This window comes from Psychrobacter sp. CR212, assembly GCF_059693765.1.
The window spans coordinates 173,014-224,081 of record NZ_JCATIF010000006.1 but is presented as its reverse complement, the minus strand read 5'-3'; the positions used below and the strand labels follow the sequence as shown (position 1 = coordinate 224,081).

Genomic DNA, 51,068 nt, shown 5'->3' with positions numbered 1-51,068 from the left:
AGTTAAGCTATCTAGCGAGCCGACTATCTTATCATATTGATTTGAATTGTCAAGACTTTTTATAATTTGTTTCACCAGGTTAACTGCGTTATTAATGTGTAATCTACACATCTTTCACTGCCAGTCCGTCTGATGAGGGCGTATTATAGAGGGTTTAACTTTTGTGTCAACCAGTTTTGGTGATGTTTTTGGACTTATTTTAGCAGAATATAAAAATGGTAATTTTTTCAATGGGTTGGGCTTGGTTATTTTTGATGCACTAGAAATGAGTAGATATGTGCTCTTGATTATGTTTTATCCTAGTAAAAATATTTAGTTCCAGTAGATAGATGCGTTTTACTACCTTTTAGCTTCATTCTATATTGGAACAGTCCTCTCTATAGTTATACTTTATAACTTACCCATCCTCTCAAAAAACGCCTTATATGCAGCGACTTTCTTATCCAACGATAGCGGATAAGCGCGCGAGGTGGAAGGCAGCCTATATAAAGTTAAGTCATTAACCATATTGGTTTGGTTGCTGTCTTGCCACTGATAAGGGTAATCCATACTTTGATTGGTTTTTGGATGTTTTGATTTGGCAATTGGCTCATCTAATAACCCAAGTAGCACTTCGGTCGCCTTGCCTCCTGTCGTGAACAATGTCGCTACCTTTGGCACTTGCGGCAAGATACTATCCAAATCAACTGGCGTCACCACGGATAGGTTTTTATCCGAAGCATTGCCAGTCTCTCGAATAGCCTGCTTGACTGTCGGGCAAGACGCTATACCACGCTCGAACATAAAATTGCGTATGCGCTCAGGGTCAAAGCGCTTCTCATCACCAACTCTAAAATAGTCAGCATCATCAAAAAACACTCGGCCATAGATACGCCACATATCATTATAAAAATTGGGATAGTGAAAGCTCATTGCCCATTTATCGCTAGTCGGCGGAAACGTACCCATCATCATGACCGTGGCATTTGGTGGTAAAACAGGCGCAAAAGGATGATTTTCAATTTCTCCTGATGAACTCTCGGTTGCTACTATCTCGTTATTAGCCTTGTTATTAGCGTCTTCTTGGGTGTTTGATGGTTTTATAGTCATGATATTCTTCATCAGAAAAGCGGTTTTTTTGGTATCATAGCAAGCCTAGACACTACTGCACTTATGATAATTTCATACAGTCAAACTCAGTCGATTCAAATAGTGCGACAATATATAGTCGCTTAGCCTGAGCGGTTTAGGCTTGGCTGCCAATTGTGAGTGTCTAACTGATCACTTTTGGTGACATTACACTCTTATACAAGTAGCACGTTTATTTGATTTGCATGGTCATTGAGGTTTTTATTTTACTATCAATGAGACCAAACAGAGTTAAAGTGGGGTAAGTGTTTGTATCTTTTTATATTAATAGCAACCGCAATGACTGCGCACGCATCAGACAAAAACCAAGAGAATACTTATGAGTGATTTAAACAACGATTTAAACATTACGGTCATTGATCATCCATTGGTCCGTCATAAACTCAGCCTCATGCGCGAAAAAGACTGTAGTACTTATAAATTTCGTACATTGACTAAAGAGCTTGCACGCTTGATGGCTTATGAAGCAAGCCGTGATTTTGAAATTGAGACCTTCCCAATGCAGGGCTGGTGTGGCGAAATCACGGGTGAGCAAATTATTGGTAAGACAGCGACTATCGTGCCGATTTTGCGTGCAGGTATTGGCATGCTTGATGGGGTGCTCGATCTAATTCCTACTGCTAAGATTTCTGTGGTCGGTTTGCAGCGTGATGAAGAAACGTTGCAGCCAGTACCATTCTTTGAAAAATTTGTCAGTCACATGGACAAGCGTCCTGCGCTAATCATTGATCCAATGCTAGCTACGGGTGGCTCAATGGTTGCGACCATCGAGATGCTAAAGAAAAATGGCTGTACTAATATCAAAGCATTGGTATTGGTAGCTGCACCTGAAGGCGTCCGCTTAGTCAATGAAGCACATCCTGACGTGACTATCTATACCGCTGCGTTAGACAGCCATTTGGATGAGCACGGTTACATCATCCCAGGTCTTGGCGATGCGGGTGATAAAATCTTTGGTAAGCAATTATCAAATAGATAAGTCTCATTAGGGTAAATAAAGCCGTCATCAAGGTTATGATAGAAACATGCAGCATCAATAATAAGGACAGACAATGAACGTATTGATTACAGGAGCGAGCGCGGGTTTTGGCAAAGCGTTGGCAGAGCGTTTGGTAGCCAATGGTCATCGCGTGATCGGTTGCGCCAGACGCCTTGATAAACTGAATGCGTTGGCAGACACGTTAGGCGACGCATTCTTGCCTGTTGTGATGGATGTGAGTGAGACGGCATCTATCCCACAAATTATTGCTGACTTGCCTGATGACTTTAAAAAAATTGATGTCTTGGTCAATAATGCAGGATTGGCACTGGGTACAGAGCCTGCCCACAAAGCCAATCTCGATGATTGGATGCGCATGACGGATACCAATGTTAAAGGTCTAATGGCATTGACTCATGCGGTCTTGCCAGCCATGGTCGAACGCGATAGCGGTTATATCATCAATGTTGGCTCGATCGCTGGGAGCTGGCCGTACTTTGGTGGCAATGTGTATGGTGCGACCAAAGCCTTTGTCAAACAGTTCAGCCTAAATCTGCGTACTGATCTTATCGGTACGCAAGTGCGTGTGACCAATATTGAACCGGGCGTAGTCGCGGGTACTGAGTTTTCAAACGTGCGCTATCATGGTGATGATGACAAAGCGGCAAAAGTCTATGATGGCTTTAAGACCATGACCGGCGAAGATATCGGCGATATATTACTATGGTTGATTGAGTCGCCTGCGCATATCAATATCAATCGCTTGGAAGTGATGCCAGTCGCGCAAACCTATAACGGTCTGACGGTGGCTAAAAAAGACAGTTAAAAGCGCATCTATTATTTAACAGTCAACGTAACTCGTAAGACCGAAGCAATATAGATGACTCTATATTGCTTTTTTTTGTGTCATCAATCGTCATCTCATTAACCAAGCGCAAATCCTGAAAGTCCATAATCAATACTTCATTGCGCAAACGCTCGCTGGTGCGCTTATTATGGCGTATCGGAAACCCTAATACTTGCTTACCAATGATAGTGATTTGATTAACGATTACCTTTGAATAAGAAACCTGATATGTTGTCATTTTTTGCGCGTTAGTGATTGCCGTGGCTGGATTGACGGTGGTGGTGAGTAGCTTTGTTTGTCGTACCACTTTGGACATCTCTCCTGCAAAAAATAATACCTGATCTAATGGCATATACTGCGCATGGCGGGTCAGCTCTTGACGAAACAAAGCGGGCATTTCTACATTAAAACTGTCTTCTGTTTGTTGATAAAACGCGGTAAAGTTGCGATGCAAATACCGTCCAAATACTGTGGTATTGATCCATTCTTGATAAATATCGTTCGCCAGTAGTCGCTTGGAAAAGCTATTGGCATCTATCGTGACCTCATTATTCAACATCGACAATAAAAGCGCTTGTGGGCTAGTAAATGTCTGCTGCTCCCAAACTTGTGGATACAAGCTACTATCCAATGACGACAATATCGATTTGCTCATACCCTTCTACCCTTATCAGTTATCGCTACTGCTTTTACCGTTAGCTAAATTCTATGCTATGGTCAGATGACTGCTTCAATATAACAGTCTTTTATTCGCGGTATGAATACGTTTGTAAAAATACATCTTGACCACTCAACCAAGATGGCTTGATAACCAAAAGTGATGTCATTCTATGAAAAACCTCCTTTTTTCTCTACCCGCATCATATCAATTACGAACAATCGATATAAAGACAGCTGATGGTACGGCGCTACCCGTGTCTGTCATTGGGAATGGTAAACCCGTCATGATGATGCATGCTTATGGTATGGATGCACGTGAATTTTTACCTTTTATACTGCCACTAATGGGTAAATATGAGTTTTACTTGCCGCATTTTCGAGGTTTTGGTGCGGCAAAAAATATTGAGTTGACGCAGTTTGATTTCGTGCATCAGTATGCTGATGATATTGATACAGTGACTGAGCACATCTGCCTGAGGCGTCACGTAGAGTCATTGCCCGTTGCCGCGATTTCAATGGGGGCGCTCGTCATGTGGTCTTATTTTGAGCGTTTTGGTACAGCCAGAGTCAGTCGCTATCTGAACATTGATCAAAGCCCTGTGATTCACAATCAACCAGATTGGCAAGGCGGATTGTTTGGGGATCGGCAAAAAGAGATGTTTGCCGTGTTTCAAGAAATTGTCGATAGGACACTACCGTATGCGCAAGTTGAACACTTTACGCACTTGCCGTTTTCTCTCAAGCGCCGCGTGACCGATGTCGAAAGATTGTTTTCTTTACTGTCTGTCAGCCGTCCACGTTCAAAAGCTGTCGTACAAGCACTTACTCATCAAAACGATCATAAGCTGGCATTTTATAATCACCAAACATGGCAACACAAAATGCGCTGCCTGCAGGCGTATCTCGCCATACCTTATGATTTTCGGGCAGTTATAGAAAACGTCACCATCCCAGTGGTCAGTCTCATTGGTGGTCAATCAAAACTCTATGATCCCAAGTGGCAGCAAGATATCACACGTATGCTACCCAATGCTCGTGACGTCATCCTACCGCGCTCAGGACATGCCGTCCCTATGGATGAGCCATGGCAATTTCATAAAATGCTAAAAGAATTTCTACAAGACTGACTAAGATTTTACACAACCGCTTTATAATCACTACTATAACTTTACAGCCTGTCATAGCAATTAGCCTGAGCTGATTCTATACTAAAAAGCTGATGCAAATCCTTAATGACTCACTACGAATGACAGTCACTGATAAGCATCAACATAAAAATATATGAATATAATAATGTCAAAAGGATAAGATCATGCCATACGCTACCGTTGCGACTCAAGACGATCAACCAGTCGAACTCTATTATGAAACCCAAGGTACTGGCAAACCTGTCGTACTCATTCATGGCTGGCCACTTAGTGGACGCGCTTGGGAAGCACAGCTACCTGCGCTAGTCGAAGCTGGCTACCAAGTCATTACCTATGACAGACGTGGCTTTGGTCAATCGTCCAAACCATGGAACGGCTACGACTACGATACCCTAGCCCAAGATTTGAAAGGCCTTATGGAGGCGCTCGATCTTCAAGACGCGACCATCGTTGGTTTCTCTATGGGTGGCGGCGAAGTGGCGCGCTATCTGGGTAAATATGGCTCAGAACGTGTCAGCAAAGCGGTACTTGCCTCTGCTGTTCCGCCGTATCTGTTTAAGGCAGATGATAACCCTGATGGCGGTCTTGAAGAGTCAGATATCCAAGGATTTTTGGACGGTGTCAGCGATGATCGTATTGCCTTTTTAAACGACTTTACCAAGAATTTCTTTACGCCAAAAGACGGTAAGTCGCTGGTCAGTAAGCCTATGCGTTTATACAACCGCGATATCGCTGCTTTCGCCTCTGCCAAAGCAACCTTTGATTGCGTCAAATCGTTCAGTTACACGGACTTCCGCGATGATCTAAAAGCATTTGATGTGCCAACCTTAGTCATACATGGTGATGCCGATCAAATCGTTCCGTTTGAAGCAAGCGGTGAACGCTCTCATGATATGATTGCAGACAGTAAACTGCATGTCGTTGAAGGCGGCCCACACGGTATCAACGTAACGCATAGCGAAGAGTTTAATAAAACATTGATTGCGTTTTTGAACAGTTAATTGACCGTGTATATAGAATAAAAAAACGACCTCAACGGGTCGTTTTTTTATTTTATGAAATTAATGTTTGATCGTTATTAAGCACTAACCGCTTAAGGGTTGAATCAATTCAAATCGCGGGATTTCCTTGCCATCAACAGTGACCGTCTCAGTAAACATCGCAAGCGGGCGTACCCACACGCCGTACTCACCATAAAGACAACGATAGACCACGAGCGACTCTTCGGTCTCTGAGTGCTTTGCCGTGTGCAGCACTTGATAAAGGCTACCTTTATAATGTCGGTAAATGCCTTGGGGTACCGTGTTTTGACTTTTTTGAGACATAAACTACTCATTTATATTAATAGTTAAAAGATTAATGAACGCTTTGTACTTTTGCTGCAAGCTTGGGCTTTACATCTGCCCATTCAGAATAGACCATACTATACATCACGGTATCTGAAATAACGCCGTCACGGCGTACTCGATTGCCACGGATCACGCCATCTTTTTTGGCACCTAAGCGCTCAATGGCTTGTTGCGACCGATGATTATCAATATCTGTACGCCATCCTACGGTTTGATATTCTAGCGTTTCAAATATATAAGTGAGCAGCATCAGTTTACAAGTCGTGTTGACGTGCGTGCGCCAGTAAGATTTGGCATACCAAGTATAGCCAATCTCTAAGCGTTTGCTGGCTGGCAAAATATCATGAAAGCTCGTTGAGCCAATCGCTTTGCCAGTACGCTCATCAATGACGGCAAAAGCTTGCCTATCCGTCATTGAATCTGCAATATTAATATAGTCAATGACTTTGTCTGGCTCAGGTACAGATGTCACGTTTATTTTCCACAGCTCGCCATCTTGGCAAGCCTCAATCAAGTCAGTGGCATGAGCGAGCGTTAATGGCTCAAGGATAATGCCATTACTCGATAAGGTAACCTGTTCTAGCATTTATCTCTCCTCAAGCCATTATTGATGTGAGCAAGCGCTTAAGCAACCGTCACTTTCGCATAAGCCTTTTTACCAGCTTGAATCACAACTGTTTGACCTGAGGTTAAGCTAAAGCCAGCATTGACCTCTTCGCCATCGACTTTGACTGCATTGCGCTTGATCATGTCTTTTGCCGCTGCACTATTTTTAGTCAAACCTGCTTGGTTTAATATCTGTGTGATAAATAAAGCCTCTTGACCCTCTTCAAGCGTCAATGTCACTTCTGGCAAATCAACGGGTAACTCACCATCTGCTAGGACATTGCCTGCTGATTTATGCGCGTTGGCAGCGGCATCCGCATCATGGAAACGCTCAATCAATTCTTCGGCTAGGATACGTTTGATTTCTTGTGGATTACGACCAGCTTCCATTTCCGCCATCAAGGCTTCGATTTCGTCCATTGGCTTAAAGCTCAAAAACTCAAAATAGCGTTGGATTAAGGTATCTGGCATCGATAGGATTTTTTGGTACATGGTGCCTGGTGCATCATAGATAGCAACATAGTTTCCTAGTGATTTGGACATTTTATTGACACCGTCTAGCCCTTCTAAGATCGGCACCGTAATACACACTTGCGGCTCTTGACCATAACGGCCTTGCAACGTACGACCCATCAATAAGTTAAAGGTCTGATCCGTACCACCTAGCTCAACATCCGCTTTTAGCGCGATAGAATCATAGCCTTGTACCAATGGGTAGAGGAACTCATGAATTGAGATAGGTGTTTGCGATGCGTAACGTTTCGAGAAGTCATCACGCTCAAGCATACGCGAGACCGTCTGCTGGCTCGCAAGCTGAATCATATCAGCGGCGCTCATGTCACTGAACCACTCAGAGTTGAAGACCACGCGGGTTTTTTCTTTGTCCAAGATTTTGAATACTTGCTCAGCGTAGGTCGTAGCATTGGCCTTGATTTGCTCATCAGTCAATGGCGGACGCGTGCTATTTTTACCAGAAGGATCACCAATCTTAGCGGTGTAGTCACCGATTAGAAAATAAATCTCATGACCCAAATCTTGAAAATGCTTGAGTTTATTGATCAGTACCGTATGACCTAAATGCAGATCTGGTGCGGTAGGATCAAAGCCAGCCTTGATACGTAGCGGACGGTTGAGCTTTAGCTTAGCCACTAAGTCGTCTTCAGATAATATCTCTTGCGTACCGCGCTGAATAAGGGCCAGTTGTTCTTCTAGGGTGTAGGTTTGATCGGTCATGATGCTCTCTATATATCGCTTGAATTGGGATTTTTAGGAATATTGGTTACTGGCGCAACCCCTTATGACGTTTAGAAGCTCAAAAGGGCCAAAAAAATGCTAGAATTTGACGGATATACTAGCGTTTTTTAAGGTAAATTGCCATGACCAACCCCGCATCCATTGCTGGCACTGAACACAATGCTATCGCCGACTTGCTTATGAATAATGGTTTGGGTAATAGCTCAGACGATATTGATGATTTGACCTCGGATAATTCGAACTATGCCACACTGACCGATACGCTTGAGCAAACGGTGTTTGAAAGCTTTGATGACGGCTTATATATCGGCATGATGTCGGGTACCAGCTTGGATGGTATGGACGCGGTTATTTGTCAGTTTAATCATGACACGGGCGATACAGAAAATCCCAGTAATAAAGAAAACACCCAACCGCCAATGCAGCTGCTGGCGACATATAGTCAAGATTTTCCGCCACGATTGCGTGAAGTGTTACTAGCACTATGCCAACCCAATGGTGTGAATCAACTCGTACCAGAGGCCGATGAGCCAAACAGCGAGCTTGACTGGTTTGGTTGGGCAAGTCGCGAATATGCGGAATTTGCCAGCGAAGTAGTCAATACATTATTACAGCAAGCAGATATCGATGCTGAATCAGTACTGGCGATTGGCTGTCATGGGCAAACGGTACGCCATCGCCCGCAGATGGGTTTTAGCTTGCAATTGGTCGATGCCAATATCATCGCTGAGCGCACTGGTATTAGCGTTGTCAGTGACTTTCGTCGCCGTGACATGGCAGTTGGTGGTCAAGGTGCGCCTTTGGTGCCTGCTTTCCATCAAGCACTGTTTGGCACATCCGATGACACACGCGTGATATTAAATTTGGGTGGTATTGCTAATATAACCGTCTTGCCTGCTGATGGAAAAGATCAGGTTGTTGGCTACGATACGGGACCTGCCAATTTATTGTTGGATGCGTGGACAGCATTGCATACTGATAATAGCTATGATGCGAGCGGTGCTTGGGCGCAGTCTGGGAAAATTATCGAGCCGCTACTCGAGCAGCTGTTGGCACATCCGTTCTTTACTCAGCCTCATCCAAAAAGCACGGGTCGCGAAGTTTTCAACTTAGCTTGGCTACAAGATGAGCTACAAACATTCGATCAGGCTTCTGTCTATACCCGCTACTCATCTGCAGATGTACAAGCCACTTTGACTGAGCTAACTGCCATCAGTGCAAGCGCGCAGATCAATAATTTTATAACTACTGATAAAAATAGCTCGGTGTCTGTCTGCGGTGGCGGTGCTTTGAACGATTATCTGATGACGCGTCTGCAAGCCCATCTACCCCACTCTACAGTGATGACCACAGATCATTTAGGGCTGGCACCAACATGGGTAGAGGCAGTCGCTTTTGCATGGTTAGCCAGACAGACATTGATGGGTGAAACTGGTAATCTACCCGCTGTAACTGGTGCCAATAAAGGCGTGGTATTGGGGCAAGTTTGCTTTGCCTGACCAGTTAGATTTTAGTTTACATACGTGCACCAATGTGTTTTATAATAACTTTAAAAACGCCATCCTCTTAGGACCCGTAAGTATAGGACATATCGCATGAGCCAACACAGCACTTCACCTATCGACCAAGCCACCAATGATGATACAAATAATATGACCGCAGCTCCTGTATACAAATCGCGTCAAAAACCCCCTCATTATGAGCGCTCTGATGATACGCGTGTGGTGGTGACTGGTATGGGTGCCATCACCCCGCTTGGTCTAGACGTGGATAGCTCATGGACCAAATTGCTCAATGGCGACAGCGGTATCTCACCGATCACCCATTTTGATGCGACTGGCTACCGCGCACAAATCGCAGGTGTGATCAAAGATTTCGATGCCAAGCAGTACATGAGCGCCAAAGATGCGCGCCGCTATGATGAGTTTATACATTACGGGATTGCAGCGTCTTCTATGGCATTGAAGAATGCAGGGTTTATCGATGAAGTCAGTGCTGCTGATGCGCCAGTACAAGGGGTTGACCAAGATCGCTTTGGTATTATATTGGGTTCAGGTATTGGTGGTATCCAAACCATCGAAAACAGTCGCGATACCCTACATGAAAAAGGCGCCGCCAAAGTCTCACCCTTTATCATTCCAGGCTCTATTGTCAATATGGCGGCAGGGTTGGTCGCGCTCAAACACACCCTTAAAGGGCCAAATCTTGCGACATCAACGGCTTGTACCACTGCGACTCATGCCATGGGTTTGGCAGCGCGTTTGATCGCCTACGGTGATGCTGATGTCATGTTGGCTGGTGGTAGTGAAAAAGGCTCAAGCCCGCTTGGTATAGCAGGCTTTAGTGCCATGCATGCCCTCTCCACACGTAACGATGAGCCAACCAAAGCATCACGTCCGTTTGATAAAGGCCGTGACGGTTTTGTATTGGGTGACGGTGCTGGCATGGTCGTCTTAGAAAGTCTTGCTCACGCCAAAGCGCGCGGTGCCACCATACTGGCAGAGCTGGTCGGGTTTGGCATGAGCGATGACGCGAGCCATATTACCGCACCACCAGAAGACGGTAGCGGCGCTGCAAAAGCCATGCGTAATGCCCTCAATGATGCTGGGATTGAACCCGCAAGCGTCGGTTATGTCAATGCGCACGGCACCAGTACCCCTGCAGGTGATGTTGCCGAATCAATTGCTATCGAAACCGTGTTTTCACCAGTGAAAGACAGTATTTTGGTGAGCTCAACCAAATCTATGACAGGACACCTGCTTGGTGCAGCGGGCGGCGTAGAAGCCATATTTACCGTCCTTGCCCTACAGCATCAGCACGTACCACCGACGATTAACCTAGAAGAGGTTGAGGACAACTGCAATCTCGATTACGTGGCCAACCAATCACGTAAGGTCGATAACCTGCAATATGCTGTATCCAACAGCTTCGGCTTTGGCGGTACCAATGGATCTTTGATATTTGCACGCTGGCCTACCAACCACTAATAGCCAAAAGCCTATCGTGCGATGCGATACCGCTTTATCGTATGCTCACTTTGTCGCTTCGCTACTTTGCCACGTTGTAACGTTGGTGTCAGTTTGGCTACGTTTGTCCACTTGCAGCCCCTTATCGTACTTGCGTATGATAAGGGGTAATTTTTGGAACATTTATGGAAGATACCATGTCAAGCTACTCATTTTCCCATCAGTTTTATCAGCGCTGGACGTGTGCACCTGAGACCGTACGCGCAGCCATTACCCAAGAGCTAAAAGACATCACCACCCTACTGCAAGCAGATACCGTATTTGAAAGCTTCACTTTTCATACTCATGACCTGGATACCCATGTGGATGAGCTGTATGACAACTATAATGCCGAGCAAGCCATTGCCAAAGCGATCATAGACAAACAAGAACAAGAACGCGCGGCGGCTGAAAAGCAGCAGTTGGAAGAAGCCCAGAAGAAAGAGGCCGAAGAGACGGCGCGCAAAGCAGAAGCAGCTCAAAAAGAACAAGAAAAAAATGAGGGGCTGGCTGCAAATAAAACCCATAATAAAAAAGACAATCTGACCGAACAAGAGGCTGTAGACGGTGCGGTGGATCACCTAAAAACTGAGAAAGTCAGCACGGGCGCAGCAAGTGGTGAGAATAACAACAGCACTGACAGTCAGACGATTAGCAAACAGGCTGCTACCCTGAGTGATAAACCCATCAAAAATATACCAGACAACGCCAATACCACGATCAACTTGGTACTAGAAGACAGTGAGCTGGATGCGACGGATCGGACACTGATTCGTGAGCTTGAAAACCAAATCGACGACTACTTGAGTGAGCAAATGATGCTGATGTCTGAAAACCTCAAATCTTGGCTACGTGCCGAGATGACACAGCATTTCAGTGAGCAAAACGCGCCTGCTCCTACTGAAAATGCCTCTACAAAAAACATTCACTAACGGTAATGCGCTGTCTGTCCTGAAAAATCAGGCAGCATAAACCGCGAAAAGCCCCCATAAATGATTTATGGGGCTTTTTAATGTTTGCTTGAAAATTATTGACCTTGTTTTATACCACTTTCAAAAACGTAAGTAACAAGGCAAACAAGCGTAGGTACTAGATCCAGTAGACTAAGCGAATTTGACACCACTCATTATATTACTTGAGCTGGGTACTAGATGGCTTTGGTACGTTCAGTCAGCCACTCAAGGGCAGCGCCTTCTACTCGATCATTCAGCTCAGCATACACTTGGCTATGGTAGTCATTGAGCCAATCGATCTCGGTTTGATCCAGTAGTGATGGCTCAATCAGACGCGTGTCGATTGGGCAATAAGTGATGGTTTCGAAGTGTAAGAATTGACCAAACTCTGTCTCAGTAGGGCTAGGAACTGGTGTATTCACGACCAAGTTTTCAATACGGATACCCCATTTGCCCTCGCGATACAAACCTGGCTCATTACTTGAAATCATACCGACTTTCATCGCACGCTCTTTTGGTGTGCTGGCGCTATAAGCAATGACTTGCGGGCCTTCATGCACGTTTAAGAAATAACCAACACCGTGACCAGTACCATGACCATAGTCCATCTGAGCTTGCCACAATGGGGCGCGGCAAATCGCATCAATTAATGGAGAGGCGATACCATCAGGGAAATGGACACGAGCGAGTGCAATATGGGCTTTGAGTACGGTCGTAAAGTCACGTTTGTGCTCAGCGGTAACTTGACCAATACCGACCACGCGAGTGATATCTGTCGTACCGTTTTGGTACTGAGCACCTGAGTCAATGAGTAGTAAACCACCTTCACCCTCAGCCACATCAAGATAACTGAATTTCTCTGGCGTTGCGCGGTAATGCGGTAATGCCCCATTTTCATTGAAACCCGCGATGGTTGGAAAGCTTGGCGATACATAATGCGGCTGACGGCTACGCACCTCTATCAGCATACTATCTACATCCAGCTCACTCAGGCGCTCGCCTGCTGCTAGACGCTGCTCAAACTCAGAAAAGAACGCTGCTAAAGCCGCGCCGTCTTGACGCATGGCCTCACGCACATGATCGATATCTGAGTCAGACTTGACAGATTTGAGCAGTGTGCTTGGTGCCATTTGCTCAACAAAGCCAACATCATCTGCCATTTTGGACAAGGTACCGACTGCGACTTTACTTGGGTCTAACAGTAATAAATCTTCTGGTGTTAATGAGCTTAATGCATCCTGTACAGCAGAGTAATCAGCCAATGTGATACCGCTATCTTTTAGACTTTGTGCAATATCTTCGCTCACTTTATCGGTATCAACAAATAACGTTGCGCTGTCTGTATCAATCAGCATATGTGCTAAGAACACTGGGTTATAATCAACATCAGCACCGCGCAAGTTCGTCAACCAAGCGATATCGTCTAAGCTTGAAAGTAAATGATGGGTCGCACCTACTTTTGCCATGCCTTCACGTACTGCTGCAAGCTTTGAGGTGGCAGACTGAGCAAGGAACTGCTCATCATGAGCGTATAATTTGGCCGCTGGTAGTGCTGGGCGATCTGTCCAAATCTCTGTCAGCACATCACGCTCAGTGATCAAAGTAATATCATTGGCATCAAATGCCTTCAATAGTCGATCTTGCTCAGCGATAGAGAGCACATTACCATCAACTGCCACGCTATTCCCTTCTTGCAAATGATCGGCCAGCCAGTCGATATGATTTGGTTGACCAGGTGCCAGTTTCTCCAAAGTGATACCCGTACCCTCTAGCTGCTCAGCGGCATGTACCCAATAACGGCTATCCGTCCATAGACCAGCAAAATCAGCCGTCACGACAAGCGTCCCTACTGAACCCGTAAATCCTGATAGCCACTGACGGGTTTGCCAATACTCTGGCAAATACTCAGACAGATGTGGATCGGCAGAGGGTATGATGATCGCAGTGAGGTCTTGAGCCACTAGTGTTTTGCGTAGCGTATCGATACGCGCTTGGATGATTTGTTTGTTCATTGAATGTGTCCTTATTTATTTTAGATAAATTATTTAGAAATCGAGAGGTGAGTAGCAACTATGAATAGTCGTCTTATTAGATGCTGCTTAATAGTATTGCAGTAGAACATAACTAAATGTTTGGGCAGAATGTAGGCTTTCAATAGCCTAAAAAATATCTCACTGATTGAAATAATAAAACGTGCTGCCAGTTATGGTAACACGTCTTATCATGAGTTATGGACTGATTCTAAGGGCATGATAGAAGATTTGCATACACCAGTTATCTGTCTTTATTGGCTTACCTCGTCAGCATGCTCGCTTTTTTGCAGCATATTATTGATAGGTTTGGCCAATACCAACAGTATCACGGCAGAGACTACCAAGAAGATCGTCATGGTGGTAAACAAGGTCGGCAAACCTTCGATTTTGTCCGCTGAAACATGACCACCAAAGAATGCCGCAACCAAGTTACCCATTGCAATAGAAGCAAAGAAAAGCCCCATCATCTGACCTTGCATGCCTTTTGGTGCAAGCTTGGTCATTGATGACAGACCTACCGGGCTAAGCGCAAGCTCACCAAGAGTCAATAACAGCAGACTTCCTACCAGCCATAAGGGCGACGCTAAACCAGCACCAGGTGCTAAGATGCTTTTTGAGGCAAAAATCATCAAGGCAAAACCAGCAGCGGCAAGTAGCATACCGAGTGCAAATTTCGCCATGCTGCTCGGCTCAAGACCTCGGTTACCTAGCTTGACCCAGATAATACTTACGATCGGTGCCAATATTAAAATAAATAGTGGGTTCAGCGACTGAAACCAAATGCTTGGTATTTCAAACCCCATAACATTTAGATCCGTATAACGATCGGCAAATAGGTTAAAAGAGGTTGGCTGCTGCTCAAAACTTGACCAAAACAGCGTCGAGCCAATGATTAAAATAAAGCAGATCAGCAAGCGCAGTTTGTCCGTCTTATCCAATCGCGGTGAAATAAACATAATGGCAAAGTAAAGGATGACGACGGCTGCAATGATATAGGTCATATACTCCGCCACCATCTCAGGATTGAATGACACCATACCCGTAGAGATTAACAGCACCGCAGCGACCAACAATGCAACAAAACCACCCACCCAACGGCCAATGTTTTTGTATTGATCATTGGATTGCTCCCATTCAGCATCGACACCTTTGGCCTGCGCAAAACGTGTTAAATTCTTTTGGGCGACAAAACGATAGATAAGCAAAGACACTAGCATCCCCAAACCACCGACGCCAAAACCGACGTGCCACATGCCTTTTTCTTTGAATACGCCAACGATGAGCGCCGCCAAGAGTGCGCCAATGTTGATACCCATATAAAACAAGGTGAAGCCGCCATCACGGCGAGCGTCACCCTTAGGATACAAAGCGCCAACCATCACTGAGATACAGGTCTTAAATAGCCCTGACCCCAAAACGATACATATCAATCCAACGAAAAATAACGCCATCCCGAACACAGCGGAGAGTGCAATACATAAGTGACCAAGGGCAATCACAATACTGCCCCACCACAGGGCACGCTCTTGACCCAGCCAGTTATCTGCTAGCCAACCGCCCGGTACGGCTGCTAAATATAATGAACCAGCAAAAATACCATAGATAGCAGACGCCGTGACTTCATCAAACCCAAAACCACCACTACTCACTGTTGCTACCATAAATAGCACGAGTAGCGGACGGATACTATAGTAAGAGAAACGTTCCCACATTTCAGTAAAAAACAACGAGCGTAATGGCGCAGGATGACCCATAAAGCCATTGTCTAGTGCTTGCAGCTCAGCCGCACTAGCTTCTGATTTTGATTGTGTACTCACAACTTTATTCCTTTAAAGGTTATTTTGGTAATGACCAAATGCCTAATTATTCCGATAAGCGGTCATATAGGCGGAACATTGTTTCACTTGGTTATACCCAAGTAAAGAAAAAGTTGGCTAAAACTTACACAAATACCCACAAAAAAGCTCGCTCTCAATCGCTGAGAACGAGCTTTTTTGTGGTCTTCAATGCAGTCCTATCGTATTGATATTACTGTTAGTAGAGACTTTGATAACCACTCATTTAAGAGTCGTTTTTTGCTATATAAACTATCAATTGCAATGTCAAAAATTACTGCGCTACTGCTGTGTCGTCAGCGGCGGTGCCAGCATCCCCAGCATCTAAGTCACCATCCGCTTGCTCAGCCGTTAAGTCAGCATCGGCAACAGCCGCTTGGCTTACTGTACCAGAAGCGGTCGCTGTACCTGCTTCTGCAGTGACGACTGCACTATCTGCATCTGTCGCTGGGGTGACGGTTGCATCTGCAGCCGTATCAGGTGCTGCTGCATCTACTGGTGCTGTTTCAGCATTTGCTTCAGCTGGGGCAGCAGCGTCTTCGGTAGCAATGGCTTCTGCTTCATCAGCAGCTTCTGATGCTTCCGTTGGCGTCGCCGTGATGTGCTCGCCTGCTGGACGCAAAAATGCAGAAATACCAATAAGTAAGACAATGCCTAAGAATAAGGCAATGCCGCCTAAAGCATATAACAGCTCTTTTTTTGGATTGTTATTGACGATACCTTCTGACATACCTTATCCACCTTGCACAAAATATTTGAAATATTGACCTATTATATCGCAATTTATACTGATTTGTGAAAACCCTTAAGTATTTAAAGGGTTTATTATCATCAATTTTACTATTCGCTTTTAGCGTTGATGACAGTTATTTACCCAAACGTACTAACTTCTTAGGACGCTTACCCAAGTAACTCAGTATCAGCAGTAGCGCCATAATAAACAAAATAGGATATTGGCCAAAACGCATAAACGGCGTATTACCAACGCGCGCCTGTATATTACCGCGTAGTACGGTGCGCTCAAACTGCGGAGCACGCGCTACGATGCGACCTTTATGGTCGATGATAGCTGTCACCCCCGTGTTGGTCGCACGCATAAACCAGCGACCATTTTCGAGCGCGCGCATCTGTACCATCTGTAGATGCTGTAGCGGGCCTGCCGACGTACCAAACCACGCATCGTTTGAGATGGTCAATAAAAAGTCCGTCCCAATTGCATTTTTGCGCGTGGTATCTGGATACGCCACTTCATAGCAGATAGCAGCGCCCAAGTTATGGCCTCGTACACGCAGCGGCGACTGTTGGTCACTGCCTCGGCTATAACTCATGATGTCTTGGCTACCTGCCAGATTGGGTAGTATATCAAGCACGCCTTCAAATGGAATGTATTCACCAAAGGGCACGAGGCGCTGCTTTTTGTACAGACCCTCTGCTTGAGCGCCTAGCGCCACCACACTATTATAGAATGGGGCGTATTTGTCTTTACTGGCATCAAATGCCGCCTCGTCTTTGTAAGGAATGCCCGTCACCCATGTCGTATCGGTCTCCTTGGCCACTTTTACCATTTCATTGATAAACCCCACCGCCTCTGTCTGAAACATCGGAATAGAGGATTCAGGCCACAGTACGATATCGCGCCCCCACTCGCTACGCGTCAGAGTTGCGTAGATTTTTAGGGTTTCTACCTGATACTCAGTCAGCCACTTTAGATCTTGCGGGATATTGCCTTGAATCAAAGACACGGACAAATCAGGCGTGCCTTTTGGCTTGGTCCATTGTGGATTGATCAGCCATAACGCACAGCTAACCACCAATAAGGCAATTGACGGAATCATATAGCCTGCGCGGCGACGTAGTAGCTCAACGACGCTGGCTCCCAATAATACCGCCACAAAAGAAACCGCAAACACCCCTGCAACAGGCGCCAAGGATGACAACCAATACTGCTCCGTAAACGCGTAACCGACAAACAACCAAGGAAAGCCTGTGAACAGCCACGTTTTCATCCACTCTTGAAGTATCCAGAGCGCAGCAAAAGACAAAGGCTGCTTACCGACCACACGATTAAAAATCAGTGCCAAAAAGCCATGGAACAGCCCCATACCAAGCCCCATCAACGCGATCATAATCAGCGCAAGCCATACAGGGGTCGAGCCATAGACATGGATGGAGGTATATAACCAAAACGCACCCACACACCAAAGCCCCGTCCCATAGGCTTGACCGATAATAAAAGCACGGCGTCCTGTCATCTTTGGCATCAATAGCGCATACAAAATAGCGGGCGATACCAAAGCGATGGGCCAGATACCATAAGGCGCCAGTGCAAGTGTGAAAGCCGCCCCTGCCAGCAAAGCGATCAGTACCGTTACCACGAGAGGTAAACCTTTCGGTTTTTCAGGGTTCAAGCGTTTTTGTAAATCAACAGTAGACAGACGCATAGCAGTTATCCAAGACCATATTTTTCAAAATTTTACAGCTCAGCACTGAGACAAAACTCAAGCAAAAACTGTCTGCATAATGCTTTATGCAGGACCACAAATAAAACCCACCCATGATACCAGTCAAAACCGATCAGTGGGTAAATTTGCGTAGTGAAAACCTCATACTAAAAAGTAAAAACCCAAACGCAAAAAAACACGATATTTCATCGTGTTTTTTCAATTTACTCACAAGTTTGATTGAGTACTGAGTTCGTACTCCGTTGCTGCGTCATGTCATGATAAAAAGATTAATGGCTACCTATCAATATCTGCTGATCAGGGTTGGTTTTAGTGATTTCTAAATTTTGGATAAATCGTCCTTCGACATCGGTAATCGTGATTTGCCAATCATCTATCACCACGCTTTCACCCTCTAAATCACCAACGAAGCCAAGCGCTTGCATGACCAGACCGCCCATCGTATCGACATCAGTATCATCGAAACGACTGCCAAGCTCATCATTACAGTCTTCAATCACGGTGGACGCTTGCACGCGCCATGTATTCGGCCTTTCTGGATCAGGGACGATATTATTAATATCGCTGTCTTCATCAAAGTCATCATGCTCATCAACGATGTCACCAACGATTTCCTCTAACAAGTCTTCCATGGTCACGACACCACCAAAGTTGCCAAACTCATCAACGACGATCGCCATATGCACTTGCGTGCGCTGCAATGAGCGCAGCAGGGTATCTGAACGAGCTGTTTCACTGATATATAATGGCTGGCGCACCAAGTCTTTTAGACGTTTGCTATCGATTTTGTCTTCTTGGTTGCGTACCATGTGTACCAAAATAGGAATCAAGTCTTTTGCCAATAAGATACCAATGACCGCATCATCATCTTGGCTATCGAACACAGGATAGCGCGAATGTGTCGTCTCAAGAATGATATCCATCACTTCAGAGAGACTGGTGCTTTCGTGGATACCAATCACTTGTGGCCTTGGCGTCATGATTTCGCGTACTTGGGTGGCTGGTAGATCCAGTACGCCTTCTAGCATATCGACCGTATCGGGCTCTAAAAACTGGCGCGAGTCTTGTACCAGACGAATCAATTCGTCACGGGTTTCGGGGGCGGTCGATAGCCAGCGTTTTAAGCCGCGCATCGACCAACTACTCGGGCTGGGAGTGTCGTCAGACATGGTGGTGTGATTTAACCTCTTTAGTTAATGGCAATTAAAATAACCGTTCAGAAAATAAGTAGAGCCTAGATGGGGATGCAAGCGCCAAATAAAACCGCTGGCTTATCATTATATAGTGAGCAAATAATAGACCCAGCAGCACAATTTAGCTTCACTTTATCGCAAGGCTCACTGACATTCAACGACAAATTCACTCAAATTGTATTGTCAGTGTGTTATAAACTTTGTTATGGTCAAAGCCTTTATTCATCAAAACAAACCTTATGTCGCTACGTTCCGTTTTTTCTCGCTTACTCTCGTCGCGTGCACGCAGCCCACTTGCAAGCAGTCGCTCTGCTGGTCGTGACTTGGGCGATAGCGCAGTAGATAGCAAACAACCAAAGCCGACCTGGCGACATCGGCTGATGATTTTTTTGATTGCCGTCACGCTTTTGCTATCAGCCATATGGTTACTGCTGGCGATTTGGTATCAGTATGGGGTCAGCTCAATATTGACATGGCTTGCCTCTATAGCGATTGTGAGTCTGTTAGCGGCGCTACTGGGTACGCGTTACTGGAGTGCTCTTAAAAAAATAATACACTGTGATGCATCAACTGACCAAAGCTTGATTGGCAAAAAATCAATTCATAAAAACACAGCGACTAGATACCTCATTGGCTTATATGGAGCGACTTGGCTGGTAGGGTTAGGCTGGTTCTTTTCTATCGAACCCAAGCAAGATCGTGATTGGATGGCGGAGGTCGAGCAGCAAGTGGCTTATGAGCGCGATCCTGCTAACCCTGATTTGATCACTTTGACCAATGTCCGTAATTTTGATTGGCATACAGACACTGACGCGACAGAGCACTGGGAGACGCGCACTATCGATCTGTCCAAGTTGTCTGGTATCGATGTGACCAACTCTTACTGGATGGGTCCGCTTATTGCGCATACATTGGTTAGCTTTCGTTTTGAAGACGATCGCCCGCTTGCCTTCTCATTTGAGATTCGTAAAGAAAATGGCGAGTCGTTTTCGGCACTGGCGGGATTTTTTAGACGGTATGAGCTGAGCCTGATTGCCGCCGAAGAGCGCGATATTATCTATACGCGCAGCAACGCGCGCGGTGAGCAAGTCTATCTGTTTCCTATCAGCAATTTGCAGCAACATGAGGTGAGATCGTTGTTTGAATCTTATCTAACGGCAATGGATGAGCTCAATACCAAACCCGCTTGGTACAACACGTTGACGAGTAACTGTACTAATATTATCTTTTATATGGCGCGTATCGTTAGTGGTGATCGCCTGCCGTGGGATTATCGAATTTGGGTCTCTGGTTGGCTACCAAACTATCTATATGATGTCGGCATGCTGGATGCTGCGCCTGAAAAGCAAAACCAGCCTTGGTCAATGGATACGTGGTATGAGCGCACTCATATTAATCCAAAATCGAGTGGCTTCAATAACCTGCACTCTATTGCCAATAGCCGTGAGTTCTCTCGGCAAATTCGTCAAGATATTCCAATCCCTTTACTAGCCGCCTCTCAATCTAGTGCTGAAGCACAGGCCAAATCGACTGCTCAGGCATCTCATTAGCGTGATAATCTGCCCTATAGTAGTTATGGATTCACCCAATTCACCACGCGCGTTTCCATCTCTTCATCAGACATACCAATCTCCGATATACAGCGGCCAGCGACACCCACGTTGGCCGCACGCATCTCGTGTTGTGTAACCACGGCGTCACCAGTCAATAATAGATGCCAGCTTGGCAAATTCTGTCCTTTATACAAACGCTTATAGGCGCAATGCGAAGGCAGCCACATCATATTAGGCAAGTTATCCATGGTCAGCTGAATACAGTCTGGTACATGCTCTTGACGCGTCGCATAGTGCTGACAGTATCCTGTCGCGCAGTCCATGAGCTGGCACGTCACATCGGTATACTCGACCAGCTCTTCGTCATCATCATTATCGATGTATTTGATTAAGCAGCAGCTGCCGCAGCCATCACACAACGCTTCCCATTCGCTATGGTTTAGCTCGTTTAAGGCAAATCGTGACCAAAACTGCGGTCGTAGTGTCTCAGACCTAGAATCAGTGTCAGGAAACAAACTTACCGACTGCGCAAGCTTACCATCTGGATTGACGCCTGAATGCAAGCCTGATTGTTCATCATTTTTGTTTAAGAAATTTATAGTCATAGGGTCGCAGTAGCATTTTGATAAAGAGCGTTACACTATTATAGCTGTTTTTGCTAGATATGGGCGTTAAGGTAGTACGAGTTAGAAAACGAACCATCACAATGACAAATAATCAAAACGACGAATAATTAAAACTCATAACATAAAAAAGGACAATCCTATGTCAGTTAAGACTTTCGAACTAATCAGTACCACCGAAAATGGTGTGGAACTTATCAGCTATGTGGCACTACCAGAAAACGCTTCTGATGATAACCCAGCAGCAGGTATTTTGGTTGCACCAGAATGGTGGGGCGTGGTCGATCATCCAAAATCAGTAGTAGAGCGTTTGGCAGAAGCTGGTTATGCAGCGGTCGCAATGGACGTTTATGGCGAAGGCAAACTTACTACCGATGCCGCACAAGCGAACATGTGGATGGAGCAAGTGCTTGCTGATCAAAACATGCTAATGGCACGTTGCCGCTTGATTTTGAATGACTTTAGCGATCAGTTATCAGTTGACGGTGACAATCTAGGCGCAATCGGTTACTGCTTCGGCGGCAAAGTCGTCCTAGACATGGCTCGCGAAGGCATGCCGTTAAAAGCGGTTGCTACCTTCCATGGTAACCCAACGCCAAAACAACCAGCCGATAAAAACTTTACTGCAAAAGTACTGGTCGCGCATGGCCGTGATGACTCAATGGTATCAATGGATGCCATCGAGGGCCTAAAATCAGAGCTAGACGCGGCTGACGTAGACTACACTATCAATGTCTATGACAATGCTAAGCATGGCTTTACCAATCCACATGCTGATGAGCGTGCTGAAAAAAACGAAGTAGATCTTGGCTATAACGAAGCAGCTGCTAAGCAAAGTTGGGAAAATATGCTTGAGTTTATGAAAGCAAACTTGGCATAAAAAACTTCTGATATAAAACTCATAAAGAAGGGCAGCTTAACTATTAAGCTGCCTTTTTATTTTCAGTCTTGTTTTATCAATGACCTTTTGGGTAAGTAATCAGAGCGGTCTTGTGCTTCTTAGCAAATCACGTCATTATCACATTACTATCAATTGGATTGAGCGACGAAGATGTTATATCTATTGGTAACCCAGTTGGGTTGGCTGGCCTTTACAATTTTATTGATCGTGGTAGTCGCGCTATACACCAAGATAAAGCGACAAATTGCGCATCTGCGCCGCGATATCATAAAACTACAAGCGGATCTTGAGCAGCAAAAAAATCGCAGTATAAACGCTTCATCTACCCATTTGGCTGATGAGCGTGTTTATACGCGCGCGAGCCCTAGTGAAGGCAATACTACTAAAAATGATGCTGCTAAGCATGCAATTTTTGATTCACAACAGCGGTCTATAGATAATCTTTCAACGCTGTCATCTACATCATTGCCACCACCACTGCCTGTTACTACGCCAACTCCGACCAAAAGTAAAATAGCAAATGCGCCGATTGAGCCTGATGAACGCTCACTACCTATTGTGACGTCGCTCATTCATTCAATCAAAAACTGGTTTTTCGGTGGCAATCTCGTCGTTCGGGTCGGCGTATTGGTGCTGCTAGTAGGCGTGGTGCTACTGCTGCGGTTACTCAGCGAATATATCGAAATTTCAATGACCACAAAGCTCGTAGCAATTGGCATCGCGGGGCTTGCGTTGGCAGCACTTGGGTTAAAGCTCACGGCAAAACGCTTTTCGTATGGGATTACGCTACAGGGCGCAGGCTTAGCGATTACATATTTGAGTATCTTTTTTGCTTATAGTGTTTATGAAATCATTCCGAGTATTCCAAGCTTTATTGGGCTTGGATTATTGTCTGCTGTGACCATTGCCCTTGCTGTACGCCAAAACGCTTTTCCGCTCGCGTTGTTAGCGTTATCTGGTGGATTTTTTGCGCCGATTTTGACCAGTGAAGATACGGGTAGCTTAGTCGCCTTATTCAGCTACTACCTATTATTGAATGTCACGATTGCTGTGATTGCTCATTATCGTCCATGGAAGATACTGAATCTATTTGGCGTAATTGTCACGTTCGGATTGGCCTACTATTGGGGCAGCACGCAGAATCTTGATCCAATTATTGAGACGCAGCTTTGGCCATTGGTTTTGCTTATTACATTGCATTGGTTGCTTTACTTGTTTGTCGTCATTCGTTACGCGCAGCAAGTTATTGCCTACAACGCACTTAGCGAAAAAGCCCTTAGCCATATCGATAGTACAAATAATATACAGCGTTTAGATAAAGCTACCGTAGGCAACAATGCCTATTTATTTCCCATCGATACTGGCTTACTGTTTTCAGTACCGCTTCTGTCTTTCGGCTTACTTTCTGCTTTACTTGATAAGATTCCTAATGCCTTGACCATCACTAGCGCGATTTTGGCGACTGTCTACCTTGGGCTGGGCTGGTTGTTTATCCAGCGCAGTGAGCGCTATGCTTTAATCACTGAAGGCATGCTGGCTTTAGGATTTGGGTTTTTGGCGCTGGTGATTCCGCTGGCGCTAGATGCGGAATGGATTGCTTTTGGTTGGTCAGTACAGGGACTTGCTCTGGTTTGGTTTGGCAGGCGTTCATTGCGGTCGTGGTCAGTATTATTTGGTCTACTATTGCAACTCGTCAGTATCGGGATGCTCGTGACCACAGCGATGTTCTCTAGCAACGACTATCCCGTTTTAGCTTTTAGTATTTCAGCAATTGCTTATCTGGCGACCGTTTTTATCTTACGCGCTAGCAACTCCCCTACGATATTAATGAATAAGCTAGATAACAGTAATAAGCAAAATCGTGACGCTATAACGCCTTCTACCACAAAGGCACAAAAGCGTGACAACCCATCAGATACGATGACCAATTATGCTCATGCACTGGGTATCAATGATCAAGCGGCACAGCAATGGCTGGACGCTATCAGTCATCAAAGCCATGCGTTCAAACTCGTCTGGCACAGTCCTAGATTAATAAAGTTTTTAACATTGACGGCGATAGCGTGGATGCTACAAGTGCTAATACTTGATTTGCATCATTGGTTCGATAGTTGGCAATCAGATACGACAGTCATTGCATTGGCAGCACTCATCAGCTTGATCGCCTATTGGGTCATCAACCGCTATCGTCCGTGGGCGGAAGTTAGACAGCTGAGTCGTGGATTATTGTTATTGTTTTATTTCATGCTAGTGCTGCAACTGCCACAAAAATTTGAGCGCAATTTAACATGGGCAACAGCGGAATGGTTGGTGTTCGTAGGCTTAACAATCGGCTGGTTAATCATGGGTCAGCTATGGCTAAAAACTTGGTCTGATACTAAAAACACGGCACGTTACACTGAGGTAAGCTGGCTCGGTACAGGGCTGTTACTGATTGCTGCCGCGGCGCATTATGGCCTACCAGACTCTGATGGTGTGATGGCTATCTTGTTTTCAGCGGCACTCATACTATTTGGGTTATGGCTCAATCATCGTTATATTAATAAAAATGAAGAAAATACATCAACTAGTAAAGCTTCAAAACAAGGTCTGCTGTATTGGTTTGATTGGCAACAGGCACTGTTAGGATGCGCCGCCATCTTTGCTCCCATTGCCCTACTTTGGGTTGTTCTTACCAATTGGTATTATGACGGTATAATTTGGGGACTGCCCTATTTTCCGTTAGTGAACCTATATGACATCACCTCATGGCTGACGCTATCGGTTGGTTTTAGTCTTTATTATATAAGCCAAAAAAACCGCGATGAGACACTTATCGGAGCAAGTACAACTGCCAAATCTAAGCGCATATTTACCGCTGAGAATCTGCTAATCATATTGGGACTGATCAGTTTTTGGTTAATCTCCAGCATGTTGGTCAGAACGCTACACGCCTTTATCGGCACGCCACTTTGGAATGATGATCAAGGCGGCGCATGGCAGAGCGAGCAAGTACAAACAGGACTGACAATTTTATGGACGCTCTTAGCCTTGGTCGCCACCATCATGGCGAGTCGCTATTGGCAGCGTGTGCTTTGGTTTATGGGGATTGGTCTACTTGGCATTGTCGTACTTAAGCTGGTTTCGGTCGATTTGTCACAGACCGAAGCGATTTGGCGAGTCATATCTTTCCTTGGCGCAGGTAGTTTGATTCTGCTCATTGGTTATTTGGCACCCTTACCACCAGCGCACGAGGAAACAGAAAACCATACTAAAGAATAGCGATAGATTTGGTCGAGTGAAATTGTCCCGTGAGCAAGGTGGTTCTGTAGTAAACTGGACACCATTAGAAAGTAAACGTTGATTGTTTTACTTTTAGCATTTTTTATAAAAGGTTATGAAAGCAGATGGATAAGAGAGCAAGTATTCAGTGGTTCCCTGGGCATATGAACAAAGCCCGTAACGAAATCAAAGAAGTCATGTCGCAGATGGATTTGGTCATTGAGGTCATCGATGCGCGTATTCCTTATAGCAGTGAAAACCCAATGGTCGCAGCACTGCGCGGTGAAAAGCCTGTTATCAAAATCCTGAATAAAGCCGATCTTGCCGATCCTGAATTGACGCAAGCATGGATGGATTATCTCGAGCAGCAAGATGGGGTCAAAGCCATTGCTTGCGACACTGAAAAAGCCAATGACGTCAAACGCATCATCGCCATCTGTAAGCATCTCGTACCCAATAAAGTCGGGACTGGTCGTCAAATCAAAGCGATGATTATGGGTATTCCAAATGTGGGTAAATCAACGCTGATCAATACGCTGGCTGGACGCGCCGTGGCAAAGACAGGTGACGAGCCAGCTGTAACCAAGTCGCAGCAGCTGATTAAGCTCGACGATGACATCATGCTCTATGACACGCCCGGTATGCTATGGCCGAAAGTTGAAAATGAAAACTCTGGCTATCGTCTAGCAGCGACAGGCGGTATCCGTGATACCGCTTTTGATTTCGCTGATGTCGCAAGCTATACCGCTGAGTACTTGATGCACGCCTATCCTGAACTACTAAAAACTCGCTATAAAATTGACGAGCTGCCAAAGACCGATTGGGAGTTTTTTGAAGTGGCGGGTCGTAATCGCGGCTGTGTGCGTTCGGGCAATCAGGTCGACACCTACCGTATGTCTGAGATTCTCATCAATGAGCTACGTAGCGCAAAGATCGGGCGTATCACGCTTGAGACCCCAGCAATGATAGAAGCAGAAGAAATTGTCGTCGCCGAACAAAGACTTGCTGCTGAAGAGAAGAAAAAAGCTCGTGAGGAAGAAAAGCGATTACGTCGTCTAAAGACGCGGAAGAATCGTAAGTAGATCAGAAACAGCTTTTTCTATTACCTACAATTACAAGCTGATTGAGTATAGATATGAATAAAAAATACCAAGTTTTTATTAGCTCAACTTATGAAGACCTAAAAGAAGAGCGTGATCAAGCAATTAAAGCTGTATTGGAAATGGGTCATATTCCTGTAGGTATGGAAATGTTTAGTGCTGGTGACGAAGAACAGTGGCAAATTATTGCTAGACAGATTGAAGCTACTGACTATTATGTGATAATCGTTGGTCATCGTTATGGTTCTAAAACTGATGAAGGTATCAGCTACACAGAAAAAGAATACGACTACGCTAAAGAGTGTGGTGTACCTACATTAGGATTCGTTATAGATAACACAGCACCTTGGCCTCATAATAAGACTGATAATGATTCTATTAAAAAAGATAAGTTGGATATATTCAAAGTCAAAGTAAAGTCAAAACCAGTTCATTTTTGGTCTAGCAAAGAAGACTTGCATGGAAAAGTTTCAATTTCTTTGATTAAAGCTATGAATGCTAATCCAAGAGTTGGTTGGACTCGTTCTGATGAGGCAATAGGCCCAGAAGTTACTAAAGAAATGTCTAGGTTGAGTACAGAAAATGCTAACTTAAGAAATGAAATTGAAAGACTTAAAAAAACTAAAGACAATCAAGTTGATAAAGTTAAGGAAGTTGCACATATTATGTTTGGCAACAAAAGAAACTTAAGGGTCAAGGAATCGACAACACTTGCTTGGGAGGATGCTACTGAATATACAGCAACCTTGTTCAACCTGTTTAAATTTATAGCTCCTAATTTAATTAATGAGAGCAGTAATTATAATATCTCAATAGATATTGCTTTTAATTTGCATGGTAATAAATTCTGTCAAGAATGTCCCATTCCAACAAATATGATATTAGACTTAATTACTGACTTCATAGCTCTTGAACTTATAGAGCCCTCAAAGAAAAAACACCCTGTAAGTGATAATGAAAAATATTGGACTTTAACTAGTTTAGGTAGAGGTTTTATAAAAAAAGCTAAAAGAATAGAACTTGAAAGTAACCTAAAACCTATTGAAGAAACTAGTAAAGAAGACGTTAGCACGAATGATGAAGAATTTTTATAAAAATCAATTAGTTATAAATTAATATATTAAACCCATATAAGAGTAGATTCAACGCACACAGTACTAGAGTAATCTTTCCTTAGTTGCGCGAGGCACACCCTTACTTGTACAGACAAAACTATGACCAAAAAAAGTTCTAGCTCAAAAGTCGAAAGTTTAAAAGACAAATTCACTCACACCACTTTTTCCCTAAACTCTTTCGCCCCCCGCCTTCTCAATTGGTTTGCCGAAAACGGTCGTCACGACCTACCGTGGCAACAGCACCAAACCGACACGCCCAATCCTTATATCGTTTGGCTATCTGAAGTCATGCTCCAGCAAACGCAAGTCACCACCGTACTGCCCTACTTTGCGCGTTTTATGGAATCGTTTCCGACCGTGCAGGATTTGGCCGCCGCAGAATGGGATGTGGTCGCCGAGCATTGGGCGGGGCTTGGCTACTATGCACGCGCGCGTAATTTGCATAAAGGGGCAAAGCAGCTGGTTGCAGTAATCGAGGAAACGGGCGAGTTTCCACAAACACTCGCAGGTTGGGAGGCGATTTCTGGCGTTGGCCCATCAACGGCTGGCGCGATTATGGCGATGGGATTGCACCGTTATGGCGTCATCTGTGATGGCAACGTCAAACGAGTGCTGACACGTTGGGCCGCCATCGACGGTGACATTACCAAATCTGCTACAACCAAAGAGTTATGGGCATTAGCGGAGCGCTTGACGCCCGTGGATCACTCAGGACTATTTGCACAAGCCATGATGGATATGGGCGCAACGTTATGTACGCGTAGCAAACCTGCTTGCCTATTATGCCCGCTACAAGAAGATTGCTTGGCACATGCTGAGGGGCGCGAGACTGATTACCCCGTTAAAGCGAAAAAACAGCCCAAACCGAGTAAGTTTAGTGATGCGTTACTGATAAAAAATATAGACGGTGAAATATTGTGGCTACAACGCCCTGATAACGGCATTTGGGGCGGATTGTGGAGTTTGCCCTTACAGTTTGTGGAAAAGATTGATGGTAAAGCGAACAGTAAGGCTACTGTTAAAAAGACGCTAGCTAGCGATGATAAGCCATCAAACACAGCAAATGACGTACGCAGTAATGAAAAAGTCTATGAGACAGAATTCACCACGGCTGAGCAAATTATCAATGAATGGCTGATAAAAAATGAATTGGTGACCGAGTCAATCAGCAATACATTATTAGATGATGCGCCTATCAAGCACTCACTAACCCATTTTCATTGGTATTTGACCCCGCGTAAATTAACCGTCGACACCGCGCAAATGATTGAACTTAATGAGAAGTTAGCAGCGGCCGAGATTGATTTTAAATGGTTGACCGAACAAACAGCGCAAGACAGTCTAGGATTGCCTCGTGCGATGATTAAAGTCTTAGAATAAAAATTGGAATAAAAAAAGCGACTCATTAACTATAGTGAGTCGCTTTTTTATGATGGCAGGATAACGGTAGCTAATAATAAACAGCGCTAAGGCTAGGGTTAGGATTTTGGTACACGCAAGCGCATCAAGCCTTCTTGTTGCACGGTGGCAACCAGTTTGCCATCTTGCCAGAACTGCCCATGGTTTAGCCCTTTTGCATTGGACGTGGTATCACTCCACATGTCATAGAGCAGCCAGTCATTCAAATCAAATTCACGGTGGAAGTGCATCGAGTGATCGATACTGGCCGCTTGCAACCCGCTGGTCATAAAGCTCACGCCATGTGACATGAGCCCCGTGCCCACCAAGTAAAAATCAGACGAAAATGCCAATAGCGCTTGCTGAATAGCAACGGGCTGATTGCCTAGTTTATGGATGCGCAGCCAGTTGGCTTGCTTAGGTTTCATTGGTTCTGGATTGATCGGATTGCGCGGTTTGACAGGCTTTATCTCGACATGACGGCGACGCATAAACCGTGCTTTGAGCGCGTCTGGTACTTTGCCCACGTACTCTTCTTTTAAATCTTGCTCGGTCAATAGATCTTCTGGCGGCGGATAGACAGGCATGTCTTCTTGATACGCAAGGCCGTCCTCCATGGGAGAAAACGACGCAATCATCGAAAATATCACTTGCTCAATCGGTGGCTTCCCGCGTACTTCTTTATACTGAATAGCCGTCACTTCACGAGCAGATAGACTGCGACCATCACGCAGACGGCGCACTTGATAGATCACTGGTTGATTGATATCGCCGCCACGCAAAAAGTACCCATGCAAAGAGTGACAAGGCTTGTCTTGATCTAAGGTGTGCGCTGCTGCCATGATCGCTTGGGCCAATACTTGCCCACCAAATATACGACTACCCACATAGTCATGACTCTTGCCCTCAAATACATCGGGCGTAACCTCAATAAGCGCGATCGTAGCTAGCAGCTCATCAATCAGTTGTGAATTATCGGACATGACGGTAGGTTTCCTTATTTTTATCAAACACGCCCAGCATCCAAAAGTAAGCATCTCACAATATCGATGCCATATAGCCGCTGCGCTTGAATTTAAAATAATATGAGATCGCTTGCTAATATACACAAGAGAGACTTTAGAATAAATATACAGCCGTAGCCAATAGGACTACCGATGCATATTTATTTTAGGTAGAAAAGGTGAACATCTTAACCAATATTGTTGGCTTTGACTAGCTACTGCCAGCTTACTCGTAAGTATTGCTTAACGGTTTGCGATAAAAAATCGCATCTACTTTACTCGTCCAAGCGATCTCATTCATAAAAAAACGAGATGCTTACTAACATCTCGTTTCTACCAACTTTCTCAGTGCTTACGGCTTCACCGCCACCAGTACGCGTATAGAGTCTGGCACTAGCGATAAGTTGCCAAGTGCTTGCTCACCTTGGGCCTTGAGCTGCTCTAAGCGTTCAACCTCTTCAGGACGTACATTTGGATTGATGGTCTGCAAGTGCTTGAGACGTTTGATCTCACGTGACCACTGCTGACTAAAGCGTGCACTTGCTTGTTCACCAATCTCCGCGATTTGCTCACGTGCGATGTCTTCAGCTTCATAATAGCGCTGCTCGATCACATCACCACGCACTTTAATCACTTGACGAGCACGGTTTTTATCCAAGCGCTCAACATGCGGCATGATCATGTCGGCACTGATACGAGCGGACAAATCACTGCCTTGCTCACTGATAAAGACACGAATATTTTGCGTGGTCAAGGTCGCTGGCAGATTGAGCACTTTTGGCGCGATGGCTTCGACACGGAAGTTTACTTCTAGCAGTACCATCCCTTGCGGCACAGCGGCGCTTTTTAGCATAGCCACTGTCGTATTCCCAAAAGTGCTGGTACTGGCAAGCTCATAAATAGCGCGCATCAATGGATGCTCATGCGTGATAAAGTCGATATCTTCACGCTGAAGCGCTTGCTCACGCTCAAAAGTCAATGTCATACCGTCTTCATCACCAAGCGGCAAGCCATCGATATAGTCACTGATCTCAGTGCTATCGATCGGTGCGATGACCCACGAGCCATCACGCTGGATATTATGATCGATATTGGCAGAGGCAAAGAAGCGCTCAATGAAATGCGGCAATAAATTATTGCCATCAAAGTCACGCATGGCATCCGCAATACGTCCAGCGACACGCGGACGACACGAGTTGTACTCTAGCAAACGATCACGGCCCGCTTGTAGCTGCGCCTCTAGGCCCAAACGCGTCTGTAGCGCCTCATCAATGATGTCTTGTAAGATAGCATTGTTATCCGCAGTATCCGCGCCTTCAAGTACAGGCTTGAGCTCTTGGATATACTGCTCTTGCACGCTTTGTGCCGTTGGTGATATCTGGTTAAACATATTCAGCGCATCATTATACCAATGGTATAGACGCTCTTGCGCTGTGCCCTCTACATAAGGCACATGCAGCATGATCTGCTGAGTCTGACCGATACGATCTAGACGTCCAATACGCTGCTCCAAAGTATCTGGATTGGCCGGTAAATCCCAAAGTATCAGCTGGCTTGCAAACTGGAAGTTACGACCTTCAGAGCCAATCTCTGAGCATAATAATATTTGTGCGCCTTCACTATCCGCGAAAAATGCTGCTGCTTGGTCACGCTCAAGCAGGGTCATCTGCTCAGTAAATATAGCGGTTTTGATGCCGGCATGCAGACGCAATACGGCTTCTAAGCTCTCTACTGTCGCGCCACTGCGAGCGATTAGCAGTACTTTTTGTTGCTTAAGCTCACCGCGTAAGATATCAACCAACCAAGAGACGCGTGGATCATCTTCTAGCCAGCCCCCATCTGGTTGATTCTCTTCGCCCCATAGCTGCTCACGCAATTTGCCATTGGTTTGATAGCTGTCTTTCCACGCGTCAGGGAGCGGCAGTGGATGCGGCTGACTGCTACGACCATAGAACCCTTTGACACTCTCACGCGTATTACGGAACAAAATACGACCGGTACCGTGACGATCTAATAGCTCGTTGAGCGCATAGGTACGCAGTTTGTCGTCTTCATTAATCGTGGACAGCTCATCCATACTGATGTCTAATAAGCTACTCAGAGCAGCGATTTGACCGTCATTGAGCGGCTTGTCTTCTATTAATACACCAGCGACTGCTGCCGTCTCCGCAAACGCTTCTTGACCATCAATGAACTCATCTAAATCATCGAAGCGATCTGGATCAAGTAGACGCAAACGGGCAAAGTGACTCTGCGCGCCAAGCTGCTCTGGCGTTGCTGTCAGTAGCATCACGCCTGGCGTCTCTTCTGCAAAGTCTGCCACCAGATCATATTTATCATTGCCGCCTTGCGCCTCATCCCAATGCAGATGATGCGCCTCGTCCACAACCAATAGATCAAAGCCCGCTTCCATCGCTTGATCATACAAGTCTGGATGGTCAATCAATAAATCCATACCCGCGATGATGCACTGCTCAGTGGCAAAGACGTTTTGCTCAGGATCATGTTCCTTGATCGCAGCTGTGCGCACCAAATCAAATAATGCAAAATTCAGATTAAAACGACGACGCAGCTCAATCATCCATTGATATTGCAAGCTGTCTGGCACCAAAATCAAAACACGCTCAGCTTTACCCGTTAGTAGCTGCTGATGGATAATCATGCCCGCTTCGATGGTTTTACCAAGGCCCACTTCATCAGCCAATAGCACACGCGGCGCGATACGCTTACCGACTTCGTGTGCGATATAGAGCTGATGCTCGATGATATCAACACGCGCGCCCATCAACCCTTTGAGTGGATGGCCTGCCAACGCTGATTGCATACGCAAGATATCTTGGCGCAGCTCGTACCAATCGCCGCGCTCGATACGACCAGCGAGCAAGCGCTCAAGTGGCTTGGCTAGCGTGATATTGGCAGCAAGGCGCGTCTCCATTATTCCTTTAGAAGCAGTGCCGCCCTCGTGCTCATCGACGCCATATTTGAGCACACCCATGACTTCATCGACAGCATTGACTGTATAGCTTTTGCCATCTTGGTCATAGATCGTATCGCCAACCTTAAACACCACACGCGATAGTGGCGCAGAGTTTTTTGCGTAGACGCGCGTCTCTTCACTTTGTGGAAATAAAATATGCACACATCGATCATCGACGTCGATCACCACACCTAAGCCAAGCTCAGACTCCGTATCAGATAAATAACGTTGGCCAACGGCGAATTCAGTACTGTGCAATGAAGCAATAGAGATAGTCATAAGGCGATGTCTTTTGTACTCAGATAATTAAAAATTAGATAGCAATGGTGGCTTGCGATAGCAGTCAGGTTAAAAATGAGGCAAATCATCAATAGATGCAAACGCGATGCCATAATGTTAGTGAAACCAATAGCCAAGCCTTACCATTATATAACGTTAGCGGCTAGATGAGTGCGTTAAGTTCAATTTTCAAGAGGCGGCTTATGATACCCATGACTTTATAAGGTCTTTGGGCCCAATCATGCTCAGTAAATCCGCTCATGATATAAATTACTTTGTTTTTAAACGCTTATCACCACTTAGCCAATATTTAATGGATTCGTTTTTGACTAAAAACCCCAACGTGCTACATTAAGCCGATAACGATTCATTTGACAACTATTTCTATCTATAGGACAACAATAAATAAGGAATCATGATGCAAGCCGTTTTTTTGGATAAAGGCACTTTTTCTGATGGTATTGACTTACCCGCACCAGCAGGCATAAGCGATTACGTCACTTATAACGATACGCCAAAAGACACCGACGTCATCATTGAGCGCTGTAAAGATGCCGATATTATCATCACTAATAAAGTGCAAATTGGCGCAGAGGTGATCGCTGGCCTACCTAAGCTAAAATTGATTCAACTGACCGCCACTGGCATGAATAACGTCGATCAAGCCGCTTGCGATAAACATGGCGTAGCACTTTATAATGTGGCGGGATATGCGGTAAAAAGCGTGCCTGAGCATACCTTTATGCTCATGCTGACTGCGATGCGTGCCGGTATTCATTACCATCAAAAAGTCGCTGATGGCACATGGCTAGCAAACGGGAATTTTTGTCTGCTGGATATTCCGCTGATAGATTTGGAAGACAAGACGCTAGGCATCATTGGTATTGGCACCATTGGCAAGCGCGTGACCGAAATCGCGCGTGCATTTGGTATGACAGTTCTATGGGCAGAGCATCAAGGACGCACGCCGCGCAACGACGATTATACGGCATTTGATGACGTATTGGCTCGTGCAGATGTCCTCAGTTTGCATTGCCCATTGACTGAACAAACCGAGCACCTCATTAATAAAGACACCTTGGCAAAAATGAGCAAGCAGCCGCTCATCGTCAATGTCGCTCGTGGCGGCGTCGTTGATAGCCAAGCATTGACTGATGCGATTAACAATGAGCAAATCATCGGTTATGCCAGTGATGTATTTGAACAAGAGCCCATCGCGAACGATGACCCATTACTCAGTCTCAGCGACCATCCACGCGTCATATTTAGCCCGCACAATGCTTGGGGCAGCAAAAGCGCCCAAGAGACCTTGTGGCAGATATTAAGCAAGCAAGTTGCTGACTTTATCGATAATCAGCATCAATAGCGACTATCGATCAATTAAAACCTAACGACTAAACCGCAACCAGTCGTCTTTTATTTTGCGGTATTTGAGCATCACACGGTCGCTAAGATAGTTGTTGGTCACGTACCACGGGTAGCGATCGCCTTGCTTCGGCAGTCTGTCTTGGGCACGTCTGACATATCCAGACGATAGCGAGCCCATCACCGTATCTGCTTGGGCGTAGGCGGTAGCATTCGCCGCCTGTGCCTGTGGCAGCGCGACTTGGTAGCGGTTTTTGTGCATATAACTCAACAGCCGCACCACATATTGACAAGCCAGATCAATCTTTAGCGTCCATGAGGCATTGGTATAGCCAAATAAGGCCACCATGTTAGGCACGCCTTCGATCATGACTGCCTTATACGTCATACGCGTGCCGATATCAATGGCCTGCCCGTCGATATATACCGCTGCTCCGCCTAGCATTTGCAGCTTCAATCCGGTTGCTGTGACGATGATATTAGCCTCAAGATGCTCGCCTGATTGCAGCATAATACCGGTTTCGGTGAAGTGGTCGATCTGATCGGTGACCACTGCTGCACGCCCACCGTGCAAAGACTTAAATAAGTCACTGTCTGGCACAGCGCATACGCGTTGATCCCACGGATTGTAGTCGGGCATAAAGTGCTCGACATCAACGCCGCTACCTTTTAACTCTTTTGTCACGCCGCCTTTTAGCACAGCTTTCATCAGCTTGGGCGCGTGAGTGGCTAATTTATACAGCCCTTGCTGCCGCAACACGTTGCGCGCTCGCAGTACCGTATAGGCCTGTTCTTTTGATAAAGGTGAAAACTTGCCTGATAGCCAGTCGATAGCATGATCATCGCCCGGTACGCTTGCCACATAAGTGGGTGTCCGCTGTAGCATCGTGACATGACGCGCACACCGCTCGCTGTCTTCATCTACCAATGCTGGCAATAGCGTCATTGCAGTGGCACCGCTGCCAATGATGACCACTTTTTTGTCGTTATAATCTAAATCATCCCAATGCTGCGGATGGACAATACGACCACGGAAATCTTCTTCTCCCTCAAAATGAGGTCGATAGCCTTGCTCATAGTCGTAATAGCCCGTAGCACCGACGACGAACTTTGCCGTCTTAACGAACACTTCTCCGCTGGCATGGTTTTTTATGGTTGCTGTCCATAATTGATCAATGCTCGACCAAGCTATTTGCTGAACTTCATGCTCGTAACGAATATGCTCCGTAACACCAAACTCGCGTGCCGTATCAGCGATATAACGCTTGATATCGCCACCTGCTGCCAGCATTCTGTAATCTAGCCACGGTCTAAAGTTATAGCCAAAGGTTAAGGCATCAGAGTCAGAGCGAATACCAGGATAGGTAAATAAATCCCACGTGCCGCCCAAATCAGCCCGCTTTTCTAATACGACAAAACGCTGCGTTTTTGTCTGTTTTTGTTTTTTTGCACCTTTATGACCAAATAGATTTTTATGCGCTACTTGCTGTAAACGGCACGCCATACCAATACCCGCAATGCCCGCACCAATAATCAGCACTTCATAATCAGCAGGCTTATCCCTTTGCAACTGTCTACGTGTGAGGCGACTTTTGATCGCCTGTTTGGTAGTGGTAATATCAAGCATATTCTCATCCTTGTATTTGCATGACTGGCGTAGCGACTCTATTGAAAACGCATTGGTCTCACATGTAGACAGCTAATGCATTAAAATGGGCATGAACTTTCCCAGTCCATCCAAGCACCCAATACTGGATGCTTTAAACGCAATTGCTGCGCATGTAGATTTAGCCTTGGCGCAATCTTGAGTGCCGCGCCTTCAGCATAAATCGGGTCGCCAATCATCACGTGACCTGCATGCACCATATGTACGCGTAGTTGATGGCTGCGACCCGTAACGGGTTTTAGCATCACTCGGGTAACTGGTTGACCATCACACATTTCGTGCGCTATGACTTCATACAGTGTTAAAGCATGCTTTGACCAGTCGTGATCGACGATGTGACGCGGCTTGGTCGTCGGCTCATAGCGTACTGGCACCGATATCTCACCCGCTGCGCCCACCTGCTCCCATTCCCCAAAAACTCGTGCTTGGTATTTTTTCTGCGGTAAGCGTTCAATAAACTGTTTACTGATATTGGTTTGGGCGGCGGCATTTTTTGCAAAAATAATTAGTCCTGACGTGTCCATATCCAATCGATGAATCAGTTTTACCGCTGGATTGGCACGCTCAAGCCGAGCAAGCAGGCTTACCTTGAGAGTCTTGCCATCGACACTTAACAGCCCTGCCGGTTTATCTACTACCCAAATATCATCATCTTCGTACACAGTAATCTTTTGCGCAAATTGTTTGAAAAACTCAAGTGGATAGGCATTTTCTTGCGCGTTGAGAGCGTCGACTTCTTCATCAGTAAAAGGCATAAACTTAACTACTTATATAAATTAAACGTAATATGGGGCTTTGGCGGCTGTTATTTTGGCACAGTAGCGCTCTATTTATTGAGAGTAAAAGTGGGATGATTCAATGTAAAAACAGACGGCTAAAAGTGCTCAAAAAGTATGTTTTAGCAAAGCAATGATTACACGTAACAGAGAAAACCCAACCTGTGTCATTCTGTTTTGATTTATTGTGCTAATCGTAATTGTTGAACAATTTAACCAGCCTGAATCTGTCAAGACTGAGCAAACATGTTAATATAATGGCACATTTTCACCATTTCTAAACGATTCTTTGACCACTTATCAGCTTATTATTAGACCAATATGACTGCTTGCTCGTGGTGACAGAATAAATAAAACAAGAGAGATAAAATTATGTCAGACCTTATTGTTAATACTACCGACACCAACTTTGACCAAGACGTTCTAGAATCAGATGTGCCTGTATTGGTAGATTTTTGGGCAACTTGGTGTGGTCCTTGTAAAGCGATTGCGCCTATTTTAGAAGATTTAGCGACTGAGTACCAAGGTAAAGTTAAGATCGTTAAAGTTGACGTGGATAACAACCCACAAGCAGCGAGCCGTTTTGGTATCCGCAACATCCCAACTTTATTTGTCTTCAAAGACGGCGAAAAAGTAGATTCAGTGATGGGTCTACAGCCAAAAGCTGAATTGGCCAAAGTATTGGACAAGCATTTATAAGCTGAATGTTCTCATTTCAAAGTTTTTTGAATCAATGAGCTAAAGCGATAAAGAAAGCCATTATCTGATAACGATAATGGCTTTTTTGCATGTTTTTTGTGCAAAAAACTTGATTATACGAATTTTTTGGCAAAATTTATTGACAACGCTATTGTGAAGACCGTATAGTCTGCTGACAAGAGAAAACCATCTGTTTTCCTAGTATCTTGTCGCTATTCTCCTCGTGTTTATCAACAAAAACACAATCGTCATTATAAACACCATTGCTAAACGAAATGACTAAACGCAATGACTGATATTGAGTTTTTGACGCAGACTCTTATGTAGCCTTTTTTATTCCTAATTCTTATGACCTTGCATCCAGCGATAGCAATGCGTCTATAAGCAGACATGCAATACCAGCACTACATAAACCATTGCGCTGTACAAATACCTTCTATCATCATATTACTGTCGTTTTCTCACTGTCGTGACTTGTGCTGCTAATGGCATCTCTCATCTGATCAATTGCTAATGACCTATCTATGAATCTAACTGAATTAAAGAAAAAATCAATCTCTGAGCTGTTGGCTATTGCCAAGGAAATGGGTCTTGATAACATGGCGCGTAGCCGTAAACAAGACATTATCTTTGCTATCTTAAAAACCCATGCCCGCAACGGTGAAGCCATCTATGGTGACGGTGTGCTTGAGGTTCTCCCTGATGGTTTTGGCTTTTTACGCTCATCAGAAGGCTCTTATCTAGCAGGTCCTGATGACATCTATGTCAGCCCTAGTCAAATTCGCCGCTTTAGCTTAAAAACGGGCGACAGTATCGCTGGTACGATTCGCCCACCAAAAGATTCTGAGCGTTATTTTGCGCTACTAAAAGTTGGTGAAATCAACTTTGATACGCCAGATCGCTCACGTCATAAGCTGATTTTTGAGAACCTAACACCGCTATTCCCTACTGAGCAGCTAAAGCTTGAGCTTGGTAATGGTACTACTGAAGATCTGACAGGGCGTATCATTGATTTGATCGCACCAATTGGTAAAGGTCAGCGCTCTATTATTGTCGCACCGCCAAAAGCGGGTAAAACGATGTTATTGCAATCTATTGCTCAGTCCATCACTCGCAATAATCCTGAATGCTACTTAATCGTCCTGTTGATTGATGAGCGTCCAGAGGAAGTCACCGAGATGGAGCGTACCGTGCGCGGTGAAGTCGTTGCCTCTACCTTTGATGAGCCACCTCAGCGTCACGTACAAGTGGCTGAGATGGTCATCGAAAAAGCCAAACGTCTGGTCGAGCATAAGCAAGATGTGGTGATTTTATTAGACTCGATCACTCGTCTGGCACGTGCCTATAACACCGTTATACCATCATCAGGCAAAGTATTGACCGGTGGTTTGGATGCCAATGCGCTTGAGCGTCCAAAGCGTTTCTTTGGCGCTGCGCGTAATGTCGAAGAAGGTGGCAGTTTGACGATTATTGCCAGTGCGCTGATTGATACTGGTAGTAAGATGGACAGCGTGATCTTTGAGGAATTCAAAGGAACGGGCAACCAAGAAATCACCCTTGAGCGCGACTTGGCCGAAAAACGTGTCTTCCCTGCAATCAATATCAAAAAATCAGGCACACGCCGCGAAGAGCGCTTGTTGGACGAAGATAAACTACGTAAAGTCTGGATTTTACGTAAACTGCTGCAGCCGATGGATGGCGTCCAAGCTACTGAATTCTTGTTAGATCGTCTCAAAGAAGCGAAAACCAATGACGAGTTCTTTGAGCAAATGAAACGCAAATCACAGAACTAATTTACGCATATTTTTTCCAAGCATGCCATTGTTTGCTTGATATAAAGACTGCCGATCGGTGGTCTTTTTTATTTCCGATTGCCAAAATACTCGCCTACCTATTTTGCGCTAAGTACCTCATATAAGCAAGTACCCGTTTTATGATACAGTGCGGCAACATCAATTACATGTCGTTTGCAAAGTTTAGCGTTTTTACTACGACTAACTATCTACTAACCCACTATTATGGCAGACAGTAGAAATACATTTGAAAATATCATGGACATTGTTTTTTAAAGGTATTATATTTCAAACTTGACGAATAAATAGGTGATAATATGAAATTTGCTAAGACGATCGCAATGACAGCAATTACTAGCTCAGCACTCATCATGACTGGTTGTAATTCATATGGTGGTATGAGCAATACCGCTAAAGGTGCAACAGCAGGTGCCGCAGCTGGCGCGCTTATCAGAAGTAAAGGCGACAGCAAAGACATCGCTCGTGGTGCATTGGCTGGTGCAGCTATTGGCGGCGCTGGTGGTTATGTGCTTGATAACAACTAAAAACTTCTACACTGATATTTCTTCATTATTAAATTGAGTGATATCAACCAGAAGATAATAAAAAAGCCTGCAATTGATTGTAGGCTTTTTTATGTCAAATTTTTGCGTGGTTATTGTTGTACTGATAACCCATAGGCGGAGTTGCAAAAAATAATCTTACTTTTAAAGCGCACCACTAAAGGTATCGCAAGATTGTACATTACCGCTCTCTAAGCCCCGAGTGAACCATTCAACACGCTGCTGGCTAGTACCGTGAGTGAAGTTATCAGGCGCAACCGCTCTACCACTCGCCTGTGCCAATCGATCATCGCCGATCTGACCGGCAGCATTAATAGCCTCATCAATATCGCCCGCTTCTAAAAACTGTACACGCTCTTGGTTACGCTGCGCCCAAACGCCAGCAAAGCAATCTGCCTGCAGCTCTTGTAACACTGATAACTTATTGGATTGTGCTTGGGTCACTTGCCGACGGGCTTCATTGACCTGCTGACTAATACCTAGTAGCGTCTGAACATGATGACCCACCTCATGTGCGATAACATAAGCCTGCGCAAAATCCCCCGCTTTACCTTGGTTTTCCTGAGTCCCAGAGCCTTGCTGATCCCCTGCGATACCCAGATTTTGACGCATCTCCACAAAAAAAGATGTATCTAAATAAACCGTCTGATCCCCTGGGCAGTAAAAAGGCCCTGTTGCAGCGCTAGCACCGCCACAAGCTGAATTCACTTGACCATTGAACAGAATCAATGAAGGCTCTTTATAAGTACTACCCGCTTCGTTAAATATCTGATGCCAGACCTCTTCAGTATCCGCCAGCACAACTTTGACAAACTGGGTATCTCGATCGTCACTTATCGCAGGTTCGCTGGAAGTTCCATTACTACCACCACCAGCGATTACCTGACCTGTTTGCAGCGCAGTCATAGGATTTACCCCAAATACCAGCCATAAAATACCTGCGATGATGATACCGCCGATACCACCACCTATCATTTTGCCGCCGCCCGTACTAGAGCGAACATTAGAACTGCCTCGTCTGCCTTGCCATTTCATAGTTTATTCCTCAAATATACGAGATATAGTCACTCGTATTGTTCATTATTCATGTTGTACAGTATGCCGCTCAATACGTTGATTTGATTTTTGGTTTGCTCACTCACAAGCAATTTTTCTTAATATAAATAGCGCTAATTATCATGGCCTACTTGTCCCATATTAATGGCGTACTTGTGCCTCATTAGACGAGACAATCGGCTCTAATTTTACTTAATCAAACACCATAAATACGTTAAATTACAGCCAAAAGTAGGACTGCATATTGTGCCGTAACAGTCTGATGTCATTGATTATACGTCGATTAATCAGGTTTGTTGTATTAAAAATACTATCGAACAGATGAAGTAAAATATTATTTTAAATATTATTGTTACTTAATTGTACAACCCTATTTCCATTTTCATATAAAACATATAGAATGCGTGGAAGCTGAGTAGCTGTAACTAAGACTAATTGAATTCTGAGAAACCTCGGAATTCGTCCTTTGTTGCTGCTACTGCTCATTTCATTTTTCCGGAGAAAACCTTATGAAACTTAAATTACTTGCTCTAGCTGGTATCATGACTGCAACTATGGGCCTAACTGCCTGTGACAGCAACAAAGAAAACGCTGCTGAAGATCTATCTGACGCGCAAGAAGAAGTGCAAGACGCACAAGAAGAGCTAGCTGAAGGCGCTGCTGACGGTGAAGCTATCCCTGCTGATGCTGACGCTGCTGTTGCTGACGCTGAAGCTGACATCGCTGACGCTCAAGTTGCAACTGCTACTGACGAAATGGACGCTGAAGTTCCTGTAGACGGTACTACTACTAGCGTTGACGTAGCTAGCGAAACTGATACTGCTGCTGTTGACGCTTCTGACGAAGTTGTTGTTGAAGAGCCAGCTCAGTAATTTATTGTTCATACAATAAATAAACGGTAATAAAAAAAAGAGAGCCTATGCTCTCTTTTTTTATGCCTGCAATTTATGACAGCTAGTTATCTATAACCATACTTGGTATTTATTGGCTATACAAGATACATGTAGCGCAAGATATAGAGAATCATAATCGCAGTCACGCGCAAACATATATCAATAGTTTTACAAGGTTATAGCGAAAACAAGCAGGCTGTCATACTCAATAACGCATTAAGTATCAAATAAACGCTCATCAACTTTCTGACGAAATTTTTGTCCCGTTTTGAACGTAACCACGCGGCGTGCCGATACGGCGACAGGCTCCCCTGTTTTAGGGTTACGGCCTGGACGGCTGTTTTTGTCTTTAAGCTCAAAGTTGCCAAAGCCTGAAAGCTTGACCTCTTTGCCATCAATCAAACTATCTGACAGCTCATCAAAAAAGTTCTCCACCAGACAGCGACCTTCTTGGCGTGTCAGATTTAGATGACTCATTAAGTGCTCAATCATGTCAGATTTGGTTAAGGTGCTCACAGTACGACTCCTATGCTATGTCGTGATGTCGAATATCATGGTTTAGCGGTATGAGGGTTAAGTCTAATTATTATAAAGGTTTTTTGAGTAGTTTTTAATAAACTATACATTAAAATCCTTTATTAATAATGACTTAACTTATTTTACAAGTAAAAGGGTTATAAATAATAGTTTTTACGAATAGCAATGCTCCATAGCCTCATAACTGAAGAGGCTATGGAGCATTGGGTATTTTAAATACTAAATATTAGCTGTCACGTAACTGGACTGCGTGTTGATCCGTTAATGCTTGTACAACCTTATCAGTGGCAGTTTTTACAGCTTCATCCGATAGGGTTTGTGTAGCATCTTGCCATACAAGTGCAAACGCCAATGAGCGCTGACCAGTCGGTACTTTGTCGCCTTGATACACATCAAATAGCCACAGATCAGTCAACAAATCACCTGCCGCAGCTCGTACCGTTGACTCTAAAGTCTGCAAACTGATATCACTGTCTACTAAAATAGCAATATCACGGCGCACTTGTGGGAACTTGCTAGGCGTCGTAATCGAATGCTGCTCACGAGCAAGCGTCAATAGCGGTGCCAGTGACAATTGGGCAACCCATGTCGTTGGCAGATCCAACTGCTTAGCAGTATTTGGATGTAGCTGACCCAACCAACCAACATAGATATCATCGATATATAACTCAGCGCTTTGTCCTGGATGCAGGAAGCTCAGCGCACTACGCTCATAGCGAATACGGGCGCTATCGATCTGCGCTGGTAATAACTGTTCAATATCATGTTTGAGATCATAAAAATCTAAGACGCGGTTTTGATAAGCCTGCTCACTCCATACATCACCCACTGCGACCAATGCAATGCTTGGGGTTTGCACCAAATCACTGATACTTTGTCCAACAAAGCTAAGACCCGTCTCAAAGAAACGTACGCGTGGCTGCTGACGATTCAAGTTATATTGCACGCAAGGCAGTAAACTTGACAGCAAGGTACGACGCATGACTGCCAAATCACTAGAGATAGGGTTTGCCAGTGCCAACACCTCTCCTAGCGCTTCATCATCAAGCAATGCTTCTAATTTTGCATCACTAAAGCTAAAGCTGATGGCTTCCATATAACCGTTATCGACCAGTGCTAGCTTCATCCCATGAGTCAAATCTGCAGTATCGTCATAATCCATGCTGACTTGCAAATATGGCAATACGCTTGGAATATTGTCATAGCCATAGATACGGGCAATTTCTTCGATGAGATCCTCGCGGATACTCATATCAAAACGGTAAGACGGCGGCTTACAAATCAATGCGTCGTTTTGCTGCTCTACCTCAAAACCTAATTGAGTTAAGATACGTACCATCTCTGATGGCTCGATATCAATACCAATAACATCACGTACTTTCGCGATTGGCAATGTAATCGGTTCGCGTGCTGGCAGATGCTCAAGGTTTTCGGCCGTGACTATTTGTCCTGCTTCGCCGCCCGTGATGCTTGTGATCAAGTCACAAGCTCGTGCCAAGGCAAGTTTCGGCAATTCAAAATCGACCCCACGCTCAAAACGCTGTGATGCATCCGTATGCAATCCAAAACGGCGTGCGCGCGCAGCGATAGCCAGTTGATTAAAGAAAGCGCTTTCTACCACGATATTGGTCGTACTATCGGTGACACTGCTACGCTGACCACCCATAATGCCAGCCAGTGCCAAGGCACCTTTGTCATCAGCAATCACAAGCTCATCACCGGTTAGCGTAACCGTTTGCTCGTTGAGCAAAGTAATGGTTTCATTAGGCTGTGCCAAACGCACAACGATATCACCTTCGATGGTATCGGCATCAAAAGCGTGTAGCGGTTGCCCCAATTCCATCAACACATAATTGGTCACATCGACCAAGAAGTTGTGTGAACGTAGTCCTGACTGTACCAATGCATCTTGCATCCATTTTGGAGTATCGATGCTACGATCAATATTGCTAATCGATTGCAACAGATAGCGAGGGCACGCCTCTACCGCATCAACAGTTACAGCGGGCGTTGCACCATTATCAGAAGCGACTACATTGTCAGGAATCTCTGGCAGCTGTAAAGGCAAGTCATTGATGACTGAAATCTCGCGAGCGATACCGCGAACGCTAAAGCAATCACCACGGTTTGGGGTGATAGAGATATCTAATATCTGATTATCTAGACCTAAATACTCACGGATATCGGTACCAACTGGTGCATCTTCAGGCAACTCAAGCAGTCCATCTATATCATCTACCAAGTCAATTTCAGAGGCGCCGCATAGCATGCCGTTTGAGGCAACACCGCGTAGCTTGCTTTTCTTAATCTTAAAACCTTTTGCGTCATCGCTTGGTAGTATCGCACCAACGGTAGCAACCGGTGCTTTCATACCGACGGTCACATTAGGTGCGCCGCAGACAATTTGCAGCGGCTCAGCGTCGCCAATATTTACCTGCGTCACACGCAGTTTGTCTGCATCTGGATGCTGCTCAACGCTGATAACTTCACCGATGACCACACCGCTAAATGCACGGGCAACTGCGTAACGGTCATCAATTTCAAGCCCTGCCATCGTCAGCTGTTCAGCCAACTGTTCGCTGGTATTTTGGGGATTTACCCATTGACGTAGCCACTGTTCGCTAATTTTCATAAATATCTCGGATCAGAATTTTATAATAAAGATGTTGGAGTAAAGCTTGGCAAATTAACTTGTTGTATTAACAAGGAGTACTTTTATATCAACAAAAGCACGTTAGCCAAATTGCTTTAAGAAGCGCACGTCATTTTGGAAAAACAAACGTAAGTCATCAATACCGTAATACAACATCGCAAAGCGCTCGATACCCATCCCAAATGCAAAGCCTGTGTATTTGTCGCTATCAATACCGCAATTGGTCAATACTTGTGGATGTACCATACCGCAGCCCATCACTTCAAGCCATTTGCCGTTATCATCTAAGATATCTACTTCTGCAGACGGCTCAGTGAATGGGAAAAATGAAGGACGGAAACGTACGGTCAGCTCTTTGGCAAAAAATGCTTCTAGAAACTCACTAATCAGACCTTTTAGCTCAGCAAAAGTGCTCGACTCTGTGACCATAAGGCCTTCTAGCTGATGGAACATCGGTGAGTGGGTTTGGTCTGAGTCGTTACGATAAACACGGCCAGGGCAGATAATACGAATCGGCGGCTCGTTCTTTTCCATGGTACGAATCTGCACTGGGCTGGTATGCGTACGCAATAGATAATGCGCATCGAAATAGAATGTATCATGCATCGCGCGCGCAGGATGGTGCGACGGGATATTCAACGCTTCAAAGTTATAGTAATCGCTCTCAACTTCAGGGCCGGTGGCAACATTGAAGCCCGCTTGAATAAAGTACTGCTGCATACGCTGAGTAATCATCGTTACTGGATGCAGATGACCTTTTTGACCACCGCGAGCAGGAAGAGTAATATCAATGCTCTCTGCTTCTAGCTTGGCGTTGAGCGCGGCGACTTCTAACTGCTGCTGTTGATCGCTCAGCGCTTGCTGAATACGGCTACGCACCTCGTGCAACCAGCCGCCGTAGGTTTTTTTATCATCAGCATCGAGTTTGCCCATCTGCTTTGACCATCCCGTCAATGGGCTCTTTTTGCCGGTCAATTGCACACGCAAGTCTTGCAAGGTACGCGCATCAGTTACTTGTAGAATCAAAGCTTCAGCAGCACTCGCAAAGTCGGTAAGCTGAGCTTCATTGAGCTCGTTTAGCTCTGAAGACATGGTCGGTAGCGCCGACAAGTCGTTGGTAGCAGCAGGGTTAGTCATAAGACGCATTATTCCTGATTTGAACGGACTATTAATTGTAGGGATTTGACCAAATATTGCAAACCATTTATCCAGTTATGTTTATATAAAAATTGATATAAATACTGTTTATAAGAATGGCTTGAGTATTTAGTCGATGACAAACGTATGTCGTATCGACAAAGCCTCGACGTCGAACAGGCGTAGAATAATTTCATATAAAAAAAGCCACCGACCAGCGGTAGCTTTTATTAATATCGTACTATTAATCAATATTAGTTCTATTCGTTTAGATGCTTACTTAGATAAATTTTATATCTACTTAATCTCTAAAGAGTAGTTAATATTTATGCTAGTTCCGCTTTTGCTTTTTCGACCAATGCTGTGAAAGTCGCTGCATCATGCATAGCGATGTCTGCTAGAACGCGACGATCGATTGCGATGTTTGCTTTTTTCATGCCATTGATAAAGCGGCTATAGCTCAAACCATTTAAGCGTGCACCAGCATTGATACGTGCAATCCAAAGACGACGGAAAGTACGTTTTTTGTTGCGACGGTCACGATAAGCATATTGACCAGCTTTGGTCACTGCCTGTACCGCTACGCGGTAAACACGTGAACGGGCACCGTAGTAGCCTTTTGCGCGTTTTAAGATTTTTTTGTGACGGCGATTTGCCTGTACACCACGTTTTACACGGGCCATAATTTACTCCAAGATTTTGTAATCACTGTTAAGCGAGTGATGATGCTGTCAAATAACAAACATCATTGTCAGATTGCAAAGTCAACTATCATTTCATCAGATAGTTTTCAATCAAAGATAGATGACAGTAGGCTATTAGATGTATGGGCACATACGACGAATGGCTGCTTCGTCAGATTTATGTACCAACTTAAGACCACGCAACTGGCGAATACGCTTAGGTGATTTCTTGGTCAAAATATGGCTTTTGAATGCTTGCTTACGTTTAAAGCCGTTTGCTGTTTTTTTGAAGCGTTTAGCGGCACCGCTTCTGGTTTTCATCTTAACTTTCATGATGATTTGCCTCTTTTTCTGTTTTAGAACCTGGTCGTCAAATAGTCATACCGAATAATCGCTATATAAATAACAACTAAACCTCTATTTGCCTCGAGGTGGGAGGCGGTATTTTAGCAGATAGTGCCTTGTTTTGCCAAGTAAAGTTTTGGCCAACCTTTACTTGGCAATAAAGACCGTTAGCCAGCATGAGTAGCGCTACAGCGCAGCTCTTAAAAACCTCATAAAAATGGTCAATTTTCATCCAAATAGATTGAATGTCAGCTGAAGCTGTGCTTAAGTAGATACTTAAGTTACATCATAATATGAGTGTCATGAAAGCACACTCATTTATTAAATGTATACAGCCTTTTATTTGTTCATCGTTATTATGATTCTGCCAACCTATCGCATGATAAGTAGCATAATTGTTTGCCACCACTTTAGGAGATAGTGTGTCAAAGCAAGAGTTGGTATTTGAGGATTATTTATTTGTTTTTGAGACAGTGATGCGGGTGCGTCATACCGAAATCGACTTGGGACAGCATGTGACCATCGAATCTCTGACCGCCCTTCTGTCCGAAGCGCGACTAAGGTTTCTACACGCTAAAGGTATTAAAGAAATCAATTCAGATAACCAGGGCTTAATTATTGATACATTGCAGTTGGTTATTTTGAGTCGTATACGAGTATGCGAAGAGCTTTTGTTTGAAGTCGGTGTTGAGCCAATATATGATAATGGCGGTAATATAGTGATAAAAGTTACCCGTATGCACACGGGCGAAACGGTCGTAAAAGCACGGCAGCATTTTAGAAATTATGATTTTAATCTCAATAAAGTGATTAAGCTCGATAACACGACCAAAGAGGCTCTATATCCTCATTTATTTAGGCTGTAAAATAGCGAGTCAATATCACCTTTCTCATTTTAATGCTCGCGCAGCTTTCATATGACATCATATTTCAGAGCATTTTAGACAATCTCCTCGCTCTAATCATAACTCGCTCCAATCATAAGTAGTATAATTACTTATTGATATTTTTATTCTCTAACTATAAGACGACACATACATTATGACTCTACCTGCTTGGCTGACTGCCTTAACTTTTAATGCTGATGGTTTGATTCCTGCAATTGCTCAAGATCACGAGTCAGGCCGTATTTTGATGATGGCTTGGATGAATGCAGACGCATTACAGCTCACCGCACAAACGCAGACCGCGGTTTATTTTTCGCGCTCGCGTGGCAAATTGTGGCACAAAGGCGAATCATCAGGTCATACGCAGACCGTCCACGATATTCGTCTAGACTGTGACGCAGACGTGATTGTGCTAAGCGTGACTCAAGCGGGCGGTATTGCTTGTCATACAGGCCGTGAGTCTTGTTTTTATCAGCGTTTAGATCTATCAGGCCAAACACCTGAATGGCAGACAGTCGATAAAGTATTGAAAGACCCTGCGGATATTTATCATTCTGATAAATCTGCTAGCACCAATGCTGAAAACGAAAATGCTAGCGCGACCATCGACTCTAATAACACTCAAGCGCAAGTCGATAAAGGCTCTGTGCTACAACAGCTCGATCAGGTATTGGCAGAGCGCAAACAAGCCGATGCCGACAGCTCTTATGTCGCCAGCCTATACGCCAAAGGCTTGAATAAAATATTAGAAAAAGTCGGTGAAGAGAGTACAGAGAGCATCATTGCTGCCAAAGATTTTGCTCACTGTGATGAAAATAAAGACAAAGCTGCTTTTGAGGCGGCGCGCCACGAGCTTATCTATGAAGTGGCAGATGTCTGGTTCCATACTTTAGTCGGACTGGCATGGTTTGACATAGAGTCAGACGCTGTACTAAATGAGCTAGGAAGACGGTTTGGCTTATCAGGTATCGACGAAAAAGCGGCTAGATAGTTATTAAGATACAAAAAAAAGCATCGACCCTGTTTGATTATTGTTGATTTCACCTATTTGTAATAACTGCGGGTTATAATATAGCTCTGTTTTATCTCGCATTATATGTGATGCTTTTTTTGATACATAACTTTTTTATCAATTCAAAGCAGGCTTTATCAATACAAAGCAGACATATGAAGACTGAAAACTAAGTCACAAAACCAGGTCACAAGGATACCATTATGGGTAGTTTTTCTATTACGCATTGGCTGATACTATTGGTCGTCGTCGTTGTCGTGTTTGGCACTGCAAAACTAAAAAACGCTGGCAAAGATTTGGGCGGTGCGGTTAAAGGCTTTAAAGAAGCGGTCAAAGATGAAAATACAGAGCATGCCAAAAAACGCGTGGTGCTTGACCATGATGGCACGGCCCATACCGACGAGCGCCCAACAACCACTAAGGTTGATGACAAGCATAATGTATAGCATCTAGACAGTGACATCGGACCATTATGTTTGATATCGGGTTTTCTGAACTACTTCTCTTTGGCGTAATCGCCCTAATCGTCTTGGGCCCAGAAAAACTGCCACAGGCAGCGCGTACGGCTGGGCAATGGTATGCCAAAATTCGCCGCACCGTCTCCACATTACAGTCTGAAATAGAGGCCGAGCTAGACTTGGCTGAGACACGCCAACAAATGCAAAAAGAACTTGCCAAAATTCGTCAAACCGAAGCCGATATGAGGCGTGAGATGGCGGAGATGCGCGGCAATATGAAGGCTTTTGAAAGCTCACAAAACCATTCTCTAAAAGCATCAAATGCAGGGGTCGCGAATGATAAAGATAACAAAGCTGACGACACAAAAAATCATCAGCAATCAGCCATACCAAAAGCATTCGACTACTCTTATGCAACTGACGGGCCACAAGATACTTTAGAGAAGGGTCAGTTATCAAAGCACGGTAACAGCAATGATGATAGCGATATCGCCGCGCCCGTTACTCAAATCCTTAATACCCGACCGTGGGAAAACATGTGGTTTCGACTTGGCGCTTATGATAAGGCTCGTCGCCTTCCAATGCCACCTTATCTACCGAACTATAAAGCCGATACCTTACTAAATAGCTCGGTAAGTACGCAGACTTCTGATAATAAGCAGGGGACTGACTGATGCAACTACTCAAACGCAAGAAAAGCCGCCAAGAAAAACTCACTGATTCAGATATTCCTGCTTTAAATGGCATTAATCAAGACGGTAAAGCAACAACTGATAGCACTCAAAATGAATCATCAGAGGATGTTTTAAGCGCATTGGGCGATATGCCTATCACTGAGCATTTGATTGAGCTACGCCGCCATCTAATCAAAATATGCGTGGC

General features: G+C 44.8%; 45 protein-coding genes (1 of these 45 running past the window's edge). 24 read left to right on the top strand and 21 right to left on the bottom strand.

Going from position 1 to position 51,068, the window contains the following annotated elements; all coding sequences use genetic code 11:
• The first annotated feature begins 163 nt into the window (after positions 1 to 163).
• The gene (locus AC58CZ_RS11905; protein ID WP_494224593.1) at positions 164 to 316 is read left to right on the top strand and encodes a hypothetical protein; all 153 of its coding nucleotides are present in this window, start codon (positions 164 to 166) and stop codon (positions 314 to 316) included.
• A gap of 74 nt (positions 317 to 390) precedes the next feature.
• Here the strand turns inward: AC58CZ_RS11905 and AC58CZ_RS11900 are convergent, their stop codons facing one another.
• Positions 391 to 1,089: a DNA glycosylase gene (locus AC58CZ_RS11900; RefSeq protein WP_494224592.1), complete on the bottom strand. Its 699-nt coding sequence runs from the start codon at positions 1,087 to 1,089 to the stop codon at positions 391 to 393.
• A 358-nt stretch (positions 1,090 to 1,447) separates the two neighbouring features.
• Here AC58CZ_RS11900 and upp point away from each other — a divergent pair, with 358 nt between their 5' ends.
• Together upp and AC58CZ_RS11890 are read left to right on the top strand one after the other, a co-directional pair.
• On the top strand, positions 1,448 to 2,107 hold the full coding sequence (upp, locus tag AC58CZ_RS11895) for a uracil phosphoribosyltransferase (RefSeq protein ID WP_058023728.1): 660 nt from the start codon (positions 1,448 to 1,450) through the stop codon (positions 2,105 to 2,107).
• Positions 2,108 to 2,180: 73 nt separating this feature from the next.
• Complete coding sequence (locus AC58CZ_RS11890; RefSeq protein WP_494224591.1) at positions 2,181 to 2,933, top strand: SDR family NAD(P)-dependent oxidoreductase; 753 nt, start codon at positions 2,181 to 2,183, stop codon at positions 2,931 to 2,933.
• 22 nt (positions 2,934 to 2,955) lie between these two features.
• Here AC58CZ_RS11890 and AC58CZ_RS11885 read toward each other — a convergent pair whose 3' ends face one another.
• Complete coding sequence (locus tag AC58CZ_RS11885; protein ID WP_494224590.1) at positions 2,956 to 3,609, bottom strand: hypothetical protein; 654 nt, start codon at positions 3,607 to 3,609, stop codon at positions 2,956 to 2,958.
• Positions 3,610 to 3,784: 175 nt separating this feature from the next.
• On the opposite strand from AC58CZ_RS11885, the gene AC58CZ_RS11880 reads away from it, so the two are divergent.
• Positions 3,785 to 4,741, top strand: coding sequence for an alpha/beta fold hydrolase (locus AC58CZ_RS11880; protein WP_494224589.1), 957 nt, complete (start codon positions 3,785 to 3,787; stop codon positions 4,739 to 4,741).
• Between the two features lie 185 nt (positions 4,742 to 4,926).
• Positions 4,927 to 5,763, top strand: coding sequence for an alpha/beta fold hydrolase (locus tag AC58CZ_RS11875; RefSeq protein WP_058023567.1), 837 nt, complete (start codon positions 4,927 to 4,929; stop codon positions 5,761 to 5,763).
• A gap of 84 nt (positions 5,764 to 5,847) precedes the next feature.
• Here the strand turns inward: AC58CZ_RS11875 and AC58CZ_RS11870 are convergent, their stop codons facing one another.
• From AC58CZ_RS11870 to tyrS, 3 genes are read right to left on the bottom strand one after another with little or no spacing between them, the layout of a single operon-like run.
• Positions 5,848 to 6,087, bottom strand: a complete 240-nt coding sequence (locus AC58CZ_RS11870) for a DUF1653 domain-containing protein (protein ID WP_494224588.1) — start codon at positions 6,085 to 6,087, stop codon at positions 5,848 to 5,850.
• 31 nt (positions 6,088 to 6,118) lie between these two features.
• Positions 6,119 to 6,697 carry a GNAT family N-acetyltransferase gene (locus AC58CZ_RS11865; RefSeq protein ID WP_494224587.1) on the bottom strand — a complete coding sequence of 193 codons (579 nt, stop codon included), beginning with the start codon at positions 6,695 to 6,697 and terminating at the stop codon, positions 6,119 to 6,121.
• A 38-nt stretch (positions 6,698 to 6,735) separates the two neighbouring features.
• Positions 6,736 to 7,950, bottom strand: a complete 1,215-nt coding sequence (gene tyrS / locus AC58CZ_RS11860; RefSeq protein ID WP_494224586.1) for a tyrosine--tRNA ligase — start codon at positions 7,948 to 7,950, stop codon at positions 6,736 to 6,738.
• Between the two features lie 143 nt (positions 7,951 to 8,093).
• Between tyrS and AC58CZ_RS11855 the strand changes: the two genes are divergently transcribed.
• The 3 genes from AC58CZ_RS11855 (at position 8,094) to AC58CZ_RS11845 (ending at position 11,908) form a co-directional block, all read left to right on the top strand.
• Positions 8,094 to 9,470: an anhydro-N-acetylmuramic acid kinase gene (locus AC58CZ_RS11855; protein WP_494224585.1), complete on the top strand. Its 1,377-nt coding sequence runs from the start codon at positions 8,094 to 8,096 to the stop codon at positions 9,468 to 9,470.
• 153 nt (positions 9,471 to 9,623) lie between these two features.
• Positions 9,624 to 10,958 carry a beta-ketoacyl-ACP synthase II gene (gene fabF, locus AC58CZ_RS11850; RefSeq protein WP_494224600.1) on the top strand — a complete coding sequence of 445 codons (1,335 nt, stop codon included), beginning with the start codon at positions 9,624 to 9,626 and terminating at the stop codon, positions 10,956 to 10,958.
• A 164-nt stretch (positions 10,959 to 11,122) separates the two neighbouring features.
• On the top strand, positions 11,123 to 11,908 hold the full coding sequence (locus AC58CZ_RS11845) for a hypothetical protein (RefSeq protein WP_494224584.1): 786 nt from the start codon (positions 11,123 to 11,125) through the stop codon (positions 11,906 to 11,908).
• Positions 11,909 to 12,123: 215 nt separating this feature from the next.
• Here the strand turns inward: AC58CZ_RS11845 and AC58CZ_RS11840 are convergent, their stop codons facing one another.
• The 5 genes from AC58CZ_RS11840 to AC58CZ_RS11820 all read right to left on the bottom strand — a co-directional run bounded on the left by AC58CZ_RS11840 (position 12,124) and on the right by AC58CZ_RS11820 (position 19,428).
• Entirely contained in the window at positions 12,124 to 13,941 is a 1,818-nt protein-coding gene (locus AC58CZ_RS11840; RefSeq protein WP_494224583.1) for a M24 family metallopeptidase, read from the bottom strand.
• 272 nt (positions 13,942 to 14,213) lie between these two features.
• Entirely contained in the window at positions 14,214 to 15,716 is a 1,503-nt protein-coding gene (locus tag AC58CZ_RS11835; protein WP_494224599.1) for an oligopeptide:H+ symporter, read from the bottom strand.
• A gap of 355 nt (positions 15,717 to 16,071) precedes the next feature.
• Positions 16,072 to 16,527 carry a hypothetical protein gene (locus AC58CZ_RS11830; protein ID WP_494224582.1) on the bottom strand — a complete coding sequence of 152 codons (456 nt, stop codon included), beginning with the start codon at positions 16,525 to 16,527 and terminating at the stop codon, positions 16,072 to 16,074.
• Positions 16,528 to 16,663: 136 nt separating this feature from the next.
• Positions 16,664 to 18,238 carry an apolipoprotein N-acyltransferase gene (gene lnt, locus AC58CZ_RS11825; RefSeq protein ID WP_494224581.1) on the bottom strand — a complete coding sequence of 525 codons (1,575 nt, stop codon included), beginning with the start codon at positions 18,236 to 18,238 and terminating at the stop codon, positions 16,664 to 16,666.
• A gap of 290 nt (positions 18,239 to 18,528) precedes the next feature.
• Positions 18,529 to 19,428 carry a CBS domain-containing protein gene (locus tag AC58CZ_RS11820; RefSeq protein ID WP_494224580.1) on the bottom strand — a complete coding sequence of 300 codons (900 nt, stop codon included), beginning with the start codon at positions 19,426 to 19,428 and terminating at the stop codon, positions 18,529 to 18,531.
• A 263-nt stretch (positions 19,429 to 19,691) separates the two neighbouring features.
• On the opposite strand from AC58CZ_RS11820, the gene AC58CZ_RS11815 reads away from it, so the two are divergent.
• Positions 19,692 to 21,002, top strand: a complete 1,311-nt coding sequence (locus tag AC58CZ_RS11815) for a lipoprotein N-acyltransferase Lnb domain-containing protein (protein WP_494224579.1) — start codon at positions 19,692 to 19,694, stop codon at positions 21,000 to 21,002.
• Positions 21,003 to 21,025: 23 nt separating this feature from the next.
• Here AC58CZ_RS11815 and AC58CZ_RS11810 read toward each other — a convergent pair whose 3' ends face one another.
• Positions 21,026 to 21,610: a YcgN family cysteine cluster protein gene (locus AC58CZ_RS11810; RefSeq protein ID WP_494224578.1), complete on the bottom strand. Its 585-nt coding sequence runs from the start codon at positions 21,608 to 21,610 to the stop codon at positions 21,026 to 21,028.
• 160 nt (positions 21,611 to 21,770) lie between these two features.
• On the opposite strand from AC58CZ_RS11810, the gene AC58CZ_RS11805 reads away from it, so the two are divergent.
• From AC58CZ_RS11805 to mutY, 5 genes are all read left to right on the top strand, one after another.
• Positions 21,771 to 22,508 carry a dienelactone hydrolase family protein gene (locus tag AC58CZ_RS11805; protein WP_494224577.1) on the top strand — a complete coding sequence of 246 codons (738 nt, stop codon included), beginning with the start codon at positions 21,771 to 21,773 and terminating at the stop codon, positions 22,506 to 22,508.
• A gap of 171 nt (positions 22,509 to 22,679) precedes the next feature.
• Complete coding sequence (locus tag AC58CZ_RS11800; RefSeq protein ID WP_494224576.1) at positions 22,680 to 25,790, top strand: DUF2339 domain-containing protein; 3,111 nt, start codon at positions 22,680 to 22,682, stop codon at positions 25,788 to 25,790.
• A 125-nt stretch (positions 25,791 to 25,915) separates the two neighbouring features.
• A complete protein-coding gene (gene ylqF / locus AC58CZ_RS11795) occupies positions 25,916 to 26,872 on the top strand; it encodes a ribosome biogenesis GTPase YlqF (RefSeq protein ID WP_494224575.1) in 957 nt (318 codons plus the stop codon).
• Positions 26,873 to 26,925: 53 nt separating this feature from the next.
• Complete coding sequence (locus AC58CZ_RS11790; protein WP_494224574.1) at positions 26,926 to 27,984, top strand: DUF4062 domain-containing protein; 1,059 nt, start codon at positions 26,926 to 26,928, stop codon at positions 27,982 to 27,984.
• Between the two features lie 120 nt (positions 27,985 to 28,104).
• Complete coding sequence (mutY, locus tag AC58CZ_RS11785; protein WP_494224573.1) at positions 28,105 to 29,385, top strand: A/G-specific adenine glycosylase; 1,281 nt, start codon at positions 28,105 to 28,107, stop codon at positions 29,383 to 29,385.
• A gap of 98 nt (positions 29,386 to 29,483) precedes the next feature.
• Here the strand turns inward: mutY and AC58CZ_RS11780 are convergent, their stop codons facing one another.
• Entirely contained in the window at positions 29,484 to 30,386 is a 903-nt protein-coding gene (locus AC58CZ_RS11780; protein WP_075106420.1) for an acyl-CoA thioesterase, read from the bottom strand.
• A gap of 373 nt (positions 30,387 to 30,759) precedes the next feature.
• Entirely contained in the window at positions 30,760 to 33,663 is a 2,904-nt protein-coding gene (gene rapA / locus AC58CZ_RS11775) for an RNA polymerase-associated protein RapA (protein ID WP_494224572.1), read from the bottom strand.
• 418 nt (positions 33,664 to 34,081) lie between these two features.
• Between rapA and AC58CZ_RS11770 the strand changes: the two genes are divergently transcribed.
• Positions 34,082 to 35,029, top strand: coding sequence for an NAD(P)-dependent oxidoreductase (locus AC58CZ_RS11770; protein ID WP_494224571.1), 948 nt, complete (start codon positions 34,082 to 34,084; stop codon positions 35,027 to 35,029).
• 21 nt (positions 35,030 to 35,050) lie between these two features.
• Here AC58CZ_RS11770 and AC58CZ_RS11765 read toward each other — a convergent pair whose 3' ends face one another.
• Both AC58CZ_RS11765 and AC58CZ_RS11760 read right to left on the bottom strand, forming a co-directional pair.
• The gene (locus tag AC58CZ_RS11765) at positions 35,051 to 36,655 is read right to left on the bottom strand and encodes an NAD(P)-binding domain-containing protein (protein ID WP_494224570.1); all 1,605 of its coding nucleotides are present in this window, start codon (positions 36,653 to 36,655) and stop codon (positions 35,051 to 35,053) included.
• Positions 36,656 to 36,735: 80 nt separating this feature from the next.
• The gene (locus AC58CZ_RS11760) at positions 36,736 to 37,449 is read right to left on the bottom strand and encodes a pseudouridine synthase (RefSeq protein ID WP_494224569.1); all 714 of its coding nucleotides are present in this window, start codon (positions 37,447 to 37,449) and stop codon (positions 36,736 to 36,738) included.
• A 393-nt stretch (positions 37,450 to 37,842) separates the two neighbouring features.
• Here AC58CZ_RS11760 and trxA point away from each other — a divergent pair, with 393 nt between their 5' ends.
• The 3 genes from trxA to AC58CZ_RS11745 all read left to right on the top strand — a co-directional run bounded on the left by trxA (position 37,843) and on the right by AC58CZ_RS11745 (position 40,507).
• Positions 37,843 to 38,169: a thioredoxin gene (gene trxA, locus AC58CZ_RS11755; RefSeq protein WP_494224568.1), complete on the top strand. Its 327-nt coding sequence runs from the start codon at positions 37,843 to 37,845 to the stop codon at positions 38,167 to 38,169.
• Between the two features lie 524 nt (positions 38,170 to 38,693).
• Positions 38,694 to 39,962 carry a transcription termination factor Rho gene (rho, locus tag AC58CZ_RS11750; protein ID WP_058023543.1) on the top strand — a complete coding sequence of 423 codons (1,269 nt, stop codon included), beginning with the start codon at positions 38,694 to 38,696 and terminating at the stop codon, positions 39,960 to 39,962.
• 317 nt (positions 39,963 to 40,279) lie between these two features.
• Complete coding sequence (locus AC58CZ_RS11745) at positions 40,280 to 40,507, top strand: YMGG-like glycine zipper-containing protein (RefSeq protein WP_058023542.1); 228 nt, start codon at positions 40,280 to 40,282, stop codon at positions 40,505 to 40,507.
• A 162-nt stretch (positions 40,508 to 40,669) separates the two neighbouring features.
• Here AC58CZ_RS11745 and ypfJ read toward each other — a convergent pair whose 3' ends face one another.
• Positions 40,670 to 41,560 (bottom strand): KPN_02809 family neutral zinc metallopeptidase, encoded by an 891-nt coding sequence (gene ypfJ / locus AC58CZ_RS11740; RefSeq protein ID WP_075106424.1) that lies wholly within the window; start codon positions 41,558 to 41,560, stop codon positions 40,670 to 40,672.
• Between the two features lie 530 nt (positions 41,561 to 42,090).
• On the opposite strand from ypfJ, the gene AC58CZ_RS11735 reads away from it, so the two are divergent.
• The gene (locus tag AC58CZ_RS11735; RefSeq protein WP_071002831.1) at positions 42,091 to 42,453 is read left to right on the top strand and encodes a hypothetical protein; all 363 of its coding nucleotides are present in this window, start codon (positions 42,091 to 42,093) and stop codon (positions 42,451 to 42,453) included.
• Between the two features lie 237 nt (positions 42,454 to 42,690).
• On the opposite strand, the gene AC58CZ_RS11730 is transcribed toward AC58CZ_RS11735, so the two are convergent.
• From AC58CZ_RS11730 to rpmI, 5 genes are all read right to left on the bottom strand, one after another.
• Positions 42,691 to 42,990, bottom strand: a complete 300-nt coding sequence (locus AC58CZ_RS11730; protein WP_058023539.1) for an integration host factor subunit alpha — start codon at positions 42,988 to 42,990, stop codon at positions 42,691 to 42,693.
• Between the two features lie 247 nt (positions 42,991 to 43,237).
• A complete protein-coding gene (pheT, locus tag AC58CZ_RS11725; RefSeq protein WP_494224567.1) occupies positions 43,238 to 45,643 on the bottom strand; it encodes a phenylalanine--tRNA ligase subunit beta in 2,406 nt (801 codons plus the stop codon).
• A 102-nt stretch (positions 45,644 to 45,745) separates the two neighbouring features.
• On the bottom strand, positions 45,746 to 46,801 hold the full coding sequence (pheS, locus tag AC58CZ_RS11720) for a phenylalanine--tRNA ligase subunit alpha (RefSeq protein ID WP_423609519.1): 1,056 nt from the start codon (positions 46,799 to 46,801) through the stop codon (positions 45,746 to 45,748).
• A 326-nt stretch (positions 46,802 to 47,127) separates the two neighbouring features.
• Positions 47,128 to 47,484 carry a 50S ribosomal protein L20 gene (gene rplT / locus AC58CZ_RS11715; protein WP_011281252.1) on the bottom strand — a complete coding sequence of 119 codons (357 nt, stop codon included), beginning with the start codon at positions 47,482 to 47,484 and terminating at the stop codon, positions 47,128 to 47,130.
• A gap of 135 nt (positions 47,485 to 47,619) precedes the next feature.
• Positions 47,620 to 47,817 carry a 50S ribosomal protein L35 gene (gene rpmI / locus AC58CZ_RS11710; protein WP_058023536.1) on the bottom strand — a complete coding sequence of 66 codons (198 nt, stop codon included), beginning with the start codon at positions 47,815 to 47,817 and terminating at the stop codon, positions 47,620 to 47,622.
• Positions 47,818 to 48,251: 434 nt separating this feature from the next.
• Between rpmI and AC58CZ_RS11705 the strand changes: the two genes are divergently transcribed.
• The 5 genes from AC58CZ_RS11705 to tatC form a co-directional block, all read left to right on the top strand.
• Entirely contained in the window at positions 48,252 to 48,695 is a 444-nt protein-coding gene (locus tag AC58CZ_RS11705; RefSeq protein ID WP_494224566.1) for a thioesterase family protein, read from the top strand.
• 175 nt (positions 48,696 to 48,870) lie between these two features.
• Entirely contained in the window at positions 48,871 to 49,707 is an 837-nt protein-coding gene (gene hisIE, locus AC58CZ_RS11700; protein ID WP_494224565.1) for a bifunctional phosphoribosyl-AMP cyclohydrolase/phosphoribosyl-ATP diphosphatase HisIE, read from the top strand.
• A 224-nt stretch (positions 49,708 to 49,931) separates the two neighbouring features.
• Positions 49,932 to 50,174, top strand: coding sequence for a Sec-independent protein translocase subunit TatA (tatA, locus tag AC58CZ_RS11695; protein ID WP_201600244.1), 243 nt, complete (start codon positions 49,932 to 49,934; stop codon positions 50,172 to 50,174).
• 26 nt (positions 50,175 to 50,200) lie between these two features.
• The gene (gene tatB, locus AC58CZ_RS11690) at positions 50,201 to 50,860 is read left to right on the top strand and encodes a Sec-independent protein translocase protein TatB (protein WP_494224564.1); all 660 of its coding nucleotides are present in this window, start codon (positions 50,201 to 50,203) and stop codon (positions 50,858 to 50,860) included.
• A protein-coding gene (gene tatC, locus AC58CZ_RS11685; RefSeq protein ID WP_494224563.1) for a twin-arginine translocase subunit TatC crosses the window boundary here: on the top strand, positions 50,860 to 51,068 show its 5' end (the start). 679 nt of this gene lie beyond the right edge of the window; only the first 209 of its 888 coding nucleotides appear in the window; it begins with the start codon at positions 50,860 to 50,862; its stop codon lies off the right edge, out of view. The genes tatB and tatC overlap by 1 nt, the downstream gene beginning before the upstream one ends.

What these genes read in the sequence shown, in the direction of transcription:
- AC58CZ_RS11770 (WP_494224571.1), top strand. Translation starts at nt 34,082, where the DNA reads ATGCAAGCCGTTTTTTTGGATAAAGGCACTTTTTCTGATGGTATTGAC.
- ypfJ (WP_075106424.1), bottom strand. Translation starts at nt 41,560, where the DNA reads ATGAAATGGCAAGGCAGACGAGGCAGTTCTAATGTTCGCTCTAGTACG.
- upp (WP_058023728.1), top strand. Translation starts at nt 1,448, where the DNA reads ATGAGTGATTTAAACAACGATTTAAACATTACGGTCATTGATCATCCA.
- AC58CZ_RS11900 (WP_494224592.1), bottom strand. Translation starts at nt 1,089, where the DNA reads ATGACTATAAAACCATCAAACACCCAAGAAGACGCTAATAACAAGGCT.
- AC58CZ_RS11780 (WP_075106420.1), bottom strand. Translation starts at nt 30,386, where the DNA reads ATGTCCGATAATTCACAACTGATTGATGAGCTGCTAGCTACGATCGCG.
- AC58CZ_RS11735 (WP_071002831.1), top strand. Translation starts at nt 42,091, where the DNA reads ATGAAACTTAAATTACTTGCTCTAGCTGGTATCATGACTGCAACTATG.
- tatB (WP_494224564.1), top strand. Translation starts at nt 50,201, where the DNA reads ATGTTTGATATCGGGTTTTCTGAACTACTTCTCTTTGGCGTAATCGCC.
- lnt (WP_494224581.1), bottom strand. Translation starts at nt 18,238, where the DNA reads ATGCGTCTGTCTACTGTTGATTTACAAAAACGCTTGAACCCTGAAAAA.
- rplT (WP_011281252.1), bottom strand. Translation starts at nt 47,484, where the DNA reads ATGGCCCGTGTAAAACGTGGTGTACAGGCAAATCGCCGTCACAAAAAA.
- AC58CZ_RS11815 (WP_494224579.1), top strand. Translation starts at nt 19,692, where the DNA reads ATGTCGCTACGTTCCGTTTTTTCTCGCTTACTCTCGTCGCGTGCACGC.
- hisIE (WP_494224565.1), top strand. Translation starts at nt 48,871, where the DNA reads ATGACTCTACCTGCTTGGCTGACTGCCTTAACTTTTAATGCTGATGGT.
- rpmI (WP_058023536.1), bottom strand. Translation starts at nt 47,817, where the DNA reads ATGAAAGTTAAGATGAAAACCAGAAGCGGTGCCGCTAAACGCTTCAAA.
- fabF (WP_494224600.1), top strand. Translation starts at nt 9,624, where the DNA reads ATGACCGCAGCTCCTGTATACAAATCGCGTCAAAAACCCCCTCATTAT.
- ylqF (WP_494224575.1), top strand. Translation starts at nt 25,916, where the DNA reads ATGGATAAGAGAGCAAGTATTCAGTGGTTCCCTGGGCATATGAACAAA.
- rapA (WP_494224572.1), bottom strand. Translation starts at nt 33,663, where the DNA reads ATGACTATCTCTATTGCTTCATTGCACAGTACTGAATTCGCCGTTGGC.
- rho (WP_058023543.1), top strand. Translation starts at nt 38,694, where the DNA reads ATGAATCTAACTGAATTAAAGAAAAAATCAATCTCTGAGCTGTTGGCT.
- tyrS (WP_494224586.1), bottom strand. Translation starts at nt 7,950, where the DNA reads ATGACCGATCAAACCTACACCCTAGAAGAACAACTGGCCCTTATTCAG.
- AC58CZ_RS11845 (WP_494224584.1), top strand. Translation starts at nt 11,123, where the DNA reads ATGGAAGATACCATGTCAAGCTACTCATTTTCCCATCAGTTTTATCAG.
- pheT (WP_494224567.1), bottom strand. Translation starts at nt 45,643, where the DNA reads ATGAAAATTAGCGAACAGTGGCTACGTCAATGGGTAAATCCCCAAAAT.
- AC58CZ_RS11765 (WP_494224570.1), bottom strand. Translation starts at nt 36,655, where the DNA reads ATGCTTGATATTACCACTACCAAACAGGCGATCAAAAGTCGCCTCACA.
- pheS (WP_423609519.1), bottom strand. Translation starts at nt 46,801, where the DNA reads ATGACTAACCCTGCTGCTACCAACGACTTGTCGGCGCTACCGACCATG.
- AC58CZ_RS11745 (WP_058023542.1), top strand. Translation starts at nt 40,280, where the DNA reads ATGAAATTTGCTAAGACGATCGCAATGACAGCAATTACTAGCTCAGCA.
- AC58CZ_RS11840 (WP_494224583.1), bottom strand. Translation starts at nt 13,941, where the DNA reads ATGAACAAACAAATCATCCAAGCGCGTATCGATACGCTACGCAAAACA.
- trxA (WP_494224568.1), top strand. Translation starts at nt 37,843, where the DNA reads ATGTCAGACCTTATTGTTAATACTACCGACACCAACTTTGACCAAGAC.
- AC58CZ_RS11835 (WP_494224599.1), bottom strand. Translation starts at nt 15,716, where the DNA reads ATGGGTCATCCTGCGCCATTACGCTCGTTGTTTTTTACTGAAATGTGG.
- AC58CZ_RS11810 (WP_494224578.1), bottom strand. Translation starts at nt 21,610, where the DNA reads ATGACTATAAATTTCTTAAACAAAAATGATGAACAATCAGGCTTGCAT.
- AC58CZ_RS11830 (WP_494224582.1), bottom strand. Translation starts at nt 16,527, where the DNA reads ATGTCAGAAGGTATCGTCAATAACAATCCAAAAAAAGAGCTGTTATAT.
- AC58CZ_RS11870 (WP_494224588.1), bottom strand. Translation starts at nt 6,087, where the DNA reads ATGTCTCAAAAAAGTCAAAACACGGTACCCCAAGGCATTTACCGACAT.
- AC58CZ_RS11885 (WP_494224590.1), bottom strand. Translation starts at nt 3,609, where the DNA reads ATGAGCAAATCGATATTGTCGTCATTGGATAGTAGCTTGTATCCACAA.
- AC58CZ_RS11875 (WP_058023567.1), top strand. Translation starts at nt 4,927, where the DNA reads ATGCCATACGCTACCGTTGCGACTCAAGACGATCAACCAGTCGAACTC.
- AC58CZ_RS11760 (WP_494224569.1), bottom strand. Translation starts at nt 37,449, where the DNA reads ATGCCTTTTACTGATGAAGAAGTCGACGCTCTCAACGCGCAAGAAAAT.
- AC58CZ_RS11820 (WP_494224580.1), bottom strand. Translation starts at nt 19,428, where the DNA reads ATGTCTGACGACACTCCCAGCCCGAGTAGTTGGTCGATGCGCGGCTTA.
- mutY (WP_494224573.1), top strand. Translation starts at nt 28,105, where the DNA reads ATGACCAAAAAAAGTTCTAGCTCAAAAGTCGAAAGTTTAAAAGACAAA.
- AC58CZ_RS11790 (WP_494224574.1), top strand. Translation starts at nt 26,926, where the DNA reads ATGAATAAAAAATACCAAGTTTTTATTAGCTCAACTTATGAAGACCTA.
- AC58CZ_RS11865 (WP_494224587.1), bottom strand. Translation starts at nt 6,697, where the DNA reads ATGCTAGAACAGGTTACCTTATCGAGTAATGGCATTATCCTTGAGCCA.
- tatA (WP_201600244.1), top strand. Translation starts at nt 49,932, where the DNA reads ATGGGTAGTTTTTCTATTACGCATTGGCTGATACTATTGGTCGTCGTC.
- AC58CZ_RS11800 (WP_494224576.1), top strand. Translation starts at nt 22,680, where the DNA reads ATGTTATATCTATTGGTAACCCAGTTGGGTTGGCTGGCCTTTACAATT.
- AC58CZ_RS11890 (WP_494224591.1), top strand. Translation starts at nt 2,181, where the DNA reads ATGAACGTATTGATTACAGGAGCGAGCGCGGGTTTTGGCAAAGCGTTG.
- AC58CZ_RS11880 (WP_494224589.1), top strand. Translation starts at nt 3,785, where the DNA reads ATGAAAAACCTCCTTTTTTCTCTACCCGCATCATATCAATTACGAACA.
- AC58CZ_RS11855 (WP_494224585.1), top strand. Translation starts at nt 8,094, where the DNA reads ATGACCAACCCCGCATCCATTGCTGGCACTGAACACAATGCTATCGCC.
- AC58CZ_RS11805 (WP_494224577.1), top strand. Translation starts at nt 21,771, where the DNA reads ATGTCAGTTAAGACTTTCGAACTAATCAGTACCACCGAAAATGGTGTG.